The organism is Verticiella sediminum (assembly GCF_007558815.1).
GTDB lineage: Bacteria > Pseudomonadota > Gammaproteobacteria > Burkholderiales > Burkholderiaceae_B > Verticiella > Verticiella sediminum.
The window spans coordinates 390,593-446,386 of record NZ_VLTJ01000039.1; the positions used below are offsets into that span (position 1 = coordinate 390,593).

Below are 55,794 nucleotides of genomic sequence, written 5' to 3' on the forward strand. Positions count from 1 at the left end.
CGGACGATGCCTACTACGCGGCCAACGGCCTGATCCTGCGCAATTCCACCTTCATCAACTTCCTCGACGGCTGCGCGCTGTCGCTGCCTTGCCATGCGCCGGGCGCGGCGCCGGTCGGGCTGATGCTGGCGGCCGCGGGCGGACAGGACGAGCGCGTGCTGGCCGTGGGCGCGGCCGTCGAAGCCATGCTGCGCGGCTGACCACGGGGCCGGGCGCAAGCCTCGCCCTCGGGGCAAGGTCCAGCCTGGCCAGCCCGTCCTGGCGCGCCCATGGCGCGACGAGGAAGCTTCCGCCGCCAGGCGGAAGCGAGTCATATTGCGCCGGGGCCGCGGCCCCGGCACTGCTGGAGCTTTCATGTCGTCTCTCCCGATGCTGCCGGGCAACCCCGGCCACCAGGCCAGGCTCGCCATCCGCACGGGCCGCTACACCGGACCCACGGCGAACCTGGCGCCCGGCCACGTGCAGGCCAACCTCGCGATCCTGCCGCGCGCGCTGGCCGAGGACTTCCTGCGGTTTTGCCAGCGCAATCCCAAGCCGTGCCCGCTGCTGGCGGTCTCGGAACCCGGCGATCCCGCGCTGCCCACGCTGGGCGTGGACGTGGACATTCGTACCGACATTCCGCGCTATCGCGTCTGGCGCGACGGCGAGCTCGTCGAGGAACCCGGGCAGATCGGCGCGCACTGGCGCGACGACCTGGTGGCGTTCCTGATCGGCTGCTCGTTCTCGTTCGAAGAGGCCATGCTGCAGAACGGCCTGCCGGTGCGCCACATCGAGCAGGGCTGCAACGTGCCGATGTACCGCACCAGCCTGATGACCCAGCCGGCCGGGCGGTTTCACGGGCCCATGGTGGTCTCCATGCGGCCCATGCGCGCGGCCGACGCGATCCGCGCGATCGAAGTCACCTCGCGCTTCCCGTCGGTGCATGGTTCGCCCGTGCACCTGGGCGACCCCGCCGAAATCGGCATTGCCGACCTCGCGCGGCCCGACTATGGCGATCCGGTCGAGATCCGTGCGGGCGAGATCCCGGTGTTCTGGGCCTGCGGCGTGACGCCGCAATCCGTGGTGGCTGCCGCCAAGCCGGCGTTCTGCATCACCCATGCGCCGGGCCACATGCTGGTGACCGATCTCATCAACGCGCGGCTGGCCGTCTGAGCGCCGCACTGCCTCCTGGGGCCGGCCGGGGCTGAGCGGGCGCCAGCCCGATGCGCGGGCACGGGTGCGGCATGTCTATACCTGCTGGGCGCGCACCAGCCACCAGGCGAGCACGATCGCCGCCAGCATGGCGCCGGCGAGCACGGGCCAGGCCGTCAGCCAGCGTTCGCCGGCACCGACCCTGCGGTCCAGCAGGCGCCATGCGAGCGCCGAGCGCGCCGCGATGCCGTCCTGCAGGGCGGCCCATGCCTCGCTGGCGCGGCGCCAGGCAATGCGCGCGCCGACAGCCCGCACGCAGGCCACGATCGGCCACAGGATGTCGCCTTCGGGAACGCGCGGCGCGCGTCGCCACCAGCGCGCGGCGGCGCCCGCCAGCACCAACCCGAGCAGCACCGGCCAGCTCGCGCCCCACCAGTGCGAGGGGGCGAGGGCTTCCTCGATGAGGGCGGACGGGAACAGGGCGGGCACGAAACCGACGACGGCCACCATGCCGAGCAAGACCAGCCAGGGTGCCGCAAGGCCCGGCTTGGGCTTGCCCACGGGCTCGTGCCACAACAGAAAGCCGAAGCGGGCCATCAGCAGCGTGGTGCCGATCGCGGCCAGCGGCAAGACGGTATCGAGCACGCCATACCATGCGTCGGTCAGTTCGGGCAGCACGTGCTTGAGTGCCGTCTTGGCCACCGCGCCGCTGGTGAAGGGCAGGCCGGCCAGGGCGAGGCCGGGCAGCAGCAGAAGGGCGAGCGCGCGGCGCCGGCGCCGCGCATCGGGCGCCGCCTGCACGCATCCCACGCCGAGAAACAGCGCCCCCTTGGCAAAGGCGTGGTGGACCGCGTACAGCGTGATGGCGAGCACGGCGGGGGCGGCCGCACTCACGTCCAGGAAGGCCATGCCGAGGGCCGCGGCGAGCAGGCCCAGTTGGCTCACCGAGGAATAGGCGAGCACGGCCTTGGGGCGGGCCTGGGCGCAGCCGGCGAGCGCTGCGCCGAAAGCGCCGGCCAGGCCCAGGCCGATCAAGGCGGCCCCCAGCGCCGGCGCGGCCAGCTCGCCCAGCGGCAGCAGCACCAGCCACCCCAGCACCCCGGCCTTGACCATGGCCCCCGAGAGCACCGCGCTGGCCGGTGTCGGCGCCACCGGGTGGGCCACCGGCAGCCACACATGCAGGGGCACCAGCGCCGCCTTGATGCCGAATCCGGCCACCAGCAGCCCCAGCGTCAGCGGGTCGGCGGCCACGGCGGATGCCATGTCGTCGAGCGCGATCGACGCGGCCTGTGCCACGGCCAGCCACAGCGCGGGCAGGATCAATGCTTCGCCCAGGATCACCAGCGCGAGGTAGACGGTCCCGGCGCGCCGGGCTTCATCGGTCCCGTCGTGCACGATCAACCCGTACGCGCACAGGCCCATCGTCAGAAAGCCCAGGTAGAAGGTCACGGCGTCGCCGGCGAGAATGAGCAGGAGGTTGCCGGCCAGCGTCGCCAGCCAGTAGGCGGACATGCGCACGCGATGCGGGTCGTGGGCGTGGTAGGCGGCGGCGTAGTGCCCGCAGACCAGCCAGAGCGCGGCGGTGAGCAGGAGGAACACGCGCGAGGTGTCGTCCAGCCCGAGCGTGGTGCCGACCAGCAGCCACGGGAGTTCGACCGTAGCCGAGGGCCAGCCGGACAAGGCGACCAGCAGGGCGGGCAGGGCCGCCCAGGGCGCGAGCGCCAGAGCGAACGGCCGCAGCCGCGCGGCGGCCAGCGCAAACGCCAGCGCCAGGGGCAGGCCGGCACAGCAGAGAAGGGCGGTGGTGGCCAGCATGCTCAAGGTTCCGGGGAGATGCCGTAGTAGTCGCGCTCGGCGATCACCTCGGCCCAGCCCAGGGGGCTGAGCGCGAGGCCGGCGAACACGCCCGCGCCGATCGAGGCCAAGGCGGTGGCGACCGGCGGCAGCAGCATCCACATCGTCAGCGGTTTGCGCGCAGGGCCCCGCGCCGGCGCGGGCTCGAGGAACCAGGCGGCGTACAGCATGGGCAGGAAGTACGCGGCGTTGAGCACGGTCGAGGCGACGAAGATCCAGATCACCCAGCCCTGGCCGGCATCCAGAGCGCCGCCTGCCAGATACCATTTGCTGACGAAGCCTGCCACCGGCGGCAGGCCGATCATGCCGAACGCGCCCACGGTGAACGCCGCCATGGTCCAGGGCATCGCGCGGCCCATGCCGCGCATCTCGTCCACGGTGTGAACGCCGCGCGCCTCGGCCAGATTGCCGGCGCAGAAGAACAGGGTGATCTTCATCAGCCCCTGGTGCACGATGTGCACGAGTGCGCCGATGGTCGCGATCGGGCTCGCCAGGCAGGCGCCCAGGGCGATGTAGGAGAGCTGGCTGACGGTGGAATAGGCCAGGCGCTTCTTGATCTCGCGTTGGAAGAGGGCGCGCACCGAGCCGTAGACAATGGTGAAGGCGGCGACCGCGGCGAGCGCCGCCGTGCCCGCGTAGGCCTGCGAGAAGCCCAGACCGAAGACGTCGTAGAGCACGCGGATGATGCCGAAGACGCCGGCCTTGACCACCGCGACCGCGTGCAGCAGCGCGCTCACCGGCGCCGGCGCGACCATGGCGCTGGGCAGCCAGCCGTGCAGTGGCACCAGCGCAGCCTTCACGCCCATGCCGCCCATCAGGAGCGCGAAGATCAGCGCCAACGCGCCGGGCGCGCGCGCATGCAGCGGCTCGAGCGAGTTGGCCGCGCTGAACTCCAGGTTCGCGTCGAGCACGTGCAGGCCCAGCGTGCCGAGCAGGACGGCCACGCCGCCGATCAACGTATAGACGAGATAGCGGCGCCCGGCGGCGAGTGCCTGCGGCGTGCCGCTGTGCACCACCAGCGGGTAGGTGGCGATGGTGAGGAATTCGTAGAAGTACAGAAAGGTGACGAGGTTGCCGGACAGCGCGATGCCGGTCGATGCGGTCACCGACAGGCTGAAGAAGCCGAAGAAGCGCGAGCGATCCTCGTAGCGCTTGAGGTAGCCGATGGCGTAGATCGTGGTGGCCAGCCAGAGCCCGGCGGACAGCGTGACGAACTGCAGGCTGAGCGGATCGGCGCGCAGTGACAGGTCCAGGCCGGGCAGGAAGGCGATGCGGGCCTCGTAGGCGTTGCCGGCCATCACCCCGTCCAGCAAGACCAGCACCAGCACCACCTTGGCCACCGCGCCCGCCAGGTTGAGCGCGATGCGCAGCCGCGACTGCGCTTCGGTGAGGAAGAACACCGCCAGCCCCGGGAAGAACGAGGACAGCAGGATCGCCGTCAGCAGCCAGGCGCCGCTGCTGGTGTCGGTACGCGGTGCGGCAGCCTGGGCCAGCGCCACGCCGATGTCCAGCAGGTTCAGGGGCAGGGCGGCGGCCACGCCCAGCAGGAAGGCGAGCGTGGCCGGCACCAGCGCCAGCCATTCGAGCGGCCAGGGCACCGGGTGCGGCGCCCGCGCCTCGGCGTCCTCGGGCGCGCGGGCGAGCGCTGCGCCGAGCACCTTGATCACGTACAGCGCCGAGAGCAGCCCGCCGCCGGCGAGCACGACGATCCAGAGCCAGGCGCCGTGGCGCCAGCCCGCTTCGAGCAGCAGCCATTTGCCGACGAAGCCGCCGGCCGGCGGCAGGCCCATCAGGCTGACGCCGGCCAGCCCCATGGCCAGCAGGCTCATCTTCAGCCGGCCCGCCAGGCGCGCCAGCGCGTCGATGCGGTCCGTACCCAGCGCGAGCAGCACGTTGCCGGCGGCCAGGAAGAAGGCCGCCTTGGCCAGGCCATGGGTGAGCGCCAGGTAGAACGTACCGCTCCAGGCCAGCGAGGGTGTCTGGGAGAACAGCGGGAAGAACAGAAAGAGATAGCCGATCTGGGCGACGGTGGAGTAGGCGATGAGCGGTTTGAGCCGGTCCTGGCGCGCCGCCTGCAGCGAACCCCAGACGATCGCCGCGGTGCCGGCGCAGCCCAGGAGCAGCCCGACGGTGTGCAGTTCGAGCGCGGCGAAGGGGCCGAGCCAGAGGCGCACGAGCAGGTAGAACCAGGCCTTGATGACCAGGGCGGACAGCACGGCGCTGACCGGCGCGGCGGCCGAGCCGTGCGCGGCCGGCAGCCAGACGTGAAAGGGAAAGAGCGCGGTCTTGGCGGCCAGGCCGGCCAGCATCAGCGCCAGGGCCGCCCAGGCGGCGGGCCCGGTGCTCGCATGCTCGCGCGCGAGTGCGAGATCCAGCGTACCGCTCGCGCCGTAGAGCAGCGCCACGCCGGCCAGGTACAGCAGCGAACCCAGCAGCGCGACCAGCAGGTAGCGCATGGCGGCGGCGAGCGCCTCGCGCTTGCCGGCCTGCGCCACCAGCATCACCGCGGCCAGCGTCACGAGTTCCATCGTGACGTACAGGTTGAAGAGGTCGGCCGCCACGAACAGGGCGTTCAGGCCGGCCCACAACAGATAGAACAGCGGCCAGAAGAGGCGTGCCTGCCGGCGTTCGTCGGGGCTGGCGGCGAGCCAGGCATACCAGGCGGCGAGCGCGGCCACGATACCGGTCAGCAGCAGCATGACGGCGGCCACCCCATCGGCCACCAGCTCGATGCCCAGGGGCGCGCGCCAGCCACCCAGGGCGTGCCGCACGGGAGCGCCGGTGTCGATGACCGCATGGGCCAGCCCGGCCGCGACCGCCAGCGCCGACGCCGGCCCCAGCGTGTGCAGCAACCCCGCCCAGCGGCCGCGCGCGAACAGCGCCAGCAGGGCGAGGCAGAGCGGCGTCAGTGGTGTGGCGAGCAACAACGGCAGCCCGAACGGCGGGACTTCAGTCAACCGCATCCTCCTTCTGCTCCGCGGGCGCGGGGCCCGCATCGTGCAGGCGCTTGAGCAGCACCAGCGCGAAGGCGCTCGCGCTCACGGCGACCACGATGCCGGTCAGCACCATGGCATGCGGCAGCGGGTCGGGCGGGCCATCGGGGGCGCGGCGGGCGATGGCCACCAGCAGCAGGAAGACCGCCGAACTCAGCACGTTGAGCGCGAGGATGCGGCGCAGCAGGCTGGCGCTGGCAACGAGCGCATGCAGCGCCAGCGCCATCAGGGCCGCGGCCGCGCCGCCGTAGATCACCAGTTCGGGCGAGTGGGTCATGGCGATTCCCGGGGCGGCCGAGGCGGTTGCGGGGGCTGTGCGTCGGCGGTGTAGATCATGGCGAGCATGCCGCCGATGGCCAGCGTGAGCACGCCTTCCAGGGCCAGAATGCCGGGGTACACCCAGCCCTGCGGCCATTGCAGGAAGCCGCCACCCATCGCTGCGCTCGCCCAGCCCGCGGCCAGGAAGGCGACCAGGCCCAGCGCGAGGACGCTGCGCGTGACGGGATGATCGCGCGCGGCGAGCTGCTGTGTACCGGAGAGAAAGAGCAGCACGCAGGCGGCGGCCAGGATCGCGCCGGCGGGAAACGCACCGCCCGAGCGGCCCGTGCCGGCCCAATACAGGTACACGGCGGCCATCAGCATGAACGGCACGAGCACGCCGCCGATGGCGGGCAGCAGGCGGCTGGTGCGTGCCGGCGGCAAGGCCTGCGGGGCTGGGGCCGCGGTGGCGCGCAGCATGAGGGCGCCGAGCGCGGCCAGCGCGAGCACGCCCATCTCGAGGAAGGTGTCATAGGCGCGCAGATCGAGCAGCACCGCGGTCACGGCGTTCGATACCGGGTGTGCGTCCAGGGCCGACGCCATGGCCGCGTATGCCCCGCCGTCGGGTATGGGCAGGAACCACAGACCGCCGGCGACGATGAGACCGGCGAAGAGGCCGAGTACGCCGGCCGCGGCGTGATCGCGCATGCGCGGCGGGCGCGTGCCGTCGAGTTCGCCGCGCGCGTCCTGGTCGGTGTCGGGCGGCGCGCCCTGGCCCGCCCGCCGCCCGCTCAGGTGGCCGAGCGCGTCGAGCAGCAGTGCGCCGGTGAGGCCAGCGCCGATGGCGGCTTCGGCGAGCGCGATGTCGGGCGCGTCCAGACGCACCCAGCACAGCGCCATCAGCAGGCCGAAGGCGATGAAGAGCACGATCGCCGTGAACAGGTCGCGCACGCCCAGGGCGCGCCAGGCCACGTAGACCAGGCCGGCCGCCAGGAGCAAGTCGAAGCCCAGGTTCATGGCACGGATCATGAGCGGGCCTGTCGGCTGGCGGGCGTGGCGCTGTCGGCAGGGTGGGCCGTGTCGGCGGCGCCGTGCGTGTGCGGCTGCAGCAGCTCGACGCTGTCGGCGTCGGCGTGCTCCACGCCCAGCGCATGCCGCGCGATCAGGTACGCCCCGGCCGAACCGACCAGCATGGCCAGCAGCCAGATCAAGCCGAGCTTGACGCCGCTCGCCACGCTGTCGCTTTGCAGGATGAGCCCGCTGACGAGAAAGCCGAGGCCCAGGTTGTCGGCCTTGGTGAGCGCGTGCAGGCGGGTGAGCGTATCGCCAAAGCGCAGCAGGCCGAGCGTGCCGCCGGTGAAGAACACCGCGGACAGCACCAGCAGCACGACGGTGAGGGCATCGATCATGGCCGCTCCTTGCCACGCCGCGGCCAGACCCGGGCGACGAAGGCGCTCGCCGCCAGCGCGCCCAGCAGGGCGAAGACCAGCGCCACGTCGCGCAGGGCGGGCAGCTCGACGGCCTCGGCCAGCAACAGCAGGATGGCCACGCCCATTGTGCCGAACAACTGCGCGCAGGTCATGCGGTCCGGCGGCGCCGGCCCGCGCAGCACGCGCGCGAGGCCGATCAGCAGTTGCACGAGCAGCAGGGCCGCCAGGCCGATGTACCAGGAGGTCATGGGGACATCCTCCCATCCGGGCGCGTTTCCTCATCGGCATGGCCGGCGGTACCGCGATCCGTATGGCCGTCGCCACGCCCCGCCGCGCGGCCGAACACGGCGGCGACGCGTTCCTCCAACTGTTGCAGGGCGGCGTGCACGGGCAGGTGGCGATCGATGACGTGCAGGATCAGGCGCTCGTCCTCGAGCCGGGCGGACAGGGTGCCCGGGATCAGGTTGACGACCAGCGTGAAGACCACGCGTTCGGTCGCGCCCATGCCGGCCACCGGGTAGGCCACCAGGGCGGGCGCGGTCGGTACGCGCGGGGCGCAGGCGCGGCGTACGACGTCGGCGCCGCCGGCGATGGACTGCCGCAGGAAGAACGGCACGAAGCGCAGCAGCGCCATCAGCCTGGGCCGCGGCCAGGGCGGCGGAAGCAGGGCCACGCTGGCCGAGGCCGCCGCGGCGCTGGCGAGCAGGCCGAAGCCCAGGGTGCCGGCCGCGCCCTCGGTCATGGCCCACCAGATCGTGCCGAAACCGGCGCTGCGCCACAGCAGGGCGGGGATCAGGCTGCGGACAGGCACGGTCAAGGCGGCTTCCTCCGGGATTTGCGGGTGCGCTTGGGGGGCGATGCTCACATGACGGTCATCGCGTCCTGTCGGAGACGGTTGCCCGGTTCGTGCCCCGCGGCATGGGGATCGAGACACCCTAGGACAGAGCACTGCCGCGCACGCAGAGTTCCGCAAGAAAAAAACGTGCCCGTCCCTGGCGGGAGCGGGCACGTCGGGCAGTCCTGACGCATGGCGAGTCGGGCTACATGGCGTTGGGCAGCACGGTGACGATCCGCGGGAAGACGGTCACGATGGCGGTGGCCAGCACCAGCAGCAGGAAGAACGGGAAGGACATGCGCACCACTTTCCAGAGGTCGTAGCCGGTGATGCCCTGGATGACGAACAGGTTGAAGCCCACCGGCGGCGTGATCTGCGCCATTTCCACCACCAAGATCAGGTAGATGCCGAACCAGATCGGGTCGAGCCCGCTGGCGAGCACGGTGGGCATCAGCACGCTGGTCGTGAGTACCACGATCGAGATCCCGTCGAGAAACGCACCGAGCAGGATGAAGAAGATCGTCAGCACGAAGATCAGCATGTAGGGCGACAGGCCCATGCTGGAGATCCAGGCCGCCACGTTGGCGGGCAGGCCGGTGAAGCTCATCGCGCTGGTCAGGTAGGCCGCGCCCATCAGGATGAAGCCGATCATGCAGGACGTGCGGGTGGCGCCCATCAGACTGTCGGTGAACGACCTCCAGGTGAGCGAGCGGCCCCAGGCGGCGATGATGAGCGCGCCGATCACGCCGATCGTGGCCGCTTCGGTGGCGGTGGCGATGCCTGCGTAGATCGAGCCGATCACCCCGGCGATGAGCAGCATCACCGGCAGCAGCAGGCGCAGGCGCGCGAAACGCTGCGTCCAGGGGATCGACGGCTCGGGCGGCGGCACCTTGTCCTTGTTGCGGATCGACCAGAGGCCGATGTAGCCCGAAAACAGGAACATGAGCATGATGCCCGGCAGAATGCCCGCGATGAAGAGCTTGATGATCGAGACCTGGGCGGCGACGCCGTAGACGATCATCACGATCGAGGGCGGAATGAGCAGGCCCAGCGTGCCGGCGCCGGCGAGCGAACCGATGGACAGGCTTTCGTTGTAGCCGCGCGATTTGAGTTCGGGCAGCGAGATGCGGCCGATGGTGGCGGCGGTGGCGGCCGACGATCCCGAGACCGCGGCGAAGATGCCGCAGCCGATCACGTTCACGTGGGTCAGGCGGCCCGGCAGGCGGTTCACCCAGGGGCTGAGCCCGGTGAACATGTCCTCGGCGAGCCGGGTGCGATACAGGATCTCGCCCATCCAGATGAACAGCGGCAGCGCGGTCAGCGCCCAGTTGGCGGTCGCGTCCCAGCTCTTGGTGGCGAAGATGATGCCGGCGGGCGCGTCGGTGAACACGATGAGCCCGAGCAGGCCGCAGCCGATCAGCGCGACCGCGACCCAGACGCCCAGGCCGAGCAGCAACAGCAGCGCGCCGACCAGGATCACCGCCTGGAGAATGTCATTCATGGCCGATCTCCTTGGGCAGCTCGCCGCGCAGCGCGAGCACCAGGTGGCGCACCAGCATCAGCGCGAACAGGGTCAGGCCGACGGGCATGGACAATTGGGGTATCCACAGGGGAACGCGTAGCATGCCCTGCGAGATTTCGTTGTATGCGTAGGATTCGTAGACGAAGAAGATGGCGTGCCAGGCGCCCCAGGCCGACAGCGCGATGGCGATCAGCGTGGCGATGATTTCGTAGGGTTTGACGGCCTTTTCGGGCAGGAACTGCAGGACCAGGGTGACGCGAATGTGCGCACCGTGCAAGAGGGCGTAGGGCAGGGCGAGGAAGATGGAGGCCGCCAGACACCAGGCGGCGAAATCGTCCGCCGACGGTATCTGGTGGCCGAACATGCGGCCGACAATCTGCCCCGAGATCAGCACTCCGATCGAAGCGAGGGCGATTGCGGCCAGCACGCCACTCGCCACGGCCAGGCGTTCAAGCAAAGCCATGGCGATGCACCTCAGTTGCCGCGAAAGGCGTTGAGCACCTTGGTGCCTTCTTCGCCGGCGCGCTTTTCCCATTCGGTGGTCATGGTTTCGCCGATCTTGCGCAGTTCGGCGGCCAGGGTCTCGGGCACGGGTTCGACGCTCATGCCGTGGTCGGCCAGCGTCTTGGTGAGCTTGTCGGTCTGCTCGCGGCCCAGATCCCAGCCGCGCGCTTCGGCCTGCTCGGCGGCCTGCGTCACCGCCTGCTGCTGCTCCTCGGGCAGGCGGTCGTAGGCGCGCTTGTTGACGATGACGTAGTTCAGCGGAATGAAGGCCTGCGTGTCGTAATAGAACTTGGTGTAGTCCCAGGCTTGCGTGTCGACGCCGGTGGCGGGCGAGGTCAGCATGGCGTCGATCACGCCGGTGGAGAAGGCCTGCGGCACCTCGGGCGTGTTCACGGTGGTCGGCACCGCGCCCATCAGCGTGGCCATGCGGCTGGTGGAGGCGCTATACGCGCGAAAGCGCACGCCGCTCAGATCCGACATGCTCGTGACCGGCGTCTTGGTGTAGATGCCCTGCGGGGGCCACGGCGCCGCGTACAGCAGCACGATGCCCTGCTTGTCGAGCTTTTCCTGGATGATGGGCTTGGCAGCCTTCCAGAGCTTTTCGGTGTCGTCGAACGAGCTGGCCAGGAAGGGCACGCTGTCGATCTCGAACATGGCGTCTTCGTTGCCCGCCGAGGACATCAGCACTTCGCCGGCCTGCACCACGCCCTGCTGCACGCCGCGCTTGACTTCCGGGCGCTTCAACAGCGTGCTGTTGGACTGCACATTGATGACCAGCTCGCCCTTGGTGGCTTCCTTGACGTCCGCGGCGAACTGGCGCACGTTCTGCGTCAGGTAGTTGGCGTCGGGCTGCTCGGCGCTCAGCATCCACGTGGTTGCGGCGTTGGCAGCGCTGGTCATCGCCAGCGCAGCGGCCAGGGTCAGCAGTTTCTTCATGGCAGTACACCTCGAGAAGGCGGGTTGATGGAAGGGTGCCCGGCGGCGGGAACGGGAAAGAGAGCTCTAGGTCGCGAGATCCGCCGAGCGCAGATCCCAGAGCAGGTTGAAGGTGTGCGTTTGCGCGGCCGGCAGGTTGAGTTCGGCGGCCACCGCGCGCGCGGCCGCGGCCGCTGCGGGCTCGTTGGTGGCGTCGACGAGCAGCATGGGCTCTAGCTTGCGGCCTTCGGCGGGTTCGGAAGGAAGCGGCGTGGACAGCGAGGGTTCGGGCGTGAGCACGCGCAGCGCCAGCACGCCCTCGATCGACATCACGGTATTGGCGATGGCGAACGCCTTTTCGGCGGTGGCCGTGCCGCCCAGCGGCACCATGCCGAGCGCGCCGCCCGTGCCCACGCCCGCGACCAGGGTGACGACCATCACGCGGCGATTGGTGTTGCGCATGCGCGCGAAGTTCTGGATCGACCACGGCGTCTGATGCTGGAACGCCTGCTGGTAGGCCTCGGTGCCGAACGTGTGCAGGCTCTCGGTGCGGTAGAGCGCGAGGTAGGGCCGCTCGCCGTTGCGGGTGTGATAGCGGCGCGCCCACGCGAAGCCGGGGATGCGCGCGCGCTCGGCCATGTGCTCGCGGTCGTACCACAGGTTGAAGTCTTGCTCGTGGGCGGGATCGATGTCGGTCCAGATGAAAAGCTCGCCCATCGCGTCGCGGTCTTGTCGGAGGTGGTTGTCCACGGCCTGGCTCCAAGGAATAAACAAACGTCGTAACAAATTATGGGGAGCGCGTGCGCGTCGTGGCAAACGGGATATTCAGATCGCTTTCGATAGCAAAAACCGATTGGGGTGCATAGGCACTTCTTTAGTGCGTGCGTCTATCCGGTATTACCCTGGGGTGCCCCGGGTTGGGGCGCGGGTGTGGCGTGCGGGCACACCGCGGCATAGCGCTGCATTTCCTCGACCGCAAGCTGGACCACGGCATCGGCCACGCCGCCGTCGCCCTCGGGGCGCCAGCTCGCCACCAGGCGCAGATCGGCCTGTTCCGGCTGCGTGCGGATGCGCCGGTAGCGGCCCTCGGCCAGGCCGGCCTGCGCGGCGGCCACCGGCAGGGCGGCGATACCCAGGCCCGCCTCGGCGAACTGCAGGCACGCGGCGATGGACGAGACGAAATGGATGCGGGCGTGGACGATGCCCGCGGCCTCCAGCAGGTCGAGCAACTGCAGGTGCGGCTGTGAATGGCGCGGGAAGGTGACGAGCGGAAAAGTGGCGAGATCGGCCAGCGCCATCTCGTCGGGAAACGGCGTGTGCGCGCCGACGATCCAGCCCATGCGCAGGGCACCTAGGTCGCGGTTGCGCACGTCGGCGCCGATGATCGAGTCGGTCTGCAGCGCCACGTCGATGCTGCCGTGCTTGAGCAGGTCCTGCAGGCGGCGGGTGGATTCGGCGGTGAGTTCGAACTCGATCTCGGGGTGTTTCTCGTGCAGGTGCGTGATGAACGGGGTGAACCAGGTGTGCACGATCGATTCGACGATGCCCAGGCGCACGCGCCCGCGAAGGCCGGGCGGGCCGAGCAGCGTGCGCCGCATTTCGGCATCGGTGTCGAGCATGCGCCGGGCGTACTCCATGAGCGTGCGCCCGGCGGGCGTGAGCCGCGTATCGCGCGCCCCGCGCTCGAGCAATTGCTGGTTGAGCTCGTTCTCGAGCGCCGCGATGCGCCCGGAAATGGCTGCCTGGGTGAGGTTGAGCTTATGCGCCGCGGCCTTGAAGCTGCGCAGGCGGGCCACCCATACGAAGGTTTCCAGAAACCGCAGGTTCATCGTCCTACTCCCGGGGCTTCAGGATAGCGCGCGAACCGTGTCTCGGGACGGCGGGGTTCATCATGATAATTCGTTGACGAAACATTGATAAATTATTATCGTTTTGACAATGTTCCGTCCATAGGGGTTTTCTGCATGCTGCCGACCCGCATCGCCTCCTCGGCCCATCTGGCCGAAGGCTCGGCGCCCGACCTGTCCGAAGTCGAGTTCGGCCTGATGATCGCCACCCACGCGTTCAACCGCTGGATGGTGCGCGGCATGGCGGCAGCCGGCCTGACCGACCTCACCGCGACCGACGTCATGGTCATCCATCACGTCTACCACCGGCAGCGCGCCAAGAAGCTCGCCGATATCTGCTTCACGCTGAACGTCGAGGACACGCACATCGTCAACTACTCGCTCAAGAAGCTCGAGCGCCTGGGCATGGTCCAGGGCGAGCGCAAGGGCAAGGAAGTGCTGTATTCGGCCACGCCGGCGGCCGCCGAGGTCATCCAGCGCTACGCCGCGATCCGCGAGGAATGCCTGGTGAGCGGGCTGGCGGCCGGCGCGGGGCAGGGGCTGGAAGTCACGCGCCAGTTGGCCAACGCACTGCGCGCGCTGTCGGGCCTGTACGACCAGGCCGCGCGCGCGGCCACCTCTCTCTGACGCACGTCGGGGGCCGGCGCCGGCGCCGCCTGCCGGCCGATCGCCCCCCGTCGTGAACCATCGTTTCCGTCGCCGGCGCGGCCGGCATCCTCATCGGGGTATTTCATGAAGTGGCAATTCTGGGTGGATCGTGGGGGCACGTTCACCGATATCGTGGCCCGTCGTCCCGACGGCAGTTTCACCACCGCCAAGATGCTCTCGGAGAACCCCGAGCAATATCGCGACGCGGCGGTGGCCGGCATCCGCAAGCTGCTCGGCCTGGCGCCCGGCGAGGCGGTGGACGCCGAGATGGTCGACTGCGTGAAGATGGGCACCACGGTGGCCACCAATGCGCTGCTCGAGCGCAAGGGCGAGCGCACCGCGCTCGTCACCACGCGCGGCTTTCGCGACGCGCTGCGCATCGCCTACCAGAACCGGCCGCGCCTGTTCGATCGCAAGATCGCGCTGCCGGACCAGCTCTACGAGACCGTGATCGAGGCCGACGAGCGCGTCGCCGCCGACGGCGCGGTGCTGCAGCCGCTGGACGCGGATGCCCTGCGCGCGCAGCTCGTTGCCGCGCGCGAAGCCGGTATCGGCGCAGTGGCCATCGTGTTCATGCACGCCTGGATCCAGCCGGCGCACGAGGCCCAGGCTGCGCGCATCGCCCGCGAGGTGGGCTTCGGCCAGGTGTCGGTCTCGTACGAGGTCAGCCCGCTCATCAAGTACGTCTCGCGCGGCGACACCACCGTGGTCGACGCCTACCTGTCGCCCATCCTGTCGCGCTACGTGCAGCAGGTGGCGGCCGAGCTGCCGGGCGTCCGCCTGATGTTCATGCAATCCAGCGGCGGCCTCACCGACGCCATGCGCTTTCGCGGCAAGGATGCGATCCTGTCCGGCCCGGCCGGCGGCATCGTCGGCATGGTGCGCACCAGCGAGCTCGCCGGCTTCGAGCGCGTCATCGGTTTCGACATGGGCGGCACCTCCACCGACGTGTCGCACTACGCGGGCACCTTCGAGCGCGAGTTCGAGACCCAGGTCGCCGGCGTGCGCATGCGCGCCCCGATGATGAGCATCCATACCGTGGCCGCGGGCGGCGGCTCGATCCTGCATTTCGACGGCGCGCGCCTGCGCGTCGGTCCGGACTCGGCCGGCGCCAACCCGGGGCCGGCCAGCTATCGCCGCGGCGGCCCGCTCGCGGTCACCGACTGCAACGTGCTGCTGGGCAAGATCCAGCCGGCGTTCTTTCCCCGCGTGTTCGGCCCCAGGGCCGACGAGGCGCTCGAGCGCGAGGTGGTTGCGCGGAAATTCGCGGCGATGGCCGAGGACGTGAAGGCCGCCACCGGCCGCGAACTGACCCCGGAACAACTGGCCGAAGGGTTCCTGGAGATCGCCGTGGGCAACATGGCCGAGGCGATCAAGCGCATCTCGGTGCAGCGCGGCCATGACGTGACGCACTACACGCTCACCACCTTCGGCGGCGCCGGCGGCCAGCACGCCTGCCTGGTGGCCGATGCGCTCGGCATGAACACCGTATACGCGCACCCGCTGGGCGGCGTGCTCTCGGCCTACGGCATGGGCCTGGCGGACCAGACCGACATGCGCCAGCGCACGGTCGAGCAGGTGCTCGCGCCGGAGCTGCTCGACGGCTTGCGGGCCGCCCTGGACGAGCTCTCGGCCGAGGCGGTGGGCGAGCTCCGGCGCCAACATGTCCCGGACGCCGACATCGCCGTGCTGCAGCGTGTGCACATCAAGTACCGCGGTTCGGACACTGCGCTGGAAGTGCCCTATGGCACGCTGGACGAGATGCGCGGAGGCTTCGAGCAGGCGTATCGCCAGCGCTTCTCCTTCCTGATGCCCGATCGTCCGCTGGTGGTCGAGACGATCTCGGTGGAGGCGCGCGGCGGTGGCGAGGCGCTCGACGAGCAGGTCGCGCCGCGCCAGCGCGCGGGCGCGCTGCAACCGCGCGAGACGGTGCGCATGTACAGCGCCGGCGCCTGGCGCGACACGCCGCTCTACGTGCGCGAGGACATGCTGCCAGGCGACGTGCTCGACGGCCCGGCCATCATCTCCGAGGCCAACGGCACCAACGTGGTCGAAGTGGGCTGGCAGGCGCGCATCACCGAACTGGACCACATCGTGATGCGCCGCGTCGTGGCGCGCGAGCAGCGCCGCGCCATCGGCACCGAGGCCGATCCGATCATGCTCGAGGTGTTCAACAACCTGTTCATGTCGATCGCCGAACAGATGGGCTATCGCCTGCAGAACACGGCGCACTCGGTGAACATCAAGGAGCGCCTGGACTTCTCCTGCGCGATCTTCGACGCCGAGGGCAACCTGATCGCCAATGCGCCGCACATGCCGGTGCACCTGGGTTCGATGAGCGAGTCGATCCGCACCATCATGCAGGCCAACGAAGGCCGCATGCAGCCGGGCGACGTGTACGTGGTGAACGACCCGTATCACGGCGGCACCCATCTGCCGGACGTCACGCTGGTCACGCCGGTTTTCGACCGCGCAGGCAGGCAGATCCTGTTCTATGTGGGCTCGCGCGGGCACCACGCCGACATCGGCGGCACCACGCCGGGCTCGATGCCGCCCGACTCGACCACCATCGAGGACGAGGGCGTGCTCTTCACCAACTTCCAACTGGTGAGCGCGGGCCGCTTGAACGAGGCTGCCGCGCGGGAAATCCTCGGCTCGGGCAAGTGGCCGGCGCGCAATCCGGAGCAGAACCTCGCGGACATGCAGGCGCAGATCGCGGCCAACGAAAAGGGCGTGCAGGAACTGCTGCGCATGTGCGATCAATTCGGCCTGGACGTGGTGCGCGCCTACATGGGCCACGTGCAGAACAATGCCGAGGAGGCCGTGCGCCGCGTGATCTCGGTGCTGAAGGACGGCGAGTACACCTACCCGCTGGACAACGGCGCGACGATCCGGGTGCGCATCCAGGTGGATCGCGAGGCACGCAGCGCGGTGGTGGATTTCACCGGCACCTCGGCGCAGTTGCGCAACAACTTCAACGCGCCGCGCGCCATCACGGTCGCCGCCGTGCTGTACGTGTTCCGCACCCTGGTCGAGGACCAGATCCCGCTGAATGCCGGCTGCCTGAAGCCCATCGAGATCATCGTGCCGCCGCATTCCATGCTGCAGCCCGATCCCCCGGCTTCGGTGGTCGCGGGCAACGTCGAGACCTCGATGTGCGTGGTCAATGCGCTGTACGGCGCGCTCGGCGTGCTCGCCTCCAGCCAGGGCACGATGAACAACCTGACCTTCGGCGATGCCCGGTACCAGTACTACGAGACGATCTCGGGCGGCACCGGCGCCGGCGTGGCCGATCTGGGCGTACCGCTGGCGCAGGCGCGTGGTTTCGACGGCACCTCGGTGGTCCAGGCGCACATGACCAACTCGCGCATGACCGACCCCGAAGTGCTCGAACTGCGCTACCCGGTGCGCCTGGAATCCTACGAGATCCGGACGGGCTCGGGCGGCAAGGGCCGCTGGCATGGCGGCAACGGCGGTACGCGCCGCCTGCGCTTCCTGTCGCCGATGACGGTGTCCATCCTCTCGAACAACCGCCTGCACGCGCCGTTCGGCCTGGCCGGCGGCGAGCCGGGCGAGGTCGGGCTGAACCGCGTGTTCCGCAGCGACGGCAGCATCGAGACGCTGGGGCCGCAGGCGCGCACCGAAGTGCAGCCGGGCGACATCGTCGAGATCCGCACGCCGGGCGGCGGCGGCTTCGGCAAGGCCGCGTAGGGCGGCGGCCGGGGCGCGCCCGGCTGCTGCGGCCGGCCCCGGGGCCTTCGCCGTGTCCGGACATTGCGCTATCGTGTCCGGTACGCATACTCACCAACGGGGGGCGGCATGCAGGGGCAGTGTCTTTGCGGGGCGGTGACGATCACCGTGCCCGATGATCACTCACAGGTGGGCGTCTGCCATTGCGGCGCGTGCCGTCGCTGGGGCGGCGGTCCCTTGTTCGCGATTTCGCTGGATTCCGGGGTCGAGATCGGCGGGCGCGAGCACATTACCGAATACCGTTCTTCCGCATGGGCGCGGCGCGGCTTTTGCCGGCACTGCGGCACCCATCTGTACTATCGCGGCGAGAAAGGCCCGTCGTGCGCCGTGCCGGCCGGGCTGTTCAGCGATGCGCAGGGGCTGGTGCTGAGCGCGCAGATCTTCATCGATCGCAAGCCCGACTACTACGCACTCGCCAACGAGACGCCGACGCTGACCGAACAGGAAGTGCTCGCCAGGTACGGCGATCCTTCCTGAACGTTCGGCGCGCGCCGGGCGGCTCAATGCGCGAGCGGGCCGCGCAGGTGCGCCTGGGCCAGAGGGCGGTAGCGCTGCACGGGCGTCGGCGCCAGGCTGGTGTAGAGCGCCAGCGCGTCGAAACGACAGGCCTGAAGCATTGGCACGGGCGCCGGCTGTGCGGCGCCAGCGCGCCGGTACGGAAAGCGCGCCAGCGTCACGTGCGGGCGATAGGGGCGCTGTTCGATGGGCAGGCCGAGCGCGCGCATGTGTCCGTGCACCTGGGCGAGCAGTGCGAGCAGCGCCGGGCTGGCGGTGAACTCCGCCACCAGCACCCGCGGGCGACGCGGGTCGGGCCAGCAGGCGAGCCCGCTCATGTCGAGCATCAGGGGTGCATCGGCCAGGTGTTGCAGCACGGCGGCAAGGGCATGCCCGGCCGCCGGTGCGATGCGTCCGAAGAAGGCGAGCGTGATGTGCAGGTCGACCGCCGCGAGCCGGTGCGCATCCTGCGGCGCGGCCATGGCGGCCAGCCGGGCGATGCGTCGCGCATCGCTCGCTGCCGGCGCGAGCGCCAGAAAGCAGCGGTTCCATAGGCGCTCGTCGATGTCCGTGCTTGGCATGGCGCGCGTGGGGCAGTGGGCGTAGCCCTTACTCTATCGTGATGTCGGCGGCCTCGATCACCTTGGCCCAGCGCTCGACCTCGGTGTCGATGAAGGACTGGAAATCGGCCGGGCTGCCCGACTGCGGTTCCAGGCCGAGATCGAGCAGGCGCTGGCGGATGCCGGCATCCGCGAAGATGGCGTTGACGTCGGCGTTGAGCGCTTGCACGATGGCTGGCGGCGTGCCGGCCGGCGCGATCAGGCCGAACCAGCCATGGCCGATGACTTCCGGCATGCCCTGCTCGGCAAACGTGGGCACATCCGGTGCGATCGCCGAGCGCTGGGCCGAGGCCACGCCGAGCACGCGCAGCCTACCCGCGGCGATGTGCGGCAGCGCCGTCGTGATGGCGGTGAGGGTGGCGTCGACGCGCCCGCCCAGCAGCTCGGTGTAGGCCTGTGCGTCGCCCCGGTAGTGCACGTTGAGCGCGTCGAACTTGCCGGTCAGAGCGAAGAGTTCGGCGGCCAGGTGCGGGCCGGAGCCGCTGCCCGGCGAGGCGAAGTCTACGCCCTTGGGCTGCTTGCGCGCGTATTCCACGAAATCGGCCACCGAGTGCAGCGGCGAATCGGCATTGACGATCAGGAACACGGGCCCGATCACGGGCGGGCCGACGGCGACGAAGTCGCGATGGATGTCGTAGGGCGTGTTGGCCTTGCCCGCCGTATTGACGGCGAACGGCGCCGCGCACCACAGCAGGTGGTAGCCGTCGCCAGGGCTGCGCGCGATGGTCTGCGTGCCGATGCGCGTGCCGGCGCCGGGCTGGTTCTCGAGCACGAACTGCTGGCCGTATTTCTCGCTCAGGGCCTGGGCCACCAGGCGGCCGGACGTATCGTTGGAGCCGCCCGGGCCGTAGGGCGAGATGATGCGTACGGGGCGCTCGGGATAGGTGCCGGCGGCGCGGGCGGCGAGCCAGGGGCTGAGCCCGGCGGCGCCCAGGGCGGCGATGAAATGACGGCGATGCATGGTCTGTCTCCGTGTCGGGGCCCGTTCTGGTGGCGGGTATGGGTTCGCGGCAAGTAATCCGGAAGGGTGTGGGCGGCGGCGTTCACGGGATGTGGCGCGTCGGCGCCAGCCCGGTGGTGACTTCCACCTGCTGGACCAGGCCGATCAGGGCTGGCGCGTACACGCGCTCGAGCGCGCGCGACGCCACGCGCTCGCCCGCGATGGCGCAGTTAAAGAGCAGCCGGTGCTGGTGATAGTGCAGGCGCGAGGCCACGCCCACGCCGTGCACCCCCAGGCCGGCGTCGCCCTCGTTCAAGGCATAGCCGCGCCGCGGATAGAGCGCCACGTTGCGCTTGACCGTGTCGAGCATGGCGGCGTGTTCCTGCGGGCGTTCCGATTCGACCGCGTCCAGCGCCTGCGCGAACGCGTCGGCATCCAGCGTGGCGAGCCAGGCGCGGCCCATGGCGGTGGTCATCACCGAGCGCGTCGCGCCCGGCGCGGGCAAGGCCAGCGTGCCTTCGCGATGCGTGCAGGTTTCGAGGTAGATCACCTGGGTGCCCTGGGCCACGCCGATCGATACCGCGCCGCCGATGCGCTCGGCCAAGGCCTGCATGGGCCCGCGCGCCAGATTGCGCAGCGGCAGCCCGACCAGGTAGGGATAGCCCAGGCGCAGCACGCCCACGGAAGGCACGTATTTGTCCTGCGTGCGGTCCCAGGCGAGGTAGCCCAGTTCGACCAGCGTGCGGCACAGGCGCGAGACGGTGGCGCGCGGCATGCCCAGGCGCTGGGCGAATTCGCGATTGCCCAGCGGAAGGCCGTCTTCGCCGAAGCATGAAAGCAGCGCAAAGGCTTTGGCGATCGTTCCGCCAAAGGCCGGATGGGTGCGCCGCTTCTCCTGGATGAGCTCTTGTATGGGCTGCGCCATGGTGTCCGTCTCCTTGGAGCAGTCTGGAATCGCCCCGTAGGCGTGTCAATTAACGGGCTTCGATTTCAATATATGGAATCGATGCGTAGGCGCGTCAACCGCGGGAACGCAGCAAGATGGGCCGCGACGGCCGAGAGACGGTGAGAGCGCGCAGGCAGGGGCGGGCGCGACCGGCACGAGCGGGAACGTGCGGAGTTGGCCTGCAGGGCAGGCATGCAGCGGCAATGTGCGAAAGCCACGCGCGAGAGAAGAACGCGAAGAAGGGCGCGAGCAAGCAGCGCAAATCCGGCCGGTCAGGCCTTCGCAAGCATCAGGAAACTCGGGGGAAACGCCATTTCCGGGAGAAGGAAATGGTGGGCGGTACAAGGTTCGAACTTGTGACTTCCACCGTGTGAAGGTGGCACTCTACCACTGAGTTAACCGCCCGGGCGGCTGGCGCTCTATTGCCTTGGCTGCAAGACAGAACCAACTAGCGCCGCGCTAGGAAGACTTGAATTCTACTATGGAATTTTTGACTTTGTAAAGTGATGCATCGCGGACATTCCGGAGCTCAGGCGGCCTCGGGCACGGCCGCCAGCTTGCGCCACACGCTGGCTCCCTTGGCTTCCTTGTCCAGCCCGTCCAGATAGGTTTCATGGGCGTGGACTTCCTCGGGCGTGGCGGCCAGCACCGGCAGCACGACGCCGGCCAGGTCGGCAATGCCGCCCGCATTGGCTGCGGCGCCCACGTTGTCGGGCACGTCGATCACCAGGCTGTTCTGGCCGCGCGTCATGGCCAGCCAGACTTCGGCGAGCAGCTCCGAGTCGAGCAAGGCGCCGTGCAGCGTGCGGTGCGCGTTCGAGATGCCGTAGCGGTCGCACAGCGCGTCGAGCGAATTGCGCTTGCCCGGGTGCAGTTCGCGCGCCTGCAGCAGCGTATCGATCACGCCGGCGCAGAGTTCCTTGAACCCCGGACGCTGCAGCCGCCCCAGTTCGGCGTTGAGGAATTTCACGTCGAACGTGGCGTTGTGGATGAGGATGTGGCCGCCCTCGATGAAGTCGAGGAACTCGTCGACCTTGTCCTCGAAGCGTGGATGCCCGGACAGGAACTCGCGCGACAGACCGTGCACCGCCTGCGCGCCGGCGTCGATGTCGCGGTCAGGGTTCAGGTAGGTGTGGAAATGCCGGCCGGTCAACTGGCGGTTGACGATCTCCACGCAGCCGATTTCGATCACGCGGTGCCCGAGTTCGGGTTCCAGTCCGGTGGTTTCGGTATCGAGGACGATGTGGCGCATGGGCATGAGCGGCAAAGGGGAGGCGGAAAGACGAAGCGGCCGCACGATGCGGCGGCCGCGGTCAAGGATAACAGGATTGGCCGGCCGGCTCAGGCGCCGTGGGGCCTGGCGGGCGGTGCCGGCGGCACCGGCGGCGGGATGGCCGGCGCCGGCTCGACGGCGGGCTCCTCCACGAAGCGATGGCGCATCCGGCGCGGCGCGATGAGGGTGTAGACCACCGGCACCACGAACAGCGTGAGCAGGGTGCCCACCGAGAGCCCGCCCACGATCACCCAGCCGATCTGCTGGCGCGACTCGGCGCCGGCGCCCACCGCCAGGGCCAGCGGCACCGCGCCGAGCACCATGGCGCCGGTGGTCATGAGGATGGGGCGCAGGCGCAGCACGCTCGCCTCGATCACGGCGTCCAGCATGCCGTGACCCTGCTCGCGCAACTGATTGGTGAACTCCACGATGAGGATGCCGTGCTTGGTGATGAGCCCGAGCAGTGTGATCAGGCCGATCTGGCTGTAGATCGAGAGGGTGCCGCCGGACAGCCAGAGGGCGAGCAGGCCCCCCGTCAGCGACAGCGGCACCGACATCATGATGACGAAGGGGTTGCGCCAGCTCTCGAACTGCGCGGCGAGCACCAGGTAGATGAAGACCAGCGCCATGCCGAAGGCCAGATAGATGCTGCCGGAGGAGTCGCGGAACTCGCGAGCCTGTCCGTCGAGGTCGGTCTGCACCGTCTCGGGCAGCACGCGGGCGGCGACCTCGTACATGACGGGCAGCACGTCGCCCAGCGAATAGCCGGGCGCGAGATCGGCTTCGATCTTGGCCGAGCGCAGCCGGTTGAAGTGGTTGAGCGATTGCGGCGAGGCGGCTTCGCGCACGTCGAGCAGGTTGGCGAGCTGCACCATCTCGCCGCCGCGCGTGCGCACGTAGATGCCGGCGATGTCGGCCGGCTCGGCCCGGCTCGAGGGCGTGACGCGCACCATCACGTCGTACTGCTCGCCGTCGCTGTTGAAGCGGGTCACCTGGCGCCCGCCGAGCATGGTTTCCAGCGTGCGGCCGACCACTGCGACATCCGCGCCGACGTCGGCGATGCGCTCGCGATTGACCTCCACGCGCAGCTCCGGCGTGTTCAGGCGCAAGTCGGAATTGAGGTTGCGCAGGCCCGGGTAGTTCGCCAGCTCGGCCATGAACCGGTCGGCCACGCCGGCAAGCTCCGGATAGGACATCTGCGAGAGCAGGACGAACTCCACCGGGGACGCGCGCGCCGACTGGCCGAGCGAAGGCGGATTGGAGACCACCGTGCGCACGCCCGGCAGGCTGGCGAACTGCGGCCGTAGTTCGTTGGCGATGTCCTGCTGCTTGCGGTCGCGTTCGCCCCAGGGCTTGAGGCGCAGCACGGAGGTGCCGTCGGTGACGGTCGGAAAGCCGGCCGTGGACTGGAACGCGGCGCGCTCCGGGATGTTCTGATAGAACTGCTCGGCGCGCGCGAGATAGCCGATCGTGTAGTCGACCGTCGCGCCCTCGGGCGAGAACACCCGCGAGAAGATCGCGCCGCGGTCTTCCGTGGGCGCGAGTTCGCTCGGCACCACGCGCAGCAGAAGCACCATCGAACCCGCCACGGCCAGGCCCAGCACGAGCACCGGCGCGCGATGGCGCAGCGCCAGGCGCAGCAGGCGGCGATAGCCCGTGGTCAGGCGCTCCAGGATGCGTTCGATGGCGTTGTAGATGCGCCCGTGGCCGCTTTCGTGGCGCAGCAGCACCGAGCACATCATGGGCGTGAGCGTCAGCGCGACGAAGCCCGAAAGCAGCACCGCCGAGGCCAGGGTCAGGGCGAACTCGATGAAGAGCCGGCCCGTGCGGCCGGTGGCGAAGGCGAGCGGCGCATACACCGTGATCAGGGTGAGCGTCATCGCGATCACCGCAAAGGCGATCTCGCGCGAACCGCGCAGCGCCGCCTGCATCCGCGGCACGCCCTCCTCGATGTGCCGGTAGACGTTCTCCAGCACCACGATGGCGTCGTCCACCACCAGGCCGATGGCCAGCACCATCGCCAGCAGGGTGAGGGTGTTGATGGAGAAGCCGAGCGCATACATGATGGCGCAGGCGCCGATCAGCGATACCGGGATGGTGACGATGGGAATGATGCTCGCGCGCAGGCTGCGCAGGAAGAACACGATCACCACGACGACGAGCACCACCGCTTCGAGGATGGTCTTGTAGACCGACTTGATCGACTCCTCGATGAACACCGACGAGTCGTACGACAGGTTCAGCCGCATGCCCGCGGGCAGGTCGTTGTTGATGGTTTCGATCTCGGCGCGCGCGGCCTGCGACAGTTCCAGCGGGTTGGCGGTGGACTGGCGCACCAGGCCGATGTTCACCGCGGGCGCGCCGTTGAAGCGCGACTGAACCCGCTCGTCCTTGGGGCCGAGCATGACCGAGGCCACGTCGCCGATACGCACCGGATAGCCGCCCACCGTGGTGAGTACGATGTCGCGGAACTGCGCCGGTGTCGACAGGCCGGTGTCCGCGACGACCGAGAACTCGCGCGCGAGCGATTCGATGCGGCCGGCGGGGATCTCGACGTTCTGGGCGCGCAGGGCGGTCTCGACATCCTGCACGGTCAGGCCGTAGCTGGCGAGCTTGTCGCGGTCCACGTCGATGCGCATCGAGGGCAGGCGCTCGCCGAACACGCGCACCTCGGCCGCGCCCGGCAGCACCGACAGGCGCGGCTTGATGTAGCGGTTGATGTAGTCCGAGGTCTCGATCTGGTTCATGGTGCCGGACTCGACCGCGATGTAGATGATCGGCTGCGAGTCGGCCTCGACCTTGGCGATGACGGGTTCGTCGACCTCGTCGGGCAGGTTGCGCCGCACGCGCGAGACCTTGTCGCGCACTTCGGCCGCCGCGGCATCGGGGTCGCGGCCCAGGCGAAAGCGCACGTTGATGTTGCTGCGCTCGGAGCGGCTGGTCGAGGTCATCAGTTCGACCCCCTCGATGCCGGAGATCGAGTCTTCCAGGGGTTTGGTGACCTGCGATTCGATGACGTCGGCGGCTGCGCCGGCGTAGGTGGTGCTCACCGACACCACGGGTTCGTCGATCTGCGGGTACTCGCGCACGGGGAGCCGCTCGTACGAGACCAGGCCGACGATGAGGATGATCAGCGAGAGCACCGTCGCGAAGACGGGCCGCTTGATGCAGGTGTCGGATAGAACCACGAGGGGCCTCTGTCAGCTGGCGGATACGAGGGTGACGGCCACGCGGGTACCGTCCTGGATCTTCTGCAGCCCCGCGGTGACGACCTGGTCGCCGGCTTGCAGACCTTCGAGCACTTCGACCATGCCGCCCCGGCGCTGGCCGATGCGGATCGGCACCTCGCGCGCCTGCCCGTCCTCGACACGATAGACGTAATGGCCGTTGTTGCGCAGGCCGAGCGCGGTTTCCGGCACCAGCAGGGCCGAGCCTTCGGCGAGGAGCAGGTTGACGCGTGCGAACATGCCGGGGCGCAGCGCGCCGTCGGCGTTGTCGACCTGCGCGCGCATGAGCAGGGCGCGGCCTGCCACGTCCACCAGCGGGCTGATCGCCGTCACCTCGGCCTGCCAACGCCGCTTGGGCAGGGCGTCGACCGTCAGCTCCAGGCGCTGGCCGATGCGGATCTGCGGCAGGTAGAGTTCGGGAATGCGAAAGTCGACCTTGAGCTGGTCGATGGCCTGCAGCGTGACCAGATCCTGGCCGACGGTGACGTAATCGCCCACCGAGACCGAGCGCAGGCCGATCTGGCCGTCGAACGGCGCGCGGATCGTCGATTTGTCCATGCGCGCCTTGGCGAGCGCCAGGTTGGCGCGCTCGACCTGTGCGGTATTGCTCGCTTCGTCGCGGCTCTGGCGGCTCATGAAGCCTTCGCGCTGCAGCTCGTCGGCCCGCTTGAACTTGCTCACCGCCAGTTCGTGGTTGGCGCTCGCCTGCTGGTACTCGGCGCGCACGATCGAGTCGTCCAGTTGCAGCAGGACGTCGCCGCGCCGCACGCTCTGGCCTTCGCGAAAGGCGATGCTGCTGATGCGCCCGGCGATCTCGGGCCGCACCATGACCGAGTCGTCCGCGACCAGGCTGCCGACGGCGTTCAGGCGCTGGTCGAGTTGCGCCGCGGCCACTGCCATGGCTTCGACCGCCACCGCGGGGCGCTGCGCCGCGGCGGACGCGGCATTGGCCGCAGGCGTCGCGCTACCCGGCTCCGGGGCCGCAGTGCCCGACAGGTGGCGCGGAAGATAGAACCCCGCCGCCGCCCCGAGGACGGTGGCGACGGCGACTGCAGCGGCAATGAGGGCAGGACGCATAGACAGGGGGAAGGGCGGCGCATGGGGCCGCGCAGGCTTGGGGCGGGAAGGACGCGGCGCGAAGTTACCGAATGTACCACCAGGAGCACTCGCGCGGCGTATGCCGTTGGCCCGGATGGCCGCCCCTGAAACGCGCTGAGGCACGACAGCGGTGGGACCGCGCTGCGCGACTTAAGTTTCCCGGCGCTGGCGCATCTCGAGCACGCCCTGGTTGGCGAGCACGTCGGCGCGCTCGTTGCCCGGGTCGCCGGCATGCCCGCGCACCCAGCGCCAGTCGATGTCGTGCCGTTCACGCTCGGCATCGAGTTCGCGCCAGAGGTCGGCGTTCTTCACGGGCTTCTTGTCGGCGGTGATCCAGCCGCGCCGCTTCCAGCCGCCGATCCACTCGGTGATTCCCTTCTGCACATATTGCGAGTCCGTGTGCAGGACCACCCGGCAGCGGCGTTTCAACAGGCGCAAGGCCTGGATCACCGCCATCAGCTCCATGCGGTTGTTGGTGGTCAGCGGTTCGCCGCCGTGCAGCGTCTTCTCGTGCTCGCCGGCGCGCAGCAGGGCGCCCCAGCCGCCGGGGCCCGGGTTGCCCTTGCAGGCGCCGTCGGTCCAGATCTCTACGGTGTCCATGGGTTCGTCGTGGTTCGTTGCCGGCGCGGCGGCCGGTGCGCCAGCGGTCGGCGCGGCTGGCAAGCATACACGTCCCCGGGGGGGCCGGGACGGCGCGGCTACTCGCGCGTCGGCGGCTCGGTGTGGCGCCGGCTCAGCGTCACGGGGCGCGCGGCGGTTGCGCGGCGCTTGCGCTTCCAGGTGGCCGTGACCATCTGCATGCCCTGCACGCGCTTGACCGCCGAGACCACGTAGACCGCGCCGCACACGGGCCACCAGCGATCGCCCGCCTTTTCCATGAAGGCGTAGCGGCGCAGCCATTTGGCGCTGGACACCGGCGGCACGTAGCAGCCGAAATGGCCGCGGTCGAGATCGAACGAGAGCAGCTTGAGCCAGTCCTTCAGGCGCGGGATGGACAGCAGCCGGTCGCATTCGGGCAGCCAGTCGCGGCGTGAGAGCCGATGGCGCAGCGTCCACAGGCTCCAGGGGTTGAAGCCCGTGATGACCAGCCGGCCTTCGGGCATGAGCACGCGCTCGGCCTCGCGCAGGACCCGGTGGGGGTCGCGGGCGTACTCCAGGGCATGCGGCAGGGTCAGCAGATCGACGCTTTGCGTCTCGAGCGGGAGATCCTCCAGCGTGGCCAACACCTGGGCGTTCCAGTGCGGCGCGAGCGGCCCGGGCGGCAGCTCCGGGCCGAGGTAGGCGTGAAAGGGGATGCGGTTGGCGCGCAGGCTGTCAAAGCCGGGCAGGCCGGCCTGCACCGCATGAAAGCCGAAGGCGTTCTCGACCGCCGCGTCCACGCGCGCCTGCTCCCACGCCTGGACGTACTCGCCCGCCGGCGTGGTGAACCACTCGGTCAGTTTTACAATGGCGGCGTTTTCGGCGGTCTGCATGGCGCGGGCTGCGGGGTGACTGGAGGAGGTGAGCAATGAGCCGAATCGAACAGGACGCGGCCGTGCCGCAGGGCATATCCGGCGTGGGGGCGTTTCAGGACAACTACATCTGGCTGATCCGCCGTGGCGATCGGCTGGCGGTGGTGGACCCGGGCGACGCAGAGCCGGTGCTCGCGCACCTGCGTGCAAGCGAACTGCGGCTCGACGCCATTCTACTCACCCACCATCATGGCGATCACGTCGGCGGCGTCCAGGCGCTGCGCGCCCATGCGCCCGGCGTGACGGTGTACGGACCGGCCACCGAACAGTTGCCGCACTGTGATGTCCGCCTCGCCGAGGGCGGGCACGTGAGCCTGCCCGAACTCGATCTGGAACTCGGGGTGCTCGACGTACCGGGGCATACCGCCGGGCACATCGCGTACCACGGCCGCGCCGCCGGCGCGCAGCCCGTACTGTTCTGCGGAGATACGCTGTTCGCCACCGGCTGTGGCCGGCTCTTCGAGGGAACGCCGGTCCAGATGCACGCGTCGTTGGCCAAGCTGATGGCGCTACCGGCCGATACGCAGGTATATTGCGCCCACGAATACACCTCGTCCAACGTGCGCTGGGCCCTCGCGGTCGAGCCGGGCAATGCCGAGCTGCAGGCCTGGCGCGACCGAGTGCAGCGGCTGCGCGACGCGAACGAACCGACCGTGCCGACTCGCCTTGCGCTGGAGCTGGCGGTCAACCCGTTCCTGCGCACGACAGAGCCCACGGTCGTCGCGGCCGTGACCAACCAAGCCGGGCGTCCGCTGCAAGGCGGCGCCGATGTCTTTGGCGCCTTGCGCGCTTGGAAGGATGACTTTCGTTGAATCCTGAATTCCCCCCCGAAGGCTGCCCGTCCGCGGCGCCGCGTAGCCGAGAAGGCTCCTGCTCGGCAGCAACCTCATCCCGGTCCCTTCCCGCCGCGTCGGCATGGCGGCGCATGCGGGCATGGCTGGCCGCCGGCGCCGCCGTGATGCTGGCGGCCTGCGGCACCGTACAGCAAAGTGCGGGCCCGGTCAGTGCCAGCCCCTCGCTCGCCGGGCTCGCGCCGCAGCCGAGTTTCCCCACCGTCGATGTCGCCGCGCCGCCTGCGGACGTCTGGAAGCGGCTGCGCCGCGGGTTCGCGATGCCGGACCTGCAGACGCGCGAGGTCGCGCTCTGGACCGATGTCTACGCGTCTCGGCCGGACATGATCCGGCGCATGATGGAGCGCTCCAGCCCCTATCTGTATTTCATCCTCGAGGAAATCAACCGCCGCGGGCTGCCCACCGAGCTTGCGCTGCTGCCTTTCGTCGAGAGCGGCTGGGACCCGACCGCGCTGTCGCGCTCGAAGGCGTCGGGGCTGTGGCAGTTCATCCCGAGTACCGGGAGGCACTTCAAGCTGCGCCAGGACGATTGGGTGGACGAGCGCCGGGACCTGGTCGCCTCGACCCAGGCCGCGCTCGACTATCTGGAATACCTCTTCAACTTCCAGGGCGACTGGTATCTCGCCCTCGCCTCGTACAACTGGGGCGAGGGCGCGGTGATGCGCGCCATGCAGAAGAACGAGGCGGCCGGGCTGCCCACGGACTACACCTCGCTCGCCATGCCCGACGAGACCCGCAACTACGTGCCCAAGCTGCAGGCCATCAAGAACATCGTCGCCGAGCCCGCACGCTACGGCGTGACGCTGCCGAACGTGGCGAACCAGCCGTACTTCGTGCGCGTGGCGCGCGCCGGCGACATCGACGTGCCGCTGGCCGCCCGCCTGGCCGGCATGTCGGTGGAGGAGTTCACGGCGCTCAACCCCGCCTTCAACCGCGGCGTGATCTCGCGCGAGACGGGCAAGCCCATCCTGCTGCCGGTCGGCCAGGTCGATGTGTTCCTGGCCAACCTGGACGCTTATGACGGCCCGCTGGTCACGCCGCAGACCCGGCCCGCGCCGGCCGCCGTGGCCAAGGCCCAGGCGCAGGGTCAGGCCGCCCGCGCAGCGGCCGGCAGCCAGGCCGGCAAGGCCCGGGCGGCTGCGCGCACGCGCACCCACCGCGTACGCTCGGGCGACACCTTGTACAAGCTGGCCGAACGCTACAGCACCACGGTACAGGCGTTGCAATCCCTGAACCGCCTGAGCCATTCACGCCTGCGCGTCGGGCAGCTCATCCGCGTGCCGGGCGCCGGCTGAGCGGATCTTCACGTTTTTTCACCAGGATTCATCCTCATGGGCTTTCTTGCCAACAAGCGCATCCTCGTCACCGGGGTGCTTTCCAACCGCTCCATCGCCTACGGCATCGCACGCGCCTGCCATGCGCAGGGCGCCGAGCTGGCGTTCACCTACGTGGGCGAGCGCTTCAAGGATCGCGTGAGCGAGTACGCGGCCGAGTTCGGCAGCGACATCGTGCTGCCCTGCGACGTGGCCGAGGACGACCAGATCGAAGCCGTGTTCACCGAACTGGGCAAACGCTGGGACGGCCTGGACGGCCTGGTGCACGCCATCGGCTTCGCGCCGCGCGAAGCCATCGCCGGCCGCTTCCTGGACGGCCTGTCGCGCGAGGCCTTTCGCATCGCGCACGACATCTCCGCCTACAGCTTCCCCGCGCTGGCCAAGGCCGCGCTGCCGATGATGCAGGGACGCGCGGGCTCGGTGCTGACGCTGTCGTACCTGGGCGCGGAAAAGGTCGTGCCCAACTACAACACCATGGGGCTGGCCAAGGCCGCGCTCGAGGCCAGCGTGCGCTATCTCGCCAGCGACCTGGGGCAGCTCGGCATCCGCGCCAACGGCATCTCGGCGGGCCCGATCAAGACCCTGGCGGCCAGCGGCATCAAGGATTTCTCCAAAATCCTGCGCTACGTCGAGTCGCAGGCGCCGCTGCGCCGCAACGTCACCATCGACGACGTGGGCAACGTGGCGGCCTTCCTGCTGTCGGATTTGGCGGCCGGCGTCACGGGCGAGATCACGCACGTCGACGGCGGGTTCTCGACGGTGGTGCCGGGGATGGAGGAGTAGGGCAGGGATATGGGAGCAGGGCGAAAGACTCGCTGCAGCGGTCAGTCGCCCGCCGAGACCTCGGGCGATATGCCGGCTCTGCGGCACCAGTAATCCCATGCCCGGCGCATTTGCGGCGCGTCGGGCGCCACCTGGCTGCGGATCTCGATCTCGCCCGGCGAGAGTGGACGCATGGGCCCCAGCCGGGACGCTTCGAGCTGCACTTGTGCGTTGACGGGCAGATAAACGGAGATTTTTACGACCTCGATGAGAGATCGTCCGGTTGCCGTAAAGCCGTGCCCTCGCATGAGCACCACTTTATTGGATCCGAGCGTTTCGGCAAGATCGCGGCCCTGGTCCATATCGACCACCAGGAGGTTCGTGTCTCCGAAGGAGTCGCGGATGTCCCAGCGTGGAATCACTGCCCCCATGTCGCTGGCGACATGGATGACGGCTTGCAAGGGAACGTCGGTGAGCGTGAAAGGCAATACGGGCACGGCATGACTGTGCACGACGGCCTGCACATCGGGGCGCTTTTCATAGATCGCGCCGTGAATGTGCCGTTCGAGGTAGGGCGTGGGCGAGGCGGCGTCGACGGGCTTGCCATCCAGACCATATTCCATGATGTCGCCGGCCGTCACCAGGGCGGGGCTGATCGAGCGGGCGATCAAGTATCGATCGGGATTGCGCGGATGCCGGATGCTGACGTGGCCATAGGCGTCGACGACCCCTTCGTTGGCGAGAATTCGATTGGCAGCAACCAGGTCATGCAGGACCTGCGGGTCGAGCGCGCGCTGACGGGTATCGGTGTTCATTCGAGTCTCGCTCCTGATTGTTCGACGATTTCTTTCCACTTCGACGATTCGTCGGCAATGAAGCTGCGAAACTCGTCCGGTGTCATCGCTTGTCCGCTCGCCCCGATTTGCTCGAGGCGTTGCCGCACGTCGGGGCGCTGCATGATCTTGCGGGTCAGCGAATTGTATTCATCGACGATTTCCGGCGGCGTGCCGCCGGGTGCGATGATGCCGAACCACGTGGGTGTTTCGAATCCCGGCAGGCCCAGCTCTTTCAGGGTGGGCAGCTCGGGAAGCGCAGCCAGCCGCTCGTCGCTGGCCACCGCGATCGGCCGAACCGCGTCACGCGCAAGCAGCGGCATGAGTTCGGTCGGTGTGCTGAAAACCAGTTGCAGGCGTCCTGCCATTACCTCCTGCAAGGTCTGGCCGCTGGATTTGTAGGGCACGTGAACCATTTCCACACCCGCCCTGGATTTGAACAGTTCGCCGAACAAATGGGCCGTGTTGCCTATGCCCGATGAACCGAAGTTGAATTGCTGCGTCTTCGACTTCATGAGCGCGATCAACTCAGGCAGCGTATTGGCGGGAATCGAGTTGTTGATGACGAGTACGAACGGCACGCGGCCGATGAACGCCACCGGCGCAACGTCCTTGTCGGGGTCGACGGGCAGCGATGCATAGAGCCAGCGGTTCGTCGTCAGCATGTTGGCCGATACGATAGCGATGGTATTTCCGTCAGGCGCGGCTCTCGCCAATGTTGCCAAGCCGATGTTGCCGCCGGCGCCGGGTCGGTTCTCCACGACAAACGAGCGGCCTGTCTCCTGTGAATACGCATGCGCGAATGCACGCGCCAGGGCATCGACGGTGCCGCCCGGCGGGTACGGCGCGATGAACGTGACCGGCATCAACGATGATGCCGGCTGTGCTTGCGCTGCCGGCATCCCGCCCAGGCAGAAGGCCAGTCCTATCCCGAGTGTTGCGGCCGCTCGTCTGCGGCCTTTCGCGATCCGTTCGACGGCTTTGGATGACTGATCAAGCATGAACATATCTCCTCGTTTTGTATTCGAATGCCGGTGTCGTGCTGCCTGGCCGGTCAGCGCGCGCCGGGCGAATCCTGCGGCAGGTCGTTAGGCCCGGCGCGCCGGTGCGGGCGGTTGTCGGAGGGCTATGTGAATGTTCTTGATCTGAGTGAATGCAAGGAGTTCGTCGAGGCATTCCTCCCGACCTATGCCGGATTGCTTGTATCCGCCGAAAGGCGCGCCGAGAAAGTGCTGTGTGACCTGGTTGATCCACACATAGCCCGCCTGGACGGCCGCGGCGGCGCGGTGAGCAACATTCAGATCGTTCGTCCAGATCGAGCAGGTCAGCCCGTATTCGAGTGAATTCACCGCGCGAATCATCTCGCTTTCGTCCGCCCATTTCAGGACGCAAAGCACAGGGCCGAATATCTCCTCTCTCGCGATGCGCATGTGCGGCTCCACGCCGTCGAATATCGTCGGCCGGATGAAAAATCCTTTGCTCAGCTTCGGGTCGTCGGGGAGGGTGCCTCCGTACACCAGTCGCGCTCCTTCGCTCTTGCCCAGCGCGATGTAGTCGAGAACCCTTTGGAATTGATCGGAGCTGATCAGCGAGCCCATCGTCGTAGCCGGATCATCGGGCAGGCCGGGCACGAATCGCGCACACTTTTCAGGCAGCCTTGCGAGCACCTTTTCGTGCAGCGACTCATGCACGAACAGCCGGCTGGTCGAACCGCACGATTGCCCACACCATGAGAAATTCATGCCCGACACGATGGCCTCGGCCACGTCCTCGGGATCGGCATCGGGATAGGCGATCAGGGCGTTCTTTCCGCCGAGTTCGAGAATGACCCGCTTCAAAGTCTGCGCGCCCGCGCCCATGACGGCCTTGCCGGTTGGTACGCTGCCGATCAGCCCGACGATGGCGACGCCGGGATGGCGCACCAGGCAGTCGCCCGTGTCACGATCACCCGGCAGCACGTTGAATACGCCGGGAGGAACATGCGGTAAAGCGAGCTGTGCCAGGCGCAATGCCGACAAAGGTGCCTGCCGGGCGGGTTTGGCGATCATCGCGTTGCCTGCGGCCAATGGCGCTGCCATCTTGCCTGCCACGAACGAGAACGGATGATTGAAGGCTGCGATGCGCACCGCCACGCCCAGCGGTTCGCGAACGGAGAAATTGACTGCGTGCGGGCCGACGGGGACCGAGTCTCCTTTCATCTCCGTCACCAGCCCCGCAAAGTAGTCGAGCTTCTCCGCCGCATTGCGCACGTCGGCGCGCATCATCCAGACAGGGTTGCCGCTGTCCATCGCGTCCAGATGAGCGAGTTCCTCCGCGTGGTCGCGAATATCCGCGGCCAGACCACGCAGTCTGCGCGCGCGCTCCAGGGCAGGAATCGACTGCCATTCGGCGAAGCCGGCCTGCGCGGCTGCCACCGCCAGGTCGACGTCGTCTTGTCCGGCGCATGCGACATGGGCCAGGATGGCGCCGGTGGCCGGCGCGATGACCGCCTCATACTTGCCCGTCACCGGGGGATGCCACCGGCCGCCGTAGAACAGGTCGTAGCGTGGCGGTGCCGTGGCGCCATACCCGGCGTCGGCGGGCAGATGATCAATCGTCATGTCCGGCCTCCCGTTGCGCGCCGGCGAGCGAGTTGCGCAGGTTGTTGTCCCACTGCGCGGGCACCAGTACATCGACCACACAGAAGTTCCCGGCCAAGGCAGCCTGGATGGCGTCTTCGAGAACCGCGTCGAGTTGCGACGGCTCTCTGACCGGCCCGAACGTCAGCGCGCCTTGCGCAGCGGCAATATCCACGAGCTTGATGTCGGGCTCGGTCAACTGCTGCGCCACCCATTTGTTTTCCAGCGGGCGCTTGCGGGTTCTGGCGACACGCTCCTGGTGCACGACATCATTGAAGTAGGTGCGGTTGTTGTTGACGATCACCAACAAGGGCAGACGATAATGTGCCGCTGTCCACCAGGCGTTCGACGACATCATGAAGTCGCCGTCGCCGACGACCGTCACGACCAGGCGGTCGCTGTCCTTGAGCGCCAGGGCCGCACCGATCGCGATTCCGGGGCCCGAGCCGATTCCCGCTCCACCGTCGGTTCCCAGATAGTCCAGCGGGCCGGTGAAGCGATAGTGCCGGGCCGACCAGCCCAGAGGCAGGCGGGCAAAGCAGACTCGACGGCCGGAAGTCGTCCGGATGACGGCGTCGCCCAGCCTGTCGAGCGTGATTCCTTCCGATTCCGGTTCAGCGCTCTGTTCCACAGGATTGCCGGGTGTCTGCGGCGCGGGGCGCGACGCTGCGGGTTCCGCCGGTTCGGGCACGCTCAATTCATCGAGCAGGGCCTGGACCAGGTGATCGACCGTGGACGAGACATGCAGGCGAGCCCGTGGCAGGGCCTGATGGTCCATGCTCCAGCCATTATGGACATGGTGATCGAGAGAGCAATGGAAGACATCGGTCCTGTCGCTATCGACGTGGGCGGCATCGAGCGTGCCTCCCAGGTCGACCCAATCGAGCGCCAGAATGGCATCGGCTTCGTGCAGGAGCGCTGCCGTTGCGGGTTCCATGAAACGCATGGGGGCCATCGCATGCAGGGGGTGCGTCGTCGGGAAGGAGGCCGCTACGCGCAGATCCGTGAGGACCTGCGCGGACAGAAACTCCGCCAGCCTGACACGGGCGTCCCAGCCCTCCTGGCTACGCGAGGTTCGCCCGATCAACAGCACGGGGCGTTTGGCGCCGCGTAGCGCCCGGGCAATGGTCCGCACGGCATCGGGGGGAGGATACGGCGCCTGGTACGACACGTAGCGCGTCAGGTCGCACGGGGCCGCGGGCTGCGGCGCAGGCGCTTCCTGGAGCGCGACGTCAAGGCACAGATATACCGGCCCGGGCGGCTCGGCGTGCGCCAAGGTGGCGGCACGCGCGAAAGACTGTGCTGCCGCTCCGATGGAGCTCGGCTGGTCATCCCATTTGATGAACTGGCGTACGAGAGCGGCTTGGTCCTTCGCGGTATGGATCCAGTCTATCCATGGCCTGCGTTGCGCGGCGTCCACGGGGCCGGTCCCGCCAACGAGCAGAACGGGGCAGCGGTCGCACCACGCGTTGTATATGGCCATGGTCGCATGCATGAGCCCGACATTGCTGTGCAGTGCGACCGCGATGGCCTGGCCGGTTGCCTTGGCATAGCCATGCGCGATGGCGACAGCGTGTTCCTCGTGCAGGCACAGAATCATCTGGGGGTCTTCGTTGCCCAGATGGTTCACCAGGCTGTCGTGCAGACCGCGCAGGCTGGATCCCGGGTTCAAGGCGATGTATCGAACACCCAGGTCGCGCAGCATCCTGGCCAGCAGGTCGCTACCCCAGGCCGGCGGGCACGCTTCGGCTATGTACGGGGTTTCTGCGTTTACCTTGATCAATCCGTCTCTCCGGCGTGGTCGCGACCATCGGTGACGGTCTCGGGAGACGTACTATAGTGTTCGAAAACGAGCTGGAAAATCACATAATTTGGTACGACTGCACGATGAAATCGCCCAATCTTTCGATACGCCAGCTCCGCGCTTTTCTGACGCTTGCAGAGGATGCCAACTTCCGTCGGGCGGCGGAACGATCCCATCTATCGCATTCCGCGTTCAGCTCGTTGATACGCACCGTCGAGGAACAGCTCGGCGCCAAGCTATTCGATCGAAACACCCGGCATGTATCGCTGACGCCCCAGGGTCAGTTGCTGGAGGCCTCGGCACGCAGGTTGATAGGAGATTTCGACCGCTTTCTCGACGATTTCCAGGCGCACGAGAATGTGCAGAAGGGCAGAGTCAACGTCGCAGCCCTGCCGTCGATCGCCGCAGCGTGGATGCCGCGCGTCCTGGAAGCGTTTCAGATGCGTCATCCGCACGTAAAAGTCGAGCTCCTGGACTTGACCTCCGGCGCTTGCCTCGAAGCGGTGCGCTCGGGCCAAAGCGATTTCGGAATTTCGTCCATAGACCCGAACTCGCAGGATATCGAGGCAGAGTTCCTGTGCGACGACCCGTTCTTCGTGGTCTGCAGACAGGATCATGCCCTGGCAAAGAAGCGCAGGATCAGTCTCGAGGATTTGGCCTCGATCCCCTTCATTCAGTTGGCGCATTCGAATACGATCCGACAACAGATCGAGGCGCTCTACCACCCTGCGTCGCTACGTCCGGTGATGGAAGTCACGCAGCTCGCTACCGTGAGCGGGCTGATCGAGGCCGGATTGGGTATCACGCTGATGCCGAACCTGGCCCGAGCTCAGTTCGACCGGCCGCCGCTCGTCATGCGCCCGCTCCATCGGAATACCCTTGCACGGCGCATTTACCTCATCCGACGGAGCGAAACGACGTTCTCTCATGCTGCCCAGGCCTTGTACGACCTGCTGCACCAACGGCTTTGAGCGAGCCGGCCGCAAACCGAACCGCACATGACGGCGACTCGGCTTGCATGAAGTCGAAAGGCTGTGCAGGAACGAATTGGCCCGATACTTCACCGGCAAGCGTCCGGTTCATATCTATTCCCAGGTCCAGGGTATGTGTTCGGGCTCCTTCCGAAAAGTCGTTTGTAGGCGTGGCCGCCATGATTCGCAGCCCAGCGCGGGACAGCGTCATCGTGAATAAACGTCATCGTGAATAAAAAAAACCCCGCGCCGGCGCGTGCCGGGGCGGGGTTGGAAGGCCGGGCCGGTCGTCGCCCGGCCTTGGCACCTTCTCAGATGCGCTTGATCTTCTCGAGCATCTTGTTGACGCCCTTGGGCGCGTCCTTGAAGAGGCGCTTGAAGGACTTGCCCAGGCAGCGACGCTCCAGGGTGTTGCGACGCACGCGTTTGCGTTCGGCCATGACATTCTCCAGGAAAAGGCGGGAAAAGCCCGCTATTCTATCCCAAGCGGCCTGCGGAAACACTTTCCGGCGAGCCGACAACGAGAAAGGAGACCCCATGTCCACTGACTACCCGCTGCTCGCGGGCCGCTACGCCGAGGTCGCGCCTGGCGTGAAGCTGCACTATCGCGCCTGCGGTCCGCAGGATGGCCGCCTGCTGATCTTTCTGCACGGTTTTCCCGAGGCGGGCTTCATCTGGGAGCCGCACCTGCAGGCGATGGCCGGCGAGTGGCTGGCCGTAGCGCCGGACCTGCGCGGCTACAACCTGTCGAGCAAGCCGGCCGAGGTCGCCGCCTATCGTCCCGACGCGCTGGTGGGCGATCTCATCGGTCTGATCCGGCACTTCGGCCGCGAGCGGGCCACGATCGTGGCGCACGACTGGGGCGGGGCGCTGGCCTGGAACCTGGCGATCCTGCATCCCGGGTACGTCGAGCGGCTGGTCATCGTCAATTCGCCGCACCCGGTGCTTTTCGCGCGGGCGCTGGCCAGCGACCCGGCGCAGCAGGCGGCGAGCGCCTACATGAACTGGCTGCGCCAGCCCGGTTCCGAAGAGGCCCTGGTGGCCGACGATTTCCGGCGCCTGGACGGCATGCTCGCCGGTCATGGGCAGAACGGGGCCTGGTACACCGAGGCCGAACGGGCGCGCTATCACGCCATGTGGTCGGTGCCGGGCGAGGGCGGCAGCCACGCCATGACGGGCGCCGTGAACTATTACCGCGCGTCGCCCCTGCGCCCCCCGAGCGCGAACGACCCCGCGCCGCCGCCGCAGCTCGATCCGACGCGCTGGCGCACGGGTGTGCCGGTGCGCGTGATCTGGGCCACCGACGACCTGGCCCTGCCAGCCAGCCTGGCCGACGGCCTGCCCGAAGTCTGCGCCGACCTGCGCGTGTGGCGCATCGCCGACGCCGGGCACTGGGTGGTGCACGAGCGGCCCGACGCGTTCCAGGGGCTGCTGAAGGCGGCGCTGCAGGACATGGGGTAGGGCGGGGCTGCGCTATACTCCGCAGGTTTTATCCTTCGCAGTTCACCTGCGCATGTCTTTACCTTCTCCCTCACCGCGTCGCAAGCCGCTGCATGAACGGACGATCCAATTGCGTTCGTACGTGCGCGAAGACGGTCTTTACGATCTCGAAGCCGAGCTTCTGGACACCAAGGCCTATGACTTCACGAGGCGGCAGGGAGTTCACAAGGCGGGCCAACCGGTTCACCATATGCACGTGCGGGTGACCTTCGATACTTCCTTCACCATCGTCGATGCGGTTGCCTGCTACGACGCCGCTCCCTACGGCGATCAGTGCATGTCGATCGCTCCCGCGTATGCCGATCTCGTCGGCATGAATCTGCTGCGGGGCTTTCGCCAGCGGGTGAAGGAGCGTTTCGGCCGCACGGCTGGCTGTATCCACATGTCCGAGCTTGCCGCCGTGTTGCCTACGGCGGCGGTCCAGACCATGGCCGGTCAGGAAGGCGGTGAGGCGCGGCGCGCTTCGGAAACCCGGCCGTTCCACCTGGACGGCTGCCACGCGCTGCGCGTGGACGGGCCCGTGGTGGCGCGCGAGTATCCGCGCTGGTATGTCACACCGCAGCAGCCGCAGGCGGCAGGCGGCGCGACGTGCGGGACGGAACTCGACGAAGTCATTCCCTCATCTTCAAGCGACTCTTAAGGTTACGCATGAAAATCCATGAATATCAGGGTAAGGAACTCCTGAAGAAATTTGGCGTCGCGGTGCCGCGCGGCATCCCCGCGTTCTCGGTGGACGAGGCGGTCAAGGCCGCCGAGACCCTCGGCGGGCCGGTCTGGGTCGTGAAGGCGCAGATCCACGCCGGCGGCCGCGGCAAGGGCGGCGGCGTCAAGCTCGCGCGCTCGCTGGACGACGTGCGCAAGCTCGCTTCGGAGATCCTGGGCATGCAACTGGTCACGCACCAGACCGGCCCCGAGGGTCAGAAGGTCGGCCGCCTCTACATCGAGGAAGGCGCCGATATCCAGAAGGAATACTACGTCTCGCTCGTCACCGACCGCGCCAGCCAGAAGGTGGCCTTCATCGCGTCGAGCGAAGGCGGCATGGACATCGAGGAAGTCGCGCACTCGTCGCCCGAGAAGATCGTCACCGAACTGATCGATCCGCTCGCCGGCCTCACCGACGAGCAAGCCAAGAAGATCGCCGATTCCATCGGCCTGCCCGCCGGCACCACGCCGCAGGCCGTCGACATGTTCAAGAAGCTCTACCAGTGCTACATGGACACCGACGCCTCGCTGGTCGAGATCAACCCGCTCAACCTGGACAGCAAGGGCGGCCTGATCGCCCTGGACGCGAAGTTCAACTTCGACTCCAACGCGCTCTTCCGTCACCCCGAGATCGTCGCCTACCGTGACCTCGACGAGGAAGATCCGGCCGAGATCGAAGCCAGCAAGTTCGACCTCGCCTACATCCAGCTCGACGGTAACATCGGCTGCCTGGTGAACGGCGCCGGCCTGGCCATGGCCACCATGGACACCATCAAGCTGTTCGGCGGCGAACCGGCCAACTTCCTGGATGTCGGCGGCGGCGCCACCGCCGAGAAGGTCACCGAGGCCTTCAAGATCATGCTCAAGAACCCGGACGTCAAGGCGATCCTGGTCAACATCTTCGGCGGCATCATGCGCTGCGACGTGATCGCCGAGGGCGTCATCACCGCGTGCAAAGCCGTCAATCTGCAGGTGCCGCTGGTCGTGCGCATGAAGGGCACGAACGAAGAACTCGGCAAGAAGATGCTCGCCGAGTCGGGTCTGCCCATCATCAGCGCCGACACCATGGCCGAAGCTGCCACCAAGGTCGTGGCTTCCGCCAAGTAACCAGACACCGAGGATTCGCCACATGTCGATTCTGATCAACAAAGACACCAAAGTCATCACCCAGGGCATCACCGGCAAGACGGGCCAGTTCCACACCCGCATGTGCCGCGAGTACGCCAACGGCAAGGCCGCCTTCGTGGCCGGCGTGAACCCCAAGCGCGCCGGCGAGGATTTCGAAGGCGTGCCCATCTACGCCAACGTCAAGGAAGCCAAGGAGGCCACCGGCGCCACCGTCTCCGTGATCTACGTGCCGCCCGCGGGCGCCGCCGCGGCGATCTGGGAAGCCGTCGAGGCCGACCTGGACCTGACCATCTGCATCACCGAGGGCATCCCCGTGCGCGACATGCTCGAAGTGCGCAACCGCATGCGCGCCGAGAACCGCAAGACGCTGCTGCTCGGCCCCAACTGCCCGGGTCTCATCACCCCGGACGAAATCAAGATCGGCATCATGCCGGGCCACATCCACCGCAAGGGCCGCATCGGCATCGTCAGCCGCTCCGGCACGCTGACGTACGAAGCCGTCGCCCAGGTCACCGAGCTGGGTCTGGGCCAGTCGAGCGCCGTGGGCATCGGCGGCGACCCGATCAACGGCCTGAAGCACGTCGACGTGCTCAAGCTGTTCAATGACGATCCCGACACCGACGCCGTCATCATGATCGGCGAAATCGGCGGTCCGGACGAGGTCGACGCCGCGCGCTGGGCCAAGGACAACATGAAGAAGCCGGTGGTCGGCTTCATCGCGGGCGTCACCGCGCCTCCGGGCAAGCGCATGGGCCACGCCGGCGCGCTGATCTCGGGCGGCGCCGACACGGCCGACGCCAAGCTCGAAGTGATGGAAGCGTGCGGCATCCGTACCACGCGCAACCCGTCCGAAATGGGCAAGCTGCTCAAGTCCGTCCTGGGCTGAGCGGTCGGGGCAGCGCAGAGGGGGGCAAGACGCGGTGTCATGGCGGGCAAACACGAACCTGCCAGGCGCTGCGTCGGCGGACGCTTCCAGCCGGTTTTCCCTCTTTGCGCAGCAAATACAGGCGGCCCCGTCAGGGGCCGCTTTTCGTCAATGAGGGGATAGTTTCGTGATTGAATTCTTCCAGACCCTGAGCTGGGCGGCCGTCCTTCAGATCATCCTGATCGATATTCTGCTTGGCGGAGACAATGCCGTCGTCATTGCGCTCGCTTGTCGCAATCTGCCGCCCAAGCGGCGGCTGCAGGGCATTCTCTGGGGCACGGCCGGCGCCATCATATTGCGCGTCATCCTGATCTTCTTCGCCGTCACGCTCCTGGGCATCCCGTTCCTGAAGGCCGTGGGCGGCCTGCTGCTGTTCTGGATCGGCATCAAGCTGCTGGTTCCGGAGGACGAGGAGCATGGCAACATCGACGGCGGCACCACGCTGATCTCGGCCATCAAGACCATCATCGTGGCCGACTTCGTCATGAGCCTGGACAACGTGATCGCCATCGCGGGCGCGGCCGAGCGGGCCGACCCCGGCCACCAACTGGGCCTGGTCATCTTCGGCCTGCTGGTGAGCGTGCCCATCATCATCTGGGGCAGCACGCTGGTGCTCAAGCTGATCGACCGCTTCCCCGTCGTCGTGATGTTCGGCGCGGCGCTGCTGGGCTGGATCGCAGGCGGCCTGCTCGTGACCGACGTGTTCATCGAGCGCCAACTGGGCGGCCCGGTGGATCACTCGATCAAGATCGCAGCCGAAGTCATCGGCGCGCTCATCGTCGTGGGTATGGGCAAATTCATCGCGAGTCGCAAAAGGAGTGCTGCATGATCGTTCGACATCCTCGGCTGCAAGGCCGCCGCAAGGCCCCGCGCAGCATGCGAGGCCTCACCATCCTGCAATTGATGTCCGTGCTTGCCGGCCTGGGCATCGCTGCCTGGCTGGTGTTGACGTATCTGCAACGTTGAGCGTGTCCCGGCCTGCCGGCCGGGCGCCTCTGACGGCCCCCTCGGGGGCCGTTTTTTTTATCGGGATGAGACTCCGGCACCGGGTTTCGCTGGACTACGCCACAGCCCGATACGGCTCTTGGGAACCGGGTCTGTCCGGGGCGTCATCACGGCAAGGGATCGAACTCGACAAGACGACGCGGTTTCATCACCAGGGCGGCGTCTGCTCGCCGCCGCGGATGCGATACGGGCCAAAGCGTTCGTAAAGGAAGTCGACCAGGGCACGCGTTTTCGCCGACATATGGGCCTTGGTCAGGAACACCAGATAAATGTCCGCCGCAGGCGGCTCCCAGTTCGGCAAGACTTGTTGCAAGCGGCCGGATCGCAGATGGGGCGCTATGTCCCACTGCGAACGCAACAGAATGCCATGGCCATCGAGCGCCCAGGCCAGCGCACATTCACCATCGTTGCTGCTCAGCGTCCCGCGTATCTTCACCGTCTCCTGCCTGCCTCCGGATTGCAGATGCCACGAACCAAAGGCCTCGTCGCCTTCGCGGATGAACAAACAGTTGTGCTGCGGCAATTCGCGCGGGTGAGTCGGCGTGCCGGCCTTTGCCAAATAGGCAGGCGCAGCGCACAGCACGCGTTTGTTCGAGGCCAGTTTGCGTGCGGTGAGCCGCGCGTCCGGCAGCGTGCCGATGCGCACGGACACGTCAAATGCCTGCTCGACCAGATTGACCGGGCGATCGGTCAAGTGCAGTTGAACTTCGATATCCGGAAACGCGCGGGAGAAGTCCGACAGGGCAGGCGCGATGAAGCGGCGCCCAAAGCCCAGCGTGGCGCTGATCTTCAACAAGCCTCGCGGAACGAGCGTGGCGCCCGATACCGCTCGCTCCACCGCGTCGAGGGCGTCGAGCACCTTGGCCCCCTCTGTCAGGTAGGTCTCGCCCTCGGGGGTGAGGCTGATGCGCCGGGTGGTGCGGTTCAGCAGTCGCACGCCCAGGCGCGCTTCGAGCGCGGCGAGGCGCTTGCTGACCGACGGGGGCGTGACGCCGAGTTCCTGCGCGGCGGAAGTCAGGCTGCCGTGCTTCATCAACAAGGCGAAGAACGAGAGATCGGAAAGCGAATCCATAAGAAATTATTAGTTCTTATAGAGAAATAATCAATTGCCGATCACGACTTTGTGGTGCGGAACGAATTATTTATGATCCATCTCACGCGACCAGGTACCTGATTTCGCAGGAGATATGTCATGAATTGGCTTTTACCGGACTTTGCGCGGCACCCTGTCTATGTGGGCGGCGGCAAGGGCTCGCCGCTGCTGGCGTGGCAGGTAGCAGGCGAGGCGCTGCCCTGTTGTCGCGACATCGCGGAAGATGGGCCGGATGTGCTGCTTTCCAGGGTGATGCCGTTCCTCACTCAAGGAGACAACGCGTGAAGCCGCCGACCACCCTTTATCGCAAGCTGGTCGATTCGCACACGGTGACACAGCTCGATGAACAGAACGTTCTTCTGTTCTGCGACCTGCATCTGATGAACGAATACACCAGCCCCCAGGCGTTTGCCGGCCTGCACGAGCAGCAGCGGGAAGTCGCCATGCCGGGGCAGAACGTGGCCACGGTGAGTCACATCATTCCGACGCATCCGGTACGCAACCGCGTGATCCAGGACCCCGCATCGGCGTTGCAGGCCAGCAACCTCAAACGCAACTGCGAACGCCACGGCATTGCCCTCTTCGATACCAACGACGCGTTGCAGGGAATCGAGCACGTCATCGCGCCCGAACACGGCATGATCCGCCCCGGCATGGTGGTGATCTGCGGCGACAGCCACACCACCACCTACGGTGCGCTCGGGGCGCTGGGCTTCGGCATCGGTACCTCGGAGGTCGAGCACGTACTGGCCACACAGACCCTGGTCTACCGGCTGGCGCAGGACATGCGCATCCGGGTCGACGGGCAACTGCCGCTGGGAACTACGGCGAAAGACCTGATCCTGATGATCATCAGCCGCATCGGCGCCCAGGGCGCACGCGGCTTCGTGGTGGAGTTCTGCGGCACCGCGATCGAGTCGCTGTCGATAGAGGCCCGCTTCACGCTTTGCAACATGGCAGTGGAAGCCGGAGCGCGCGGCGCGCTGATCGCGCCGGACCGGGCCGCGGCCGACTATGTATTGGCGCGCGCGCCCGACATCGATGCCACCCAGCGAGAACTCGCGCTGGCACATTGGGCCACGCTGCGCAGCGACGAGGGCGCCCCATTCGACGTGGAGCACCGCTTCGATGCGGCGCAGGTCGCACCCTACGTGACATGGGGCACCAGCCCTGATCAGGCGGTGGCCGTCGACGGCGTCGTGCCGGCGGCCGAGGGCGCGCAGCGCACGAGCATCGAACAGGCGCAGCGCTATACCGGCTTGGCGGCCGGGACGCCGCTCGAAGGGTTGGCCGTGCAGCATGTGTTCATCGGCTCCTGCACCAACGCGCGCATCGAGGACCTGCGAGCGGTTGCTCAGGTGGTTGGAGACCGGCACGTCGCGCCCGGTTTGCGCGCGATGGTGGTGCCGGGCTCCGGCGCCGTGCGAGCACAGGCGGAGGCCGAAGGCATTGCCGCGCTGCTGATGCGCGCAGGCTTCGAATGGCGCCAGCCCGGGTGCTCGATGTGCCTTGCCATGAACGACGACGTGCTCTCGCCAGGCGAGCGCTGCGCATCCACGACCAACCGCAACTTCGAGGGGCGGCAGGGGCGCGGCGCCATCACACACCTCATGAGTCCCGCCATGGCCGCCGCTGCCGCGATCACCGGCCGCATCACCGATGTCCGCAAGCTGGAGACGCTGCCATGACCGACACATACGACCGCATCGAGGGCATTGCCGCACCGATCGCCATTGCCAACCTCGACACCGACCAGATCATGCCCAAGCAGTTCCTGCGGGGCATCGACAAGGCGGGGCTGGCGCAGGGCCTGTTGTGGGACCTGCGTTTTCATGGCGACGGCAGCCCGCGCAAGGATTTCGTGCTCAACCGCCCGGCGTATGCGGGCACGCGCATCCTCATCGGCGATGCCAATTTCGGCTGCGGTTCGAGCCGCGAGCACGCGGTGTGGGGGCTGCGGCAGTACGGCATCGACGCGGTGATCGCGCCGAGCTTCGGCGAGATCTTCTATTCGAACGCGATGAACAACCGGCTGCTCCCGGTGATGCTTCCCGAAGCCGACGTCCACGCGCTGCTCGACGCGGCCGCGGCGGCGGTGCTGCCGCTGCACATCGAAATCGACGTGCAGCGCCTCGAAGTGCGCTCGCCGCTGGGCACGCATGCCTTCGCGCTGTCGGCACGCCATCGCACCATGTTCCTCGAAGGCCTCGACCTGATCGGCGCCTCGCTGGTGCACCGATCGGCTATCGCGGCCTTCGCACAGCGTCACTGGGCTGAACAGCCCTGGACGCGCGACGTTGCGCGCCGCACGAGGGCGCGACTCGATCGTCCCGCACGTGGTGGGGGCCTGAAGACGTAGGCGGCACCCGGCAGGCTGCGCCGGTACACCCCGCACCAAAGAAAAAGCCCGCCGAGCGGCGAGCTTTCTCTTGACATCCGACGTCTGTCGGCACGCCCGCCATGCGGGCACACATGCGCAGACTCAGGCGGAGGCGCCGAGCGACTTGATCGCGGCAGCCAGGCGGCTCTTGTGGCGAGCGGCCTTGTTCTTGTGGATGATGTTCTTGTCGGCCACGCGGTCGATCACGCTGCTCGTCTTGCGGAACACTTCGTTCGCAGCGGCCTGGTCGCCGGCTTCGACGGCTTGGCGTACGCGCTTGATCGAGGTGCGCAGCATGGAGCGCAGGCTGGAGTTGTGCTTGTTGCGGGCAACGGCCTGACGGGCACGCTTGCGAGCTTGGGCGGAATTGGCCATGTATTATCCGAGTCTGTCTAGTAAATGAGCCCACCGGGCAGGCCGGTATGGGCCGATATAACGAATAGAACGCCCGGACCTAGGAAGGGACGGCTCCCATGAGCGGGCTGGGGCTCATCGGTGCAGGCGAGGGCAAGAAGCTTCTGCCGAATGGCTTGCGAAGCGTGTTGGCCCTGGGCGCTGGCGCCGATTGGGGTGCATTAAATGCGATGCATGTAAATGCAAAGCAGGAGATATTACCACCTGGCGGCCCTATGCACAAGGTTTGCCAAGCGTCAATCGTCACGACGCAAGCGGCCGATTTGCCGTTGCTGCATCAGCAGCACGGCCGCCGCGGTCACGGCGAGAAGCGCGGCCGCCGTCAGGAAGGTGCCGTTGAAGGCCGTCTCGAAGGCATCGCGCGCGGCGCCGGCGAATTGGGCGGACAGGCCTTCGGGAAGAGACCGCGCGTAGTGCAGCGCATCGTCCAGGTTCTCCCGCGCGGCCGCGGGAACGCCGCTCGCCCCGGGCGGCGCGACGAAGGCATGTCCGTGCAGCAGGGCCATGAGGCTGCCGAGCGCCGCGATGCCCAGCGCGCCGCCCAGCTCGTAGGACACCTCTTCGATGGAGGCCGCCATGCCGACGCGTTCGGCCGGCGCGCTCAGCAGCATCGCGCTCGAAGCGCCCGTCATGGTGGCGCCCACGCCCAGGCCGAGCACAGCCAGGCAGGCGAGTTCGATGCCCAGGCTGTGGCCCAGCGCGCCGATATAGCCGGCCAGCCCCAGCGCCGAGGCGGCGAGGCCGGCTCCGATGATCGCGGGCGCGCCGAGGCGGCGCATGGCGATGCCCGCGGCCGGGCCCGCGACCAGCGAGGCCAGCGGGATCGGCAGGATGTACAGGCCGGTTTCCCAGGGGCTCAGACCGTGCACCAGTTGCATGCGCTGGCTCAGGATCAGTTCGGCACCGATCAGCGCCATGGCCGCGACCACGGCCGCCACGGCGCCGCTGGAGAACACCCGATTGCGGAACAGCCTGAAATCGATCATCGGGCTGGCGAGCCGTAACTGGCGGCGCGCGAAGGCGGCCAGCAGCACGGCGCCCAGGGCGAGCGCAATCAGCACGCCGGGCAGCGGCGCCGACGGCCGGCCGGCTTCCTTGATGCCATAGGTCAGGCAGAGCAGGCCCAGCATCACCAGGATCGAGCCCGGCAGGTCCCATGCCTGGTCGCGGTTGCCGGGCCGGCGCGCGATGGCCAGCCAGGCGAGCGGCAGGGTGGCGAGCACGATGGGCACGTTGACCAGGAACACCGAGCCCCACCAGAAGTGCTCGAGCAGGGCGCCGCCGGCGAGCGGGCCGAAGGCCGCGCCGCCCGAGGCCACGGCCGCCCAGATACCGATGGCGAGCGAGCGCTCGTCCGGATCGGCGAACTCGTGGCGGATGATGGCGAGCGTGGCCGGCATCATCAGCGCTGCGCCGACCGCGAGCGTGGCGCGCGCGCCGATGAGCGGGACCGGCGCGGGCGCGTAGGCCGCCGCGAGCGAGGCCAGGCCGAACACTGCCAGCCCGGCGAGGAACATGGGCTTGTGCCCATATTTGTCGCCCAGCGCGCCGGCCGCCGGCAGCAGGCTGGCCACCACCAGCGGATAGGCGCTGACGATCCACAGGCGTTGCGCGCCGCTCGCGCCCAGCGCCTGCGTCAGGCGCGGCAGCGCGGTGTACAGGATCGTCATGTCGACGACGATGAGGAACAGGGCGATCGAGACGATCACCAGGATCAGCCAGCGATTGGATAGGGACATGCGCATGCCCGGCATAGGGGCCTTGGTCGACCCGGGAGGTAGGGCGGGGTATTATATCAATACATACGTATTTATTTAAATCCAGAGAATCGCGGAGCATCGACATGGGACGACGACGCAGCATCGATCGCGAAGCCGTGCTGGACGCGGCCGAGGCCATCGTCATCGAGAGCGGTGCGGCTGGCCTGACCATCGATGCCGTGGCCCGGGCCATGGGCATCACCAAGGGCGGCGTGCAGTACGCCTTCGGTTCCAAGGATGCGCTGGTGGACGCCATGCTCGAGCGCTGGGACCGGACCTACGAGGCGCAACTGCGCGAACTGGCCGGCGCGGCGCCGACGCCCGTCGACGCCATGCGCGCCCACATACGCATCATGCGCGAGCTGCCCGACGCCGGCCACGTGAAGGCGGCCAGCCTGATGGCCGCGCTCATCCGCGAGCCCGAGCGGCTCGCCGGCACGCGTGCGTGGTACGCCGAGCGCATGCGCGGGCTCGACGCCGCGAGCGACGAGGGCCGGCGCGCACGCCTGGCCTTCCTTGCCGCCGAGGGGGCGTTCCTGCTGCGTTATTTCGGCTTCATGGACATGAGCCGCGACGAGTGGGATTCCGCGTTCGCCGACATCGACCGTCTGGCCGGCGCCTGAGGGCCCGAGCCGGCGGGCCTGCGTCCCGCCGGCTGGACAGACGCATGCCGGCGGCAGACTGCGTGCCGATGCCCGCCCGCCCGCCGAGCCGGCGGGCTCAGGATGCGGTATGGCCGAGCAGGCGGCGCAGGCGTGCGCGCATGGGCGTGTCGGCCGGGCGCTCCAGGCCGAGCTCGCGCAGGGCATGCTCCTGGCTGTGGCCGCTCGCCAGGTCGACTTCGCGCACCACCTGGCCCTGGGCGTAGATGAAAGCCGCATTGGCCAGGGCGAGCACGTCCTCGGCGTCGTGCGAGACCATCAGCGCGGGAATGTTCCAGGCCGCGCGCACCTGGGCGAGCTCGTCGCGCAGCTCGTCGCGCAGCATCGGGTTGAGTGCGGCGAAGGGTTCGTCCAGCAGCAGGATGCGCGGGTTGGCCGCCAGCGCGCGGGCGAGGGCGACGCGCTGCTGCTGGCCGCCGGAAAGCGTGCGCGGCTTGGCGTCGGCCAGCGCGGCGAGGCCGAAGCGTTCGAGCAGCGCATCCACGCGCACGGCCTCGTCCGCAGGCAGCCGGCGCCGCGCCCAGTGCGTGAGGCCGAAGGCGACGTTCTGCCGCACCGTGAGGTGCGGAAAGAGCGCGTAGTGCTGGAAGAGGTAGCCCACGCCGCGCTGCGCCGCCGGCAGATCGATGCCGCGCGCCGCATCGAACAGCGTGCGGCCGTCCAGGCGGATGTGGCCGGCTCGCGGTCGCAGCAGGCCGGCCACGGCCTGCAGGGTGAGCGACTTGCCCGAGCCCGAGGGCCCGTAGAGCGCCACGAATGGCGCGTCGCTGCGCAGGCGCGCGGCGAGCGCGAAGCGCCGCTTGCCGTCTTCGACCGTGAGTTCGATGTCGATGTCGATCATGGCGCGGCCAGGGCTGCGCTCAGGGCTGGCCGAAGCCGTACTTTTCCAGCACGGTGCGAGCCGCGGGCGTACCCAGGAACTCGACGAAAGCCTTGGCGAGATCGGGCTCGCGGCTGGCGGCGACGACCGCCACCGGATAGGTGACCGGGGTCTGGCCTTCGGGCGTGAGCGTCACCTTGACCTTGTCGCTCATGATGGCTGCGTCGGTGCGATAGACGAAGCCGGCGTCCACTTCGCCGCGGGCCACGTAGTCGAGCACCTGGCGCACGCTGTCGGCCTGCACGTACTTGGGCTCCAGCGTCTGCCACAGGCCGGCCTTTTCCAGCACTTCCTGGGTGTAGCGGCCCGCCGGCACGCTGGCCGGCTTGCCCACGGCGATGCGCTTGACGGCGTCGCCGGTCAGGCCGTTCAGGCTGTCCACGCCGGGCCCGCCGTCGCTGGGTTCGATCAGGACCAGGGCGTTGCTGACGAAGTCGCGGCGGGTGGCCGGGTCGATCAGCGATTTCTCGGCGGCGCGGTCCATGGTTGCCTGGTCGGCGCTGGCGAACACATCGGCCGGTGCACCCTGGTCGATCTGCTGCAGCAGCGTGCCCGAGGCGGCGAAGTTCAGTTGCACGTCGGTGCCGGGATGCTCGGCACTGAAGCTGGGGGCGAGTTCCTTGAAGGCGTTGGTCAGGCTGGCCGCGGCCGAGACCGTTAGGGTAGCGGCGTGCGTGGCGAAGGGCAGGGCGACCGCCAGGGTGGTGGCGGCGAGCAGACGGGACAGGCGCATGGGGACTCCAGGATCAGCGAGGTGAGAAAAGCCGGTTGGACGCGACCAGGATGGCCACGGAAAGGACGGAAGTGACGATGACGTAGAAGAAGGCGAGATCGTCGTTGCCCGCCTGCACTGCGTCGTAAATGGCCATCGAGAGCGTCTGGGTGCGTCCGGGTATGGAGCCGGCGACCATCAGCGAGGCGCCGAACTCACCCATGGCGCGGGCGAACGCGAGCAGTGTGCCGGCCAGTATTCCGGGCCAGGCCAGGGGCAGCGTCACGCGCACGAACACCGACCAGCGCGACTGGCGCAGCGTGCTGGCCGCGGCCTCCAGCGAACGGTCGACGCCGGCGAAGGCGGCGCTGGCCGATTTCAGGACGAGCGGCAGGGCGACGATCGCCGAGGCCACCACGGCCCCGTGCCAACTGAAGATGATGGTGTAGTCCAGGTGCTCGCGCAGCCAGTTGCCCAGCGGGCTGCGGCGGCCCGCCGCCATCAGGATGAAGTAGCCGATCACCGTGGGCGGCAGCACCAGCGGCAGCATGAGGACGGCTTCGAGCAGGGTTCGCCCCGGCATGTGCGTACGTGCCACCACCCAGCCCAGGGCAACGCCCGCGAGCAGGGCGAGCACGGTGGCGACGCTGGCAACCTTGAGCGACAGGGTGAGGGGAAACCAATCCATCGTAAACGCTATGTTCCTTCGGATATGACGCATGCCGCACAAGCGCGGGAGCGGGCTTGCCGGCGTGCTTCGATATGTACGAAAGAATATAACGAAACGTGAAGGCAGGGCCACTGCCGCGCTGGGCGCGGCCAGCGGCGCCGTTCAGGGCGCGATGAGACGGCCGAGTTCTTCGATCTCGCTGGCTGCCGCCTGCCGGGCGATGGATTCGACGGCGCGATAGCGCCGTACGATCTCCTCGCCCACGTCGGTGAGCCGGGTGCCGCCGCCGTGCGCCCCGCCGGCGCTGGCGGCGACTGCGGGGGCGGCCAGGGCGCGGTTCATTTCGTCGACGAGCAGCCAGGCCCGCCGGTAGGACATGTCAAAGCGCTTGGCCGCCGCGGAGATCGAGCCGGTCTCGGCGATCGCCTCGAGCAGCGCCACCTTGCCCGGCCCGATGGCGATGGTGGCGTCACGGTAGAGGCGCAGGCGGAACTGGACGGCGACTGTCATGGCAAGGGCGGCGATCGGGGAGCCTTACTCTACCCGAGCCGCGCCCTGGCGTTCAATCCCGGTCGTCGTTGCCGGCGCCGCCGGCATCAGGGCGCAGGCCGGCGCGCCGCAGGTGGGCGTACACCGTGGTGCGCGAGACGCCGAGCTGGCAAGCCGCGGCCGCGACATTGCCGCGGTGTTCGCGCAGGGCCTCGCGAACGGCGCGCAGGGCATGCTCGTGCAGTGCGCCCGGCGCGGGCGGTGCGCTTGCGGTGCAGGCGGGCTGCGCCCGCGCTGGTTCGGCGACGGCTGCCGGGCTGTCGGCGGCGGTGGGCAGCGGGGCGTTGACCGCTGTGCGCACGCGGGGCTGCGCCCGCGCCAGCGGCGCGCGCGCGTATTGCACCCAGAGGTGCGTGCCGTCGATGGCGGGCAGCCGCAGCGGCCGGGGGGCGGGGCGAAGCAGCCCCAGGCGCTGGCCTGGGCTGGCTGCGGGGAACAGCGCCGTCGCGGCGTCCAGGGCGAGGCGGCCCCGTGCGGGCAGGCCGAGCATCTGCCTCGCGGCGCGGCTGGCGGCCCGAACGTCGCCGTCGTCGGTGACGGCGAGCACCCCGGCGAGCGGCGTGGGCAGCCAGCGCGGGTCGGGTTGCAGCCGCAGCAGATGGCAGCGCTCCAGGGTGGCGAGCAGGCGATGTTCGACAGCCAGCGCAGCCAGATGGAAGTGTTCGCGTAGTTGGACCGGGTCGCGGCGGCCCACCCCTGTGATGTCCAGCGCGCCGGCCACGTCGCCATCCAGGCCGTGGATGGGGACGGCCAGGCAGAAGAAATCCGCGAACTCGTCCAGGTAGTGCTGGCCGGCATGGACCTCCACGGGGCCGGCATCGGCAGCGGCCTCGGCGAGCACGCAGGCCGGCGCCGTCGTGCCGATCGCGCGCTCTTCGATGCGCCGTCCTGCGACGATGGGGCCGAACCGCCGCTCCCGGCTGTGCGCGCTGCGGCGGGCGTGGACGATCACGCCCGCCGCGTTGGTGCACAGTATCGTCCAGTCGGGGCCACCGAAGGCGCTCCAGAGATGTTCGGCCTCGTCGGCGACGCAGCGCGCGAGGCGCCGGTCGTCCCGGGTACGCGCGTCGGTGCCGAGCGGGGCGTAGTACGGCGCTTGCCAGGGCATGAGACCGGCATCGCGCGAGCGCTGCCAGGACCGCGCGACCGCGGGCGGCAGCAGCTCGGCGGGCACGGACCCGCCCGCCAGGAAATGGTCGCGCGCGGCCTTCAGCGCCTCGCCGGTAAGCCCGCCCGTCATGGCGCCGCCCTCGGCCCACCGCTCGCAAGCCCGTGGGGCATGGCGCGATCCACGGCGCGCGCGCGGACTGTGGACGGCGCAGCGTGGGAGCCTGCGCCGTGGGTGACGTCGCCTGCGCCCGGCGTCACATCGGGTAGGCGGGCGCCTGACCTTTGATGGTGAGCCACTGCCATTGCGTGAACTCCTCCCAGTTGGCGGGGCCGCCGATGGCGCTGCCGTTGCCGGACGCGCCCACGCCGCCGAAGGGGTTGATGACCTCGTCGTTGACCGTCTGGTCGTTGATGTGCAGCAGCCCGGTGCGCAGGCGTTCGCCGATGCGCAGGGCGCGGCCGACGTCCGCGCTCAGAATGGCCATCGACAACCCGTACTCGGTACGGTTGGCAAGCGCGATGGCTTCTTCGTCGGTATCGAAGGGCACGACCACCGCCACCGGCGCGAAGATCTCTTCCGAGAAGGCCGGGTTGTCCGGGCTCACGCCGCTCAGCACGGTGGGCGCGAAGAACAGGCCCTCGCAAGTGCCGCCGGTCTCCACCCGGGCGCCCGCGGCCTCGGCCGCGCGCAATACGCCGCTCGCGTGATCGCGCTGGGCCGCGTTGATGAGCGGGCCGAGCGCCACGTCGGCCCGGTGCGGATCGCCCACTGTCAGCGAGGCGGCCTTGGCGGTGAGCCGCTCGAGAAAGCGGTCGTGGATCTTGCGCTGCACCAGAATGCGGCCGGTCGCCATGCAGATCTGCCCCTGGTGCAGGTAGGCGCCCCAGGCGGTGTTGGCGATGGCCAGATCGAGGTCGGCGTCATCCAGGACGATGAGGGAATTCTTGCCGCCCAGTTCCAGCGAAACCTTCTTCAAGTGCCGGCTCGCCGCCTCGCCGACCTTGCGGCCGGCGGCAGTAGAGCCCGTGAACTGGATCATGGCCACGTTGGGATCCGCCACCAGGGCGGCACCCGCCGCGCCGTCGCCCGGCAGCACGTGCAGCAGACCGGCCGGCAGTCCGGCGAGCTCGAACAGCCGCGCGATCGCCATACCGCCGCATACCGCGGTGCGCGGGTCGGGCTTGAGCACCACGGCATTGCCCAGGGCCAGGGCCGGAGCCACCGCGCGCAAGGCAAGGTACAGCGGGAAGTTGAACGGCGCGATCACGCCGACGACGCCCAGCGGGCGCCGCCGCGCGAGGCTCAGGCGCCCAGGCACCGAGGGCAGGATCTCGCCGACGGAACGCGAGGGCAGGCTGGCGGCTTCGTGCAGCACCTTGACGCTTATCGACGTCTCGAATCCGGCCTTGCCGCGCGTCGAGCCGCTCTCGCGCACTAGCCAGTCGGCGATCACGCCGAAATGGGTCTGCGCCAGTGCAGCGGCCCGGCGCACGACCGCGGCGCGCTCTTCGTACGGCAACGCCGCCCATTCGGGTTGTGCCTGGGCCGCCGCGGCCGCGCTGCGCGCGATCCCGGCGGCGTCGGTCAGCGCGATGCTGCCGAGGCGGGCACCGCTGGCCGGCTCCAGCACGTCGGCCACGGTGGCACCGGCTTGCCATGCGCCGGCATAGAGGCGTTCGGTCCAGACGGCGGGGTCGAGCAGCGTGGGGTCGGTGCTGGCTGGGTTCATCACGGCTCCTGTCGATGGGGCTGCGGGTCGCGGACCCGGAAAGGCGCATCGTAGGTGGCCTGCGGCGGCCCTGCCATTGGGGTTTGCATGCGGGCCGTGCGGCCGCATGCGTGCGCGCGGACCCCCGCAAGGGTGTTCAGATACTGGACACCGGCGCTGTGGTTGCGCGTTGGACTGCGCGTGGGGAACCCATGCAGCAAGGCCGATACAGCGGCAGGAAGCTCGGTGCGTCGCCCGCCGAAGGCGATGCCCAAAGCAAAAACCCCCGCAAGCTTCCTTGCGGGGGTCTGGAATTTTGGTGCCCAGAAGAGGACTCGAACCTCCACGCCTCTCGGCGCTAGTACCTGAAACTAGTGCGTCTACCAATTCCGCCATCTGGGCCTGATTGCATCGCTGTTTATACAGCGCCGCAACAGAAGAACGATTATAGCAGGGATTTCCCAGGCTGCAACAGAATCTGCATCTGTTTTTACTGCTTGCCACCGGAACCGGCTTGCTTGGTAGGGCAAACCACCGTCGGCCGCAGCGCGTGCTCCCGCAATCTCCCGATGCTCGCACTTCTTTGAGCGCCGGGGGTTTCGCAAAACCCCGCTTGCCTTGAAAATACCGCTTTGGTCTTTTCTCCCGTCGGTGTCTAATGCCGAAAGAAGAAAGACCGCGATTCTATAGAGAAGTTTTCACTTTGGCAAATCGAACCGACAAGAAGAATTCCAACCCAACCATGCCGGCGGATTTCGACCCGGACGTCCCCAGCCGCGAGCAGATCCTCGCTGCGCTGCGCGACGCTTCGGGCCCGCTTACGGCAACCGAACTTGCCGAGCGCCTGGGCGTGGTGCGCGATTCCACCTGGGTCGGCTTCGAGCGCAGACTGGGCGCCATGGAGCGCGATGGCCAGTTGGCGCCCAACCGCAAGGGCCTGCTGCAGCTCGCCTCCAAGCTGGATTTCATTGCCGGACGCGTGCAGGGTCATCGCGACGGCTTCGGCTTTCTGATCCGCGACGACGGCGGGCAGGACTTGTTCCTGTCGCCGCGCGAGATGCTCAAGGTGCTGCACGGCGACCGCGTCCTGGTGCGCCCCTCGGGCGAATACCGCGGCAAGCCCGAAGGCCAGATCGTCGAGGTGATCGAGCGGCGCACCAATCGCCTGGTCGGTCGCTTCCTGCATGAGCGCGGCATGGACGTGGTGGTGCCCGAAGATCAGCGCATCAAGCATGACGTGCTGATCGCTCCGGCCGACGCCAACGGCGCCCAGCCAGGCCAGGTGGTCACCGTCGAGATCGTCGCGCAGCCGACCCGGCACACGCAGCCGCGCGGGCGCATTGTCGAGATCCTCGGCGAGGTCGACGACCCCGGCATGGAAATCGAGATCGCGGTGCGCAAGTTCGACGTGCCGCACGAGTTTTCCGAGGCGGCCGCCAGGCAGGCGGCCAAGCTGCCCGACGCCGTGCGCAAGAGCGACCTCACGGGGCGGGTGGATCTGCGCGACCTGCCTTTCGTCACCATCGACGGGGCGGACGCGCGCGATTTCGACGATGCGGTGTATTGCGAGCCTGTCGATCTGGGCACGGCCAACCGCAAGCGGCCGGGCTGGCGCCTGCTGGTGG

General features: G+C 68.3%; 54 protein-coding genes and 2 tRNA genes (2 of these 56 only partly in view). 20 read left to right on the forward strand and 36 right to left on the reverse strand.

The window, feature by feature from the left end; genetic code table 11:
- Positions 1–200 carry the final stretch of an amidase gene (locus tag FOZ76_RS21255; protein WP_143950271.1) on the forward strand. It extends 1,147 nt beyond the left edge of the window, so the window shows 200 of its 1,347 coding nt (coding positions 1,148–1,347); the start codon falls outside the window, past its left edge; its stop codon occupies positions 198–200.
- Positions 201–354: 154 nt separating this feature from the next.
- Positions 355–1,152 (forward strand): putative hydro-lyase, encoded by a 798-nt coding sequence (locus FOZ76_RS21260; protein ID WP_143950272.1) that lies wholly within the window; start codon positions 355–357, stop codon positions 1,150–1,152.
- A 75-nt stretch (positions 1,153–1,227) separates the two neighbouring features.
- Here FOZ76_RS21260 and FOZ76_RS21265 read toward each other — a convergent pair whose 3' ends face one another.
- The 12 genes from FOZ76_RS21265 to FOZ76_RS21320 all read right to left on the reverse strand — a co-directional run bounded on the left by FOZ76_RS21265 (position 1,228) and on the right by FOZ76_RS21320 (position 13,271).
- A complete protein-coding gene (locus tag FOZ76_RS21265; protein ID WP_143950273.1) occupies positions 1,228–2,946 on the reverse strand; it encodes a complex I subunit 5 family protein in 1,719 nt (572 codons plus the stop codon).
- 2 nt (positions 2,947–2,948) lie between these two features.
- A complete protein-coding gene (locus tag FOZ76_RS27750) occupies positions 2,949–5,942 on the reverse strand; it encodes a proton-conducting transporter transmembrane domain-containing protein (RefSeq protein ID WP_211366360.1) in 2,994 nt (997 codons plus the stop codon).
- Positions 5,935–6,255 (reverse strand): sodium:proton antiporter, encoded by a 321-nt coding sequence (locus FOZ76_RS21275; protein WP_143950275.1) that lies wholly within the window; start codon positions 6,253–6,255, stop codon positions 5,935–5,937. The genes FOZ76_RS27750 and FOZ76_RS21275 overlap by 8 nt, the downstream gene beginning before the upstream one ends.
- Positions 6,252–7,265, reverse strand: coding sequence for a hydrogenase subunit MbhD domain-containing protein (locus FOZ76_RS21280; protein WP_143950276.1), 1,014 nt, complete (start codon positions 7,263–7,265; stop codon positions 6,252–6,254). Before FOZ76_RS21280 ends, FOZ76_RS21275 begins: the two co-directional genes overlap by 4 nt.
- Positions 7,262–7,645, reverse strand: coding sequence for a cation:proton antiporter (locus tag FOZ76_RS21285; RefSeq protein ID WP_143950277.1), 384 nt, complete (start codon positions 7,643–7,645; stop codon positions 7,262–7,264). Before FOZ76_RS21285 ends, FOZ76_RS21280 begins: the two co-directional genes overlap by 4 nt.
- Positions 7,642–7,914 (reverse strand): monovalent cation/H+ antiporter complex subunit F, encoded by a 273-nt coding sequence (locus FOZ76_RS21290; RefSeq protein ID WP_143950278.1) that lies wholly within the window; start codon positions 7,912–7,914, stop codon positions 7,642–7,644. Before FOZ76_RS21290 ends, FOZ76_RS21285 begins: the two co-directional genes overlap by 4 nt.
- Positions 7,911–8,477 (reverse strand): Na+/H+ antiporter subunit E, encoded by a 567-nt coding sequence (locus FOZ76_RS21295; protein ID WP_246129731.1) that lies wholly within the window; start codon positions 8,475–8,477, stop codon positions 7,911–7,913. The genes FOZ76_RS21290 and FOZ76_RS21295 overlap by 4 nt, the downstream gene beginning before the upstream one ends.
- A 229-nt stretch (positions 8,478–8,706) precedes the next feature.
- Positions 8,707–10,002, reverse strand: a complete 1,296-nt coding sequence (locus tag FOZ76_RS21300; RefSeq protein ID WP_143950280.1) for a TRAP transporter large permease — start codon at positions 10,000–10,002, stop codon at positions 8,707–8,709.
- On the reverse strand, positions 9,995–10,486 hold the full coding sequence (locus FOZ76_RS21305; protein ID WP_143950281.1) for a TRAP transporter small permease: 492 nt from the start codon (positions 10,484–10,486) through the stop codon (positions 9,995–9,997). The genes FOZ76_RS21300 and FOZ76_RS21305 overlap by 8 nt, the downstream gene beginning before the upstream one ends.
- An 11-nt stretch (positions 10,487–10,497) precedes the next feature.
- The gene (locus FOZ76_RS21310; RefSeq protein ID WP_143950282.1) at positions 10,498–11,463 is read right to left on the reverse strand and encodes a TRAP transporter substrate-binding protein; all 966 of its coding nucleotides are present in this window, start codon (positions 11,461–11,463) and stop codon (positions 10,498–10,500) included.
- A gap of 66 nt (positions 11,464–11,529) precedes the next feature.
- Positions 11,530–12,192, reverse strand: coding sequence for a DUF4286 family protein (locus FOZ76_RS21315; protein ID WP_246129686.1), 663 nt, complete (start codon positions 12,190–12,192; stop codon positions 11,530–11,532).
- A 137-nt stretch (positions 12,193–12,329) separates the two neighbouring features.
- Positions 12,330–13,271: a LysR family transcriptional regulator gene (locus tag FOZ76_RS21320; protein WP_143950283.1), complete on the reverse strand. Its 942-nt coding sequence runs from the start codon at positions 13,269–13,271 to the stop codon at positions 12,330–12,332.
- Between the two features lie 135 nt (positions 13,272–13,406).
- Between FOZ76_RS21320 and FOZ76_RS21325 the strand changes: the two genes are divergently transcribed.
- From FOZ76_RS21325 to FOZ76_RS21335, 3 genes are all read left to right on the forward strand, one after another.
- The gene (locus FOZ76_RS21325) at positions 13,407–13,916 is read left to right on the forward strand and encodes a winged helix DNA-binding protein (protein ID WP_143950284.1); all 510 of its coding nucleotides are present in this window, start codon (positions 13,407–13,409) and stop codon (positions 13,914–13,916) included.
- Between the two features lie 105 nt (positions 13,917–14,021).
- The gene (locus tag FOZ76_RS21330; RefSeq protein WP_143950285.1) at positions 14,022–17,648 is read left to right on the forward strand and encodes a hydantoinase B/oxoprolinase family protein; all 3,627 of its coding nucleotides are present in this window, start codon (positions 14,022–14,024) and stop codon (positions 17,646–17,648) included.
- A 108-nt stretch (positions 17,649–17,756) separates the two neighbouring features.
- On the forward strand, positions 17,757–18,164 hold the full coding sequence (locus FOZ76_RS21335; protein WP_143950286.1) for a GFA family protein: 408 nt from the start codon (positions 17,757–17,759) through the stop codon (positions 18,162–18,164).
- A 23-nt stretch (positions 18,165–18,187) separates the two neighbouring features.
- Here the strand turns inward: FOZ76_RS21335 and thpR are convergent, their stop codons facing one another.
- From thpR to FOZ76_RS21380, 9 genes are all read right to left on the reverse strand, one after another.
- A complete protein-coding gene (gene thpR, locus FOZ76_RS21340) occupies positions 18,188–18,763 on the reverse strand; it encodes an RNA 2',3'-cyclic phosphodiesterase (RefSeq protein ID WP_143950287.1) in 576 nt (191 codons plus the stop codon).
- 28 nt (positions 18,764–18,791) lie between these two features.
- Entirely contained in the window at positions 18,792–19,763 is a 972-nt protein-coding gene (locus FOZ76_RS21345) for a Bug family tripartite tricarboxylate transporter substrate binding protein (RefSeq protein ID WP_143950288.1), read from the reverse strand.
- 82 nt (positions 19,764–19,845) lie between these two features.
- Positions 19,846–20,667 (reverse strand): IclR family transcriptional regulator, encoded by an 822-nt coding sequence (locus FOZ76_RS21350; RefSeq protein WP_143950289.1) that lies wholly within the window; start codon positions 20,665–20,667, stop codon positions 19,846–19,848.
- Between the two features lie 351 nt (positions 20,668–21,018).
- A tRNA-Val gene (locus tag FOZ76_RS21355) sits at positions 21,019–21,093 on the reverse strand.
- A 124-nt stretch (positions 21,094–21,217) separates the two neighbouring features.
- On the reverse strand, positions 21,218–21,940 hold the full coding sequence (gene dnaQ / locus FOZ76_RS21360; protein ID WP_143950290.1) for a DNA polymerase III subunit epsilon: 723 nt from the start codon (positions 21,938–21,940) through the stop codon (positions 21,218–21,220).
- 89 nt (positions 21,941–22,029) lie between these two features.
- A complete protein-coding gene (locus FOZ76_RS21365; RefSeq protein ID WP_143950291.1) occupies positions 22,030–25,149 on the reverse strand; it encodes an efflux RND transporter permease subunit in 3,120 nt (1,039 codons plus the stop codon).
- A gap of 12 nt (positions 25,150–25,161) precedes the next feature.
- A complete protein-coding gene (locus tag FOZ76_RS21370) occupies positions 25,162–26,265 on the reverse strand; it encodes an efflux RND transporter periplasmic adaptor subunit (RefSeq protein WP_143950292.1) in 1,104 nt (367 codons plus the stop codon).
- Between the two features lie 171 nt (positions 26,266–26,436).
- Positions 26,437–26,886 (reverse strand): ribonuclease HI, encoded by a 450-nt coding sequence (gene rnhA / locus FOZ76_RS21375; protein WP_143950293.1) that lies wholly within the window; start codon positions 26,884–26,886, stop codon positions 26,437–26,439.
- A gap of 98 nt (positions 26,887–26,984) precedes the next feature.
- Positions 26,985–27,758 (reverse strand): class I SAM-dependent methyltransferase, encoded by a 774-nt coding sequence (locus FOZ76_RS21380; RefSeq protein WP_143950294.1) that lies wholly within the window; start codon positions 27,756–27,758, stop codon positions 26,985–26,987.
- 35 nt (positions 27,759–27,793) lie between these two features.
- On the opposite strand from FOZ76_RS21380, the gene gloB reads away from it, so the two are divergent.
- The 3 genes from gloB (at position 27,794) to fabI (ending at position 30,765) form a co-directional block, all read left to right on the forward strand.
- On the forward strand, positions 27,794–28,609 hold the full coding sequence (gene gloB / locus FOZ76_RS21385; RefSeq protein ID WP_143950295.1) for a hydroxyacylglutathione hydrolase: 816 nt from the start codon (positions 27,794–27,796) through the stop codon (positions 28,607–28,609).
- Positions 28,610–28,722: 113 nt separating this feature from the next.
- Positions 28,723–29,943 (forward strand): transglycosylase SLT domain-containing protein, encoded by a 1,221-nt coding sequence (locus FOZ76_RS21390; RefSeq protein WP_143950296.1) that lies wholly within the window; start codon positions 28,723–28,725, stop codon positions 29,941–29,943.
- A gap of 36 nt (positions 29,944–29,979) precedes the next feature.
- Entirely contained in the window at positions 29,980–30,765 is a 786-nt protein-coding gene (fabI, locus tag FOZ76_RS21395; RefSeq protein WP_143950297.1) for an enoyl-ACP reductase FabI, read from the forward strand.
- A gap of 41 nt (positions 30,766–30,806) precedes the next feature.
- Here fabI and FOZ76_RS21400 read toward each other — a convergent pair whose 3' ends face one another.
- From FOZ76_RS21400 to FOZ76_RS21415, 4 genes are all read right to left on the reverse strand, one after another.
- Positions 30,807–31,559 (reverse strand): class II aldolase/adducin family protein, encoded by a 753-nt coding sequence (locus FOZ76_RS21400; protein WP_143950298.1) that lies wholly within the window; start codon positions 31,557–31,559, stop codon positions 30,807–30,809.
- Positions 31,556–32,578: a Bug family tripartite tricarboxylate transporter substrate binding protein gene (locus FOZ76_RS21405; RefSeq protein ID WP_170235566.1), complete on the reverse strand. Its 1,023-nt coding sequence runs from the start codon at positions 32,576–32,578 to the stop codon at positions 31,556–31,558. The genes FOZ76_RS21400 and FOZ76_RS21405 overlap by 4 nt, the downstream gene beginning before the upstream one ends.
- Before the next feature lie 87 nt (positions 32,579–32,665).
- On the reverse strand, positions 32,666–34,177 hold the full coding sequence (locus FOZ76_RS21410) for an aldehyde dehydrogenase family protein (protein WP_143950300.1): 1,512 nt from the start codon (positions 34,175–34,177) through the stop codon (positions 32,666–32,668).
- Complete coding sequence (locus tag FOZ76_RS21415; RefSeq protein ID WP_246129689.1) at positions 34,167–35,978, reverse strand: thiamine pyrophosphate-binding protein; 1,812 nt, start codon at positions 35,976–35,978, stop codon at positions 34,167–34,169. Before FOZ76_RS21415 ends, FOZ76_RS21410 begins: the two co-directional genes overlap by 11 nt.
- 104 nt (positions 35,979–36,082) lie before the next feature.
- On the opposite strand from FOZ76_RS21415, the gene FOZ76_RS21420 reads away from it, so the two are divergent.
- Positions 36,083–36,970: a LysR family transcriptional regulator gene (locus FOZ76_RS21420; RefSeq protein WP_143950301.1), complete on the forward strand. Its 888-nt coding sequence runs from the start codon at positions 36,083–36,085 to the stop codon at positions 36,968–36,970.
- 311 nt (positions 36,971–37,281) lie between these two features.
- On the opposite strand, the gene FOZ76_RS28215 is transcribed toward FOZ76_RS21420, so the two are convergent.
- Entirely contained in the window at positions 37,282–37,410 is a 129-nt protein-coding gene (locus FOZ76_RS28215; protein ID WP_281283023.1) for a hypothetical protein, read from the reverse strand.
- A gap of 97 nt (positions 37,411–37,507) precedes the next feature.
- Here FOZ76_RS28215 and FOZ76_RS21425 point away from each other — a divergent pair, with 97 nt between their 5' ends.
- The 6 genes from FOZ76_RS21425 to FOZ76_RS27610 all read left to right on the forward strand — a co-directional run bounded on the left by FOZ76_RS21425 (position 37,508) and on the right by FOZ76_RS27610 (position 42,191).
- Positions 37,508–38,431, forward strand: a complete 924-nt coding sequence (locus FOZ76_RS21425; protein WP_143950302.1) for an alpha/beta fold hydrolase — start codon at positions 37,508–37,510, stop codon at positions 38,429–38,431.
- A 52-nt stretch (positions 38,432–38,483) separates the two neighbouring features.
- Positions 38,484–39,110 carry a DUF2889 domain-containing protein gene (locus FOZ76_RS21430; protein ID WP_143950303.1) on the forward strand — a complete coding sequence of 209 codons (627 nt, stop codon included), beginning with the start codon at positions 38,484–38,486 and terminating at the stop codon, positions 39,108–39,110.
- 8 nt (positions 39,111–39,118) lie between these two features.
- On the forward strand, positions 39,119–40,279 hold the full coding sequence (gene sucC, locus FOZ76_RS21435) for an ADP-forming succinate--CoA ligase subunit beta (protein WP_143950304.1): 1,161 nt from the start codon (positions 39,119–39,121) through the stop codon (positions 40,277–40,279).
- Positions 40,280–40,301: 22 nt separating this feature from the next.
- Complete coding sequence (sucD, locus tag FOZ76_RS21440) at positions 40,302–41,186, forward strand: succinate--CoA ligase subunit alpha (protein WP_143950305.1); 885 nt, start codon at positions 40,302–40,304, stop codon at positions 41,184–41,186.
- 166 nt (positions 41,187–41,352) lie between these two features.
- Positions 41,353–42,054 (forward strand): TerC family protein, encoded by a 702-nt coding sequence (locus FOZ76_RS21445; protein WP_143950306.1) that lies wholly within the window; start codon positions 41,353–41,355, stop codon positions 42,052–42,054.
- Positions 42,051–42,191, forward strand: a complete 141-nt coding sequence (locus FOZ76_RS27610; protein WP_170235567.1) for a hypothetical protein — start codon at positions 42,051–42,053, stop codon at positions 42,189–42,191. Before FOZ76_RS21445 ends, FOZ76_RS27610 begins: the two co-directional genes overlap by 4 nt.
- A 187-nt stretch (positions 42,192–42,378) precedes the next feature.
- On the opposite strand, the gene FOZ76_RS21450 is transcribed toward FOZ76_RS27610, so the two are convergent.
- Positions 42,379–43,302 carry a LysR family transcriptional regulator gene (locus FOZ76_RS21450; protein WP_143950307.1) on the reverse strand — a complete coding sequence of 308 codons (924 nt, stop codon included), beginning with the start codon at positions 43,300–43,302 and terminating at the stop codon, positions 42,379–42,381.
- A gap of 120 nt (positions 43,303–43,422) precedes the next feature.
- Between FOZ76_RS21450 and FOZ76_RS21455 the strand changes: the two genes are divergently transcribed.
- The 3 genes from FOZ76_RS21455 to leuD are packed head-to-tail and all read left to right on the forward strand — an operon-like array spanning position 43,423 to position 45,682.
- Positions 43,423–43,608 (forward strand): hypothetical protein, encoded by a 186-nt coding sequence (locus FOZ76_RS21455; RefSeq protein WP_143950308.1) that lies wholly within the window; start codon positions 43,423–43,425, stop codon positions 43,606–43,608.
- Positions 43,605–45,011 carry a 3-isopropylmalate dehydratase large subunit gene (gene leuC / locus FOZ76_RS21460; RefSeq protein ID WP_143950309.1) on the forward strand — a complete coding sequence of 469 codons (1,407 nt, stop codon included), beginning with the start codon at positions 43,605–43,607 and terminating at the stop codon, positions 45,009–45,011. Before FOZ76_RS21455 ends, leuC begins: the two co-directional genes overlap by 4 nt.
- The gene (gene leuD / locus FOZ76_RS21465) at positions 45,008–45,682 is read left to right on the forward strand and encodes a 3-isopropylmalate dehydratase small subunit (RefSeq protein WP_143950310.1); all 675 of its coding nucleotides are present in this window, start codon (positions 45,008–45,010) and stop codon (positions 45,680–45,682) included. The genes leuC and leuD overlap by 4 nt, the downstream gene beginning before the upstream one ends.
- 123 nt (positions 45,683–45,805) lie before the next feature.
- Here the strand turns inward: leuD and rpsT are convergent, their stop codons facing one another.
- On the reverse strand, positions 45,806–46,078 hold the full coding sequence (rpsT, locus tag FOZ76_RS21470; RefSeq protein ID WP_143950311.1) for a 30S ribosomal protein S20: 273 nt from the start codon (positions 46,076–46,078) through the stop codon (positions 45,806–45,808).
- Positions 46,079–46,353: 275 nt separating this feature from the next.
- Positions 46,354–47,856 (reverse strand): MFS transporter, encoded by a 1,503-nt coding sequence (locus tag FOZ76_RS21475; RefSeq protein WP_143950312.1) that lies wholly within the window; start codon positions 47,854–47,856, stop codon positions 46,354–46,356.
- Between the two features lie 104 nt (positions 47,857–47,960).
- Between FOZ76_RS21475 and FOZ76_RS21480 the strand changes: the two genes are divergently transcribed.
- Positions 47,961–48,500 (forward strand): TetR/AcrR family transcriptional regulator, encoded by a 540-nt coding sequence (locus FOZ76_RS21480; protein ID WP_143950313.1) that lies wholly within the window; start codon positions 47,961–47,963, stop codon positions 48,498–48,500.
- Between the two features lie 97 nt (positions 48,501–48,597).
- On the opposite strand, the gene FOZ76_RS21485 is transcribed toward FOZ76_RS21480, so the two are convergent.
- The 7 genes from FOZ76_RS21485 to FOZ76_RS21515 form a co-directional block, all read right to left on the reverse strand.
- Entirely contained in the window at positions 48,598–49,380 is a 783-nt protein-coding gene (locus tag FOZ76_RS21485; RefSeq protein WP_143950314.1) for an ATP-binding cassette domain-containing protein, read from the reverse strand.
- A gap of 19 nt (positions 49,381–49,399) precedes the next feature.
- Positions 49,400–50,152: a molybdate ABC transporter substrate-binding protein gene (gene modA, locus FOZ76_RS21490; protein WP_143950315.1), complete on the reverse strand. Its 753-nt coding sequence runs from the start codon at positions 50,150–50,152 to the stop codon at positions 49,400–49,402.
- Between the two features lie 13 nt (positions 50,153–50,165).
- Entirely contained in the window at positions 50,166–50,819 is a 654-nt protein-coding gene (gene modB / locus FOZ76_RS21495; RefSeq protein ID WP_211366376.1) for a molybdate ABC transporter permease subunit, read from the reverse strand.
- Between the two features lie 144 nt (positions 50,820–50,963).
- Positions 50,964–51,311, reverse strand: coding sequence for a winged helix-turn-helix domain-containing protein (locus FOZ76_RS21500; protein ID WP_143950317.1), 348 nt, complete (start codon positions 51,309–51,311; stop codon positions 50,964–50,966).
- A 52-nt stretch (positions 51,312–51,363) separates the two neighbouring features.
- Positions 51,364–52,590, reverse strand: a complete 1,227-nt coding sequence (locus FOZ76_RS21505; RefSeq protein WP_143950318.1) for a helix-turn-helix domain-containing protein — start codon at positions 52,588–52,590, stop codon at positions 51,364–51,366.
- A 124-nt stretch (positions 52,591–52,714) separates the two neighbouring features.
- The gene (locus FOZ76_RS21510) at positions 52,715–54,190 is read right to left on the reverse strand and encodes a benzaldehyde dehydrogenase (protein ID WP_143950319.1); all 1,476 of its coding nucleotides are present in this window, start codon (positions 54,188–54,190) and stop codon (positions 52,715–52,717) included.
- Positions 54,191–54,486: 296 nt separating this feature from the next.
- Positions 54,487–54,571: transfer RNA gene (locus FOZ76_RS21515), tRNA-Leu, on the reverse strand.
- Between the two features lie 340 nt (positions 54,572–54,911).
- Between FOZ76_RS21515 and rnr the strand changes: the two genes are divergently transcribed.
- A protein-coding gene (rnr, locus tag FOZ76_RS21520) for a ribonuclease R (RefSeq protein WP_143950693.1) crosses the window boundary here: on the forward strand, positions 54,912–55,794 show its start. 1,583 nt of this gene lie beyond the right edge of the window; only the first 883 of its 2,466 coding nucleotides appear in the window; it begins with the start codon at positions 54,912–54,914; its stop codon lies off the right edge, out of view.

Bases quoted from the DNA above. Each gene is read 5' to 3' on its own strand.
- FOZ76_RS21480 (WP_143950313.1), top strand. From the start codon at position 47,961: ATGGGACGACGACGCAGCATCGATCGCGAAGCCGTGCTGGACGCGGCC.
- FOZ76_RS21335 (WP_143950286.1), top strand. From the start codon at position 17,757: ATGCAGGGGCAGTGTCTTTGCGGGGCGGTGACGATCACCGTGCCCGAT.
- FOZ76_RS21400 (WP_143950298.1), bottom strand. From the start codon at position 31,559: ATGAACACCGATACCCGTCAGCGCGCGCTCGACCCGCAGGTCCTGCAT.
- FOZ76_RS21410 (WP_143950300.1), bottom strand. From the start codon at position 34,177: ATGACGATTGATCATCTGCCCGCCGACGCCGGGTATGGCGCCACGGCA.
- FOZ76_RS27610 (WP_170235567.1), top strand. From the start codon at position 42,051: ATGATCGTTCGACATCCTCGGCTGCAAGGCCGCCGCAAGGCCCCGCGC.
- rnhA (WP_143950293.1), bottom strand. From the start codon at position 26,886: ATGGACACCGTAGAGATCTGGACCGACGGCGCCTGCAAGGGCAACCCG.
- FOZ76_RS21450 (WP_143950307.1), bottom strand. From the start codon at position 43,302: ATGGATTCGCTTTCCGATCTCTCGTTCTTCGCCTTGTTGATGAAGCAC.
- gloB (WP_143950295.1), top strand. From the start codon at position 27,794: ATGAGCCGAATCGAACAGGACGCGGCCGTGCCGCAGGGCATATCCGGC.
- rpsT (WP_143950311.1), bottom strand. From the start codon at position 46,078: ATGGCCAATTCCGCCCAAGCTCGCAAGCGTGCCCGTCAGGCCGTTGCC.
- FOZ76_RS21265 (WP_143950273.1), bottom strand. From the start codon at position 2,946: ATGCTGGCCACCACCGCCCTTCTCTGCTGTGCCGGCCTGCCCCTGGCG.
- sucD (WP_143950305.1), top strand. From the start codon at position 40,302: ATGTCGATTCTGATCAACAAAGACACCAAAGTCATCACCCAGGGCATC.
- FOZ76_RS21485 (WP_143950314.1), bottom strand. From the start codon at position 49,380: ATGATCGACATCGACATCGAACTCACGGTCGAAGACGGCAAGCGGCGC.
- fabI (WP_143950297.1), top strand. From the start codon at position 29,980: ATGGGCTTTCTTGCCAACAAGCGCATCCTCGTCACCGGGGTGCTTTCC.
- modA (WP_143950315.1), bottom strand. From the start codon at position 50,152: ATGCGCCTGTCCCGTCTGCTCGCCGCCACCACCCTGGCGGTCGCCCTG.
- FOZ76_RS21345 (WP_143950288.1), bottom strand. From the start codon at position 19,763: ATGCATCGCCGTCATTTCATCGCCGCCCTGGGCGCCGCCGGGCTCAGC.
- FOZ76_RS21420 (WP_143950301.1), top strand. From the start codon at position 36,083: ATGAAATCGCCCAATCTTTCGATACGCCAGCTCCGCGCTTTTCTGACG.
- FOZ76_RS21455 (WP_143950308.1), top strand. From the start codon at position 43,423: ATGAATTGGCTTTTACCGGACTTTGCGCGGCACCCTGTCTATGTGGGC.
- leuD (WP_143950310.1), top strand. From the start codon at position 45,008: ATGACCGACACATACGACCGCATCGAGGGCATTGCCGCACCGATCGCC.
- FOZ76_RS21350 (WP_143950289.1), bottom strand. From the start codon at position 20,667: ATGGCGCAGCCCATACAAGAGCTCATCCAGGAGAAGCGGCGCACCCAT.
- FOZ76_RS21390 (WP_143950296.1), top strand. From the start codon at position 28,723: ATGCGGGCATGGCTGGCCGCCGGCGCCGCCGTGATGCTGGCGGCCTGC.
- FOZ76_RS21425 (WP_143950302.1), top strand. From the start codon at position 37,508: ATGTCCACTGACTACCCGCTGCTCGCGGGCCGCTACGCCGAGGTCGCG.
- FOZ76_RS21280 (WP_143950276.1), bottom strand. From the start codon at position 7,265: ATGATCCGTGCCATGAACCTGGGCTTCGACTTGCTCCTGGCGGCCGGC.
- FOZ76_RS21370 (WP_143950292.1), bottom strand. From the start codon at position 26,265: ATGCGTCCTGCCCTCATTGCCGCTGCAGTCGCCGTCGCCACCGTCCTC.
- FOZ76_RS21290 (WP_143950278.1), bottom strand. From the start codon at position 7,914: ATGACCTCCTGGTACATCGGCCTGGCGGCCCTGCTGCTCGTGCAACTG.
- FOZ76_RS21505 (WP_143950318.1), bottom strand. From the start codon at position 52,590: ATGACGGGCGGGCTTACCGGCGAGGCGCTGAAGGCCGCGCGCGACCAT.
- sucC (WP_143950304.1), top strand. From the start codon at position 39,119: ATGAAAATCCATGAATATCAGGGTAAGGAACTCCTGAAGAAATTTGGC.
- FOZ76_RS21405 (WP_170235566.1), bottom strand. From the start codon at position 32,578: ATGCTTGATCAGTCATCCAAAGCCGTCGAACGGATCGCGAAAGGCCGC.
- FOZ76_RS21310 (WP_143950282.1), bottom strand. From the start codon at position 11,463: ATGAAGAAACTGCTGACCCTGGCCGCTGCGCTGGCGATGACCAGCGCT.
- FOZ76_RS21510 (WP_143950319.1), bottom strand. From the start codon at position 54,190: ATGAACCCAGCCAGCACCGACCCCACGCTGCTCGACCCCGCCGTCTGG.
- FOZ76_RS21430 (WP_143950303.1), top strand. From the start codon at position 38,484: ATGTCTTTACCTTCTCCCTCACCGCGTCGCAAGCCGCTGCATGAACGG.
- FOZ76_RS21285 (WP_143950277.1), bottom strand. From the start codon at position 7,645: ATGATCGATGCCCTCACCGTCGTGCTGCTGGTGCTGTCCGCGGTGTTC.
- FOZ76_RS21320 (WP_143950283.1), bottom strand. From the start codon at position 13,271: ATGAACCTGCGGTTTCTGGAAACCTTCGTATGGGTGGCCCGCCTGCGC.
- FOZ76_RS21325 (WP_143950284.1), top strand. From the start codon at position 13,407: ATGCTGCCGACCCGCATCGCCTCCTCGGCCCATCTGGCCGAAGGCTCG.
- FOZ76_RS21275 (WP_143950275.1), bottom strand. From the start codon at position 6,255: ATGACCCACTCGCCCGAACTGGTGATCTACGGCGGCGCGGCCGCGGCC.
- FOZ76_RS21260 (WP_143950272.1), top strand. From the start codon at position 355: ATGTCGTCTCTCCCGATGCTGCCGGGCAACCCCGGCCACCAGGCCAGG.
- FOZ76_RS28215 (WP_281283023.1), bottom strand. From the start codon at position 37,410: ATGGCCGAACGCAAACGCGTGCGTCGCAACACCCTGGAGCGTCGCTGC.
- FOZ76_RS21475 (WP_143950312.1), bottom strand. From the start codon at position 47,856: ATGTCCCTATCCAATCGCTGGCTGATCCTGGTGATCGTCTCGATCGCC.
- dnaQ (WP_143950290.1), bottom strand. From the start codon at position 21,940: ATGCGCCACATCGTCCTCGATACCGAAACCACCGGACTGGAACCCGAA.
- FOZ76_RS21330 (WP_143950285.1), top strand. From the start codon at position 14,022: ATGAAGTGGCAATTCTGGGTGGATCGTGGGGGCACGTTCACCGATATC.
- FOZ76_RS21300 (WP_143950280.1), bottom strand. From the start codon at position 10,002: ATGAATGACATTCTCCAGGCGGTGATCCTGGTCGGCGCGCTGCTGTTG.
- FOZ76_RS21305 (WP_143950281.1), bottom strand. From the start codon at position 10,486: ATGGCTTTGCTTGAACGCCTGGCCGTGGCGAGTGGCGTGCTGGCCGCA.
- thpR (WP_143950287.1), bottom strand. From the start codon at position 18,763: ATGCCAAGCACGGACATCGACGAGCGCCTATGGAACCGCTGCTTTCTG.
- FOZ76_RS21500 (WP_143950317.1), bottom strand. From the start codon at position 51,311: ATGACAGTCGCCGTCCAGTTCCGCCTGCGCCTCTACCGTGACGCCACC.
- FOZ76_RS21380 (WP_143950294.1), bottom strand. From the start codon at position 27,758: ATGCAGACCGCCGAAAACGCCGCCATTGTAAAACTGACCGAGTGGTTC.
- modB (WP_211366376.1), bottom strand. From the start codon at position 50,819: ATGGATTGGTTTCCCCTCACCCTGTCGCTCAAGGTTGCCAGCGTCGCC.